We start from the raw sequence: 56146 nt of genomic DNA on the forward strand, positions 1-56146 counted from the left end.
CCAGCCGCCGCTCGGCGACCGCGGCGTCGTCGTGGCCGGGCTCGCCCGGCTTCACCCCGCCGGGGCCGTCCCCCTGCTCGCCGTTGGTGCACGTCACCAGGACCGTACGGATCCCTTCGGCGGTGTACTTCGCCAGGATCCCGCCGGTGCCGATCACCTCGTCGTCGGGGTGCGCGTGCACGGCCATCAGGGTGAGCTCTCGGTCCATTCCGTCCCCCGGAGTGTCGTTTACCGTCACCTGGACGACCCTATATCTCCCCTTGATTCTCGTGCGGGCGCGCGTCGTTTGAGCCGGGCCCGGCCCGGTTAAGCGACCGCTATGGGGATTTATCGCGACATGGCGGCGGGAGCGGTCGCGGGAGCGGCCGGGACGACCGTGCTCAACACGATCAGCTATCTGGACATGGCGGTGCGCGGCCGGCCGGCGAGCTCGCTGCCGGAGCAGGCGGCCGGCGCGGTCAGCGAGCGGCTCCACGTCCGTCTCGGGGAGGAGGACGCCCGCAGCAACCGGGAGCAGGGGCTCGGGCCGATGCTCGGCATCCTCACCGGCGTCGGTGTGGGCCTGGCCTACGGCCTGTTCCGCCACGCCCTACGGCGGAGGGTCAGCCTCCCGGCCGCGGCGACCGGGGTGGGCGTGGCCGCGGCGGTCGCCGGCAACGCGCCGATGACCGCGCTCGGGCTGACCGACCCGCGTGAGTGGGGCGTCGGCGGCTGGATGTCCGACCTGGTCCCACACCTCGGGTACGGCCTCGCCACGGTCGCCGCGTTCGAGCTGACCAGATCCCGCCGCCGCTAGGAAGCGGTGCGGGGGGCCGGGTTCATGCGGCCCACCACGAGCCACCAGAAGAGCAGTTGCAGCAGGGCGAGCGCCACGGCGAAGGGCGGCAGCGTCCAGACCCCGACGCCCTGCGCGATCGCCCCGGCCAGCCACGGGAACACCGCCCCGCCGACCACCGACACCCCGTTCAGCAGCCCGATCGCCGTGGGCACCAGCCGGGTCACGGTGAGCCGCGGCGCGACGGCCATCGTCGTGGGGAAGATCGGCCCGAGCCAGAAGCCGAGCAGCACGAAGCTCACGCTGGCCACCACGCCGCCCGGCGCGATCCACGCCAGAACCGAGCTGACGGTGATGCCGGCCAGGCAGACGAAGGTCATCCCGGTCGCGGTCATGCCGAGCCTGGTGGCCGCCGGGCTGATCAGGAAGCGCCCGAGGGCGAGCCCGAGCCAGTAGCCGGAGACGGTGTATCCCGCCAGCAGGCTCCCCTGCCCGTGCTCGTCCACCAGGAAGGTGAACCCCCAGTTGCCCACGCTGATCTCCAGGCCGACGTACACGGCCAGGAACACCGCGCCCAGCAGGACGGCGGGCTGCCGCGACGCGGTGGCCAGCAGGCCCGGACGCTCCGCCTGCTCCTCGGCCGACGCGGGCGGCGGCGCCTCGCGGGCGGGCAGGGTCAGGTGGAAGCCGACCAGCAGCGGCAGGCACACCAGGGCCAGGACCAGCCACACGGCCGTCCAGGGCAGAAAGGTCAGGATCCAGGTGGCCAGCAGCGGCCCGAGCAGTGCGCCGACGCCGAAGAACGCGTGCAGGCGGTTGAGCAGCGTCGTCGCCCCGGGCAGGTCGGTGAGGTAGGCGTTCAGCACCGATTCGAGGATGCCGGTGCCATATCCGGCCAGGATCTGGACCGCCACGAAGGCCAGGAACGGCGGGCGCATGGACGAGTAGAGGCCGGCCAGCACGAACGTGCCGCCGCCGACGATGAGCGAGGCCCGGATCCCGAAGCGGTGGATCAGCAGGCCGGCGGTCGATCCGGCCAGCATGAACCCGGCGGAGAAGGTGAAGAACTGCGTGCCGATCGTGGCCTTGTCGAGGCCGTAGTCGTCGATCTGCGCGGGCAGCAGCACCCCGCCCACGCCGGCGCTCAGGCCGACGAGGATGAAGGTGGCATAGGAGAGGGCGACCGGCGCCCACAGTCCACGCCGCAGTGCGGACACCTGACCTCCCGCGGTACGAGCAGCCTCCGGCCACCCGGCATGCGGGATCGGCCGTATCCGTGATCAACGGTGATCCCGTTTTCCGGCGTCATGGTACTTGGTGTGCCTGTTGCTCCCATAGGGGTTTATCGGGGTTATATCGTCGCAATGTGACGGATCATGTGGTGGTTCAGGCCAACGGCGTCGGGATCGCGTACCGGACGTACGGCCCGGACGCCGCCGCGCCGCTGATCCTGCTGCACGGCCTGGGCGAGGGCATGGCCGGCTGGGACGGCGTGGCGGGGGCGCTGGCCGCCGACCGGCACGCGTACGCCCTGGACCTGCGCGGCCACGGTGCCAGCGACTGGCCGGGGGACTACGGCCTGGAACTCATGCGCGACGACGTCCTCGCCTTCCTCGACGCGCTGTCGCTCGACGCGGTGGACGTGATCGGGCATTCGATGGGCGGCGTCGTGGCCTACCTGCTCGCCGCCGAGCGGCCGGGCCGGGTGCGGACGCTGGTCCTGGAGGACGTGCCGCTCCCGGTGCCGCGCGACCCGCCCCCGCTCGTACGGCCGGAGGGACCGCTGTCGTTCGACTGGGCCATGGTGGAGGCGGTCAGGCCGCAGATCGACCACCCCGACCCGGCCTGGCTGGAACGGCTGGGCCGGATCACCGCGCGCACGCTCGTGATCGGCGGCGGGCCGGACAGCCACATCCCCCAGGACCGGGTCGCCGAGATGGCCCGCCGCATCCCCGGCGCCGCGCACGTCACGATCCCGGCCGGGCACCTGGTGCACGAGAACGCCCCCGACGCCTTCGTCCGCGAGGTCGCGGCCTTCCTCGGCTAGAGCACGGCTAGTGCTGTGACCGGAAACGATCAGGCCCAGGCCAGAATGCGCCGGTTCTTGTGCGCCGACAGGTTGTCCAAGATGACGTGGATGGGTCCGCCGTCGGGGCGGGCGGCCCGGATGGAGCGCAGCGCGGCCCAGGTGTGGTCGATGCCCTTGCGGCGCCGGACCATGCCCCACAGCAGGTCGTCGCCGACGGAGTAGCAGCCGTGGAAGTAGGTGATCCCGTGGGCAGGGCGGATGCCCGACGGGCCGAACTCATCGAAGGCGAAGGTCCGCTCCGGGCGCTGGGTGAGGGCGCACTCGATGCGGTCCAGCTTGGCGTCGACGTCGGGGTCAGGGGAGTCCTTCCAGGTCTTGGTGCGCTGGAAGGTGACCCCATGCCGGGCCGGCAGAGCACGTAATGCCTCCCGGCCGATAATCGGGTTACGTCCACGGGAGTGGTGTAAGAGTTTCCGCTGGTAGAGGCGTGGCGTCGGGTCGACGCCCTGCAGGCGGCATTCGAACACTAGGTCTAGACCGACGGCGGTTGCGCCGGCAGGGGCGATCAACGAGGCCGGCGCCGCCCCGGAGACCGGCGTCACGAGTACGCCGCGACGTACTGGGTCTTCAGTCAGTCGAGAAGTCCTTCGGTCCTTGTGTGGCCCGGTGGCGAACCGAGCAGGACGTCGAGCATGCTCAGGGGAGCTTTAGGTGGTCGAAGTAGGGCGCTGGCGGGCGGTTCCGCGATGGTGCAGGACGGCTAGCATCCGTCACCTTTCCTATACGATCCGAGTGATCGTCAGCATGCAGCAGCGTTGCGACCGATGTCAACAGGTTCGCGAAGACGCCCGCCTACGCCATGCGCCGACACATCCTGCTGTCCGGCGAGCGGTTCCGGCGATTGTTCGACGAAGTCAAGGGCGCGGACGGAATGGCGTAAAGGCTTGACGGGCGGGCCGGGCCGAGGAATGCTGACGCAACCGGATCGGATCGGATTGGATCCACCTCACCCGCTCCAGATGCGAGGAGAAGCAGGTGCCCAGAGCGCTGCTCCTTACCGGCGACGCCGCCGAGGAGCTCGACACCATGTATCCCTACTATCGCGTGCAGGAGGGCGGCTGGGACGTCGACGTCTCGTCACGGACGATGCGTGACGTTCAGCTGGTCATCCACGAGTTCGACCCGAACTCCGACGCCTACGTGGAGAAGAACGGCCGGAAGCTGCCGGTCGACGTGCCCTGGGCCGAGGTCGACGTCGAGCGCTACGACGCCCTCATCATCCCCGGGGGACGTGCCCCCGAGTGGATCCGGGTCGACGCCGACGTCAGGCGCATCACCGAGCACTTCTTCGCGCGCAACCTCCCGATCGCGCTGGTGTGCCACGGCGCGCAGGTGCCGGCGGTGTACGGGCTGCTGAAGGGCCGGAAGACGGCGTGCTTCCCTCCCATCACCGGTGACATGGAGAACGCGGGCGCGACGGTCATCGACGCTCCCGACGTCGTGGACGGAAACCTCGTCTCCTGCCGCGGCTGGCCCGACATGCCGCAGTTCGGCAGGGTGATGATGGAGGTCTTCTCGAAGTCCATCGACTCCGCCTCGGCATGAGCACACCTGGCCTGTCCCGGTGACGGCACTTCGGACCGTCACGGTCGACGGATCCCCCGTCCACGTCCTGGAGAGCGGCACGGGGCCCGCGGTGCTGATGCTGCACGGCTCCGGACCCGGTACGACCGGATCCGGAGCCTGGGCGACGACGGCGCAGGCGCCGGCGACCGGCGCATGATGCAGGCGGTGGCGCAGGTCGGCCAATGGCTCGGGCTCGGCGGCTCGACCGTGGCCAACCTGTTCAACCCGCGAGTGATCGTCATCGGGGGCTACTTCGCCTCACTGGCCGAGTGGCTGCTGCCCCACGCGCAGGATCAGCTGCAGCGGCTCGTGGTGGCCGCCCCCGCCGCCCAGTGCCGATTCGTCGCCTCCACGCTCGGCTTCGGCGCCGCTTCCCGCGGCGCCGCGAGCATGGTGGTCAACCGGATCATCGACGACCCGACAACGATCATGGATTCACTACCCCGGCCGACAGCCTACTGACGGTCCCCACAGACCTGGAGGCGGCACCTCTCCAGCAACCCTCCGTATCCGCAACCAACGCCAACAAGCGGCAACAAGCGCGGCGGCGCGCGCCTTGCCTGACGTCCCCCCGGTCAGGAAAGGGTTCCCATGTCACCACGTCATCGAACGTGGGCCAGGCTGCTCGACGCAGCCCTGCCAGAAAACGGACGACGCCCGAGACGTCGCACCGCGACCACGACGGCCTTAGCCCTCGTCGCCCCTTTCATCACGCTCCTCGCGACGCCGGTGAGCGCCGAGGCCCCCACGGCGGCTGAGCCCGCTTTCGTCGCTGCACCGGCGCTGCTGCAGCCGTCCGCGTCTGCCGCCAAGGCCGCACCACCAGACGCCGGCTTCAAGGTACTCGTGGTGCGCAGCACCCAGGACGCGGTGTCGTCGGCCGGCCTGGCCGCGATCCGGGATGCGGCCAGAACCGGTGATTTCACGGTCGTGGCGCCCGGGCCCGCTGACGTGGGCGACCAGTTCACGAAGAAGAAGCTGGAGCAGTACCGCGCGGTCGTGTTCTTGGACACGGGTCACGCGAGCCCGCTCACGGACGCGCAACGCGCGAACTTCGAGAGCTACTTCCGCGACGGCGGCGGCTTCGTCGGCGTCGGCTCGGCGGTCGAGACCGACGAGTCCTGGTCGTTCCTGACTGACCTCCTGGGGACGCGTGCGTCCGGCAGGACCGACGTGCAATCGGGTGACGTGAAGGTCGCCGACCGCGTCCACGACGCGACCAAGGATCTGCCGCAGATCTGGTCGCGGACCGACAACTGGTACAACTTCACGAAGAACGTCCGCGGTGTGTCACACGTCCTCGACACCGTCGTCGAGGACCCGTTCGGGCCGCAGCCGCAGGGCGCCGACCTCGACGGGATCGCCGGGGGCACGATGGGCGCCGATCACCCGGTCTCGTGGTGCAAGGACTTCCAGGGCGGCCGCTCGTTCTACACCGGCCTGGGCAACACGGCCGCGAGCTTCGACGCCGGCCTCACCAAGCACCTCAAGGGCGCGATCGGCTGGGCCGCGGGCCAGGCCGACCCGGTCTACAGCGATTGCGGCGCGACCGTGCTGGCCAACTACCAGCAGACGAAGATCGGCTCGCCGCCGAACCTGCAGGAGCCGATCGGCTTCGACCAGCTGCCGGACGGCCGCGTTCTGCAGACGGACCGCCTCGGCTCGCTGCGCATGCACGACTCGACCACGGGCGTCACCACGGTCGTCGCCAACTTCGCCGATCCGAGCCTGCCGATGACGCAGCAGATCTACTCCGCGGGCGAGGACGGGCTCTATGGCCCGGCGGTCGACGCCAACTTCGCGACCAACAAATGGGTCTACCTCTACTACTCGCCGAAGGAGGTCACCGACGTCAAGCTGAGCGACGGATCGGTCGTCACCCAGATCACGCCGAACACCACCCCGCCGAACGTGGCGGCGTCCAAGACCGCGTGGGATCCGTACGTGGGCTATTTCCAGCTCAGCCGCTTCAAGTTCGTCGACGCCACCGACAGCACGCCGGCGCACCTCGACATGGGCTCCGAGCAGCAGATCATGCGCGTGCCGGTCAACCGCCAGGAGTGCTGCCACGTCGGGGGCGACATCGACTTCGACAAGCACGGCAACCTCTGGATGGTCACCGGCGATGACACGCCCGCTGGCGGCATCAACGGCGGCGGCTACGGGCCGTACAACTCGCAGAAGACCGACGAGCAGCAGACCGTGCGCGTCACCGACGCGACGGGCGGTACGTTCACGCTGACCTTCGAGGGCCAGACGACGGAGCCGATCGCGTGGAACGCGGATCGCAATGCGATCGACGCGGCGCTCGAGGCGCTCTCGAACATCGAGGCGGATGAGATCCAGACCAGCGGCGGCCCGGTCAACACGTCGAACGTCAACGTGTTCTTCCGCCGCGGCAAGCAGCAGTCCGATCAGCCGCAGATCACCGCCGACGGCGCCGGCCTGACCGGCACCGCCACGCCGGCGATCGCCACCAACACGGCGCAGGCGGGCGGCTGGTATCAGCGGCTCACCGGTGACTCGCGCCGCAGCGCGCTGAACACCAACGACCTGCGCGGCAAGATCCTGCGGATCAAGGTCAAGGGTGGCGACATCTCCGCCGCCGACGCCAACAAGGCCGACTTCGGCTCCGGCACGGGCGCCTACTCGATCCCGTCGGGCAACCTGTTCCCGCTGGTCGCGGGCGCGCCGCAGGAAAAGACGCGGCCGGAGGTCTACGCGATGGGCTTCCGCAACCCGTTCCGGATCCAGGTCGACGAGAACGACGTGGCCTACATCGGCGACTACTCGCCCGACGCCCAGACACCGCAGCGCTCGCACGGCCCGGCGGGCACCGGCCGCTACGAGATCGTGCGCAAGCCGTCCAACTACGGCTGGCCGACGTGCTACAAGCGCGACCTCGCGCACTACCAGTGGAACTTCCACGAGTTCGCGCCCGGCACCACCACCCCGGGCACGCCGCTGAACAACCCGCCTCAGAAGTTCGACTGCGACGGGCCGACGCAGCGCAACGACTCGCTGTGGAACATTGAGGGCGGTCCGACGGTCGAGCCGGGCCTGAGGGACGTCCCGCCGGTCACCGACCCGGACATCTGGTACTCCTACCGCGACAACAACCCGAACGCGCCGCTCGGCACCCCGTGCGAGGCCTACTACGCGCCGACCCCGGGCCCGATCGCGCCCGGCTCGACGACCGAATGCCCGCGGCTGTTCCCCGAGCTCTACACCGGCGGCGTCGGTCCGCACGGGGTCACGAAGTACCACTACGACCCGGAGAACCCGAACCCTAACAAGTTCCCGCCGTACTACGACGACTCGGTAATCATCAGCGAGTGGACGCAGGACACGCTGCGCGAGGTCAAGCTCGACAAGCAGAACAACCACATCCAGAAGATCAACAACTTCCTGGATTGCGGCAGCCGTGCGAACGCCGGGGCAGGCAGGTTCCGGTTCGAGTGCGACAACCCGATGGACTTGCAGTTCGGTTCTGACGGCGCGTTCTACCTGCTGACCTACGGCAACGGGTTCAACGTCATCAGCCCTGACGCGGGCATGTACAAGTGGGAGTACGTCAAGGGCAAGCGCGCGCCGAAGGCCGTGCTCACCACGGATCGCACCGACGGCTCAACGCCGCTGACCGTGAACTTCTCCAGCGCCGGCTCGCTGGATGAGGATCCCGGCGACTCGATCCGCTACGAGTGGAACTTCGGCGACGGCTCGGCGATCGAGACCGACCCGAACCCGACTCACACCTACACGCAGTCCGGCCGCTACACGGCCGTGCTGACCGTGCTCGACTCGTCCGGCAAGAAGACCTCGACCAGCACCCTGATCACCGTGGGCAACACGAGCCCGACGGTGGTCGTCAATACGCCGGTGGAGGGCGGGACGTTCGCGTTCGGCGACGACATCCCGTTCTCGGTCACGGTCACCGACCCCGAGGACGGGACGGTGAATTGCTCCGAGGTGCAGGTGACGTTCGTGCTCGGCCACGACTCGCACGGCCACGCCGAGGAGTCCGTCAACGGCTGCTCGGGCGTGCTCCACACGGAGGCCGACGACGTCTCACACGGCGGCACCGTCTCCGGCGTGGTCCAGGCGCGCTACACCGACCACGGCGGTCCGGGCGGCGTCCCACCGTTGACCACGACCGGCCAGCACCAGATCCGCCAGAAGCACCAGGAGGTGGAGTTCGTCGTCAACCAGTCCGGCACCAACACGGCGACCAACACCGACGGCGGCACCGGCGTGCACCGCGGCAGCCTGGGCTCGGGCGACTGGCTCCAGCTCAACGGCCCATTCAACCTGACCAACATCGATTCGATCACGTTCCGCGTGGCGGACGCGGCGAGCGGCCGCACGCCTGGGTCGCCGCTGGCGGCAATCGAGGTCCGTCAGGACTCGATCACCGGGCCGATCCTGACGACGGCCAACCTCGTGTCCACCGGCGGGACGGGAACCTGGACAAGCCAGACGTTCCCGGTCTCGATGTCCGGGACGCATGAGCTGTTCCTGGTGTTCCGCTCGGTCACGGGTGGCGCCACGGGCGGCAACCTGTTCAACCTCAACTGGGCCGAGTTCGTCGGCACCGGCATCGGCACCTAGCGAACCCGCCCGTGCCGACGAACCCGAGTTCGTCGGCACGGGCATCGGCACCTAGTGAACCCGCCCGTATAGCGGCAAGAAAGAGAAGACACTCATGCGGAGAAGATTTCGCACATCGGCAGTGGCCGCCTTCCTGACGGCGGCCGCACTCATCCCCGCGGCACCGTCGTGGGCAGAGGAAACGACACCGCCGACGATCAACGTGGCGACGCTGTCGCCCTCTGCGCCGACCGGCCAGAACAACTGGTACCGCGGCCCGGTGACGCTGAACATGTCGGCGACCGACGACGTCGGCATCGCCAAGTTCCAGTACTCGCTCAACGGCGGCGCCGCCTACATCGACGTGCCCGTCGAGGGGGCGCCGGCGTCGGCCACGGCGTCGGCGGTGATCACGCAGGAGGGCAACACCAACGTCCGGTACCGCGCGGTCGACACGGCCGGAAACGTCGCGGCGTTCCGCTCGATCTCGGTCCGGATCGACACGCGCGCGCCGGCTGCATCGTACCCGGCGATCACCGACGGTCACGTCGGTCATGTCGCCACACTTATCCCGACGCGCACGGACCCCGCCCCCGGCTCGGGCGGAGTGGCTGTGCTGAACATGTACCTCGACGGCAAGCTGGTCCCGCCGCTGCCGGTGCAGACCTCCGACCTGTCGCTCGGCGTGCACACGCTCGCGGTGCATCTCTCTGACGCTGCTTCCAACAGCGCGAAGTACACGCAGACGTTCATCGTGACGACATCGTTCGCGGACGTCGGTACGCTGATCACCCGGTTCGTGACCGCCGGCAGCGTCCCGGCGGAGGTCGGCGCGGCGCTCCAAGCCAAGCTCGACCAGGCGAAGGCGCTCGCCGACGCCGGTTCGGCCAAGCGCGCGAGCCAGGTCCTGAACGAGTTCGTCTCGATCGCCGGCGACCGGCTCGCGCCCGGCTCGGCCCGCAGCACACTCGTGGGCGATGCGCGTTACCTGATCGACCAGCTCAACGGCCGGCTCGCGCCGGAGCCCGCGACGGGCCTCGAGTCTGAGCCCGCGGAGGGCCCGAAGTTCATCCCGGACCCGGTGCTCGCCCCGCTCCCGCACAACCCGGACGCCGACTACAACGTCCTGGTCTTCTCCAGGACGACGGGCTTCCGGCACGACCACATCCCGCACACCGTGGCCGCGATCCAGAAGCTCGGCATCGCGAACAACTTCAACGTCGACGTCTACGACCCGCAACTCCCGACCGTCACGCTGCCCACGAGCCCGTTCCTGAGCCTCGACACGCTCAAGCAGTACGACACGATCGTCTTCGAGTCCAACGTCGGGCACCCGGGCCCGCTCAATCCGACCACCGAGCAGCCGAACTTCGAGGCCTACATGCACCAGGGCGGCGGCTATGTCGGCATCCACGGCGCCGCCGACTCGTTCGAGATCGGCACCTGGCCGTGGTACGGCGACCTCGTCGGTGGGTTCTTCACCAACCATCCGAACGGCCAGAACGGGTTCGGCCAGTGCGGCAGCTGCATCCACACCGAGGTGGTGACCGAGGACAACACGCACCCGGCGACCGCCCATCTCCCTGACCGGTGGATGACGGTCGACGAGCTCTACAACTTCGACCGCAACATGCGGGCCGACGTGCACACGCTGCTGAGCCTCAACGAAAACAGCTACCAGCGCAGCCTCAACAGCGGCAACGCGGCCACCAACCCGCTGCGGCTGATGAACGGAGACCACCCGATCGCGTGGTGCCAGAACTGGGGCGGTGGCAAGGCGTTCTCGAACATCCTCGGCCACTTCCGGACGCAGTACTACGACGACTCGTTCATGCGGATCATCCTCGGCGGGATCGAGACGACCGCCGACCGCAAGGGCGCCAACTGCTCGTCCTACCGTGAGACCAGCTTGCTGATCGAGGCCGACCGAGCGGCCGGGCTGCTGACCGCGGCCGCCGCGGACGCCGCCGATGCCGCCCTGGACATCGCGCGGGACAGCTACCTGGCAACCAACTACACCACCGCCATCCCGGCGCTGAACTCGATCGTCGACCTGGCGAACGACGAGGCCTCCGGCGACGCTGCGGCGCGTTCCGAGCTCGCGCGGCAGGCGCGCGAGCTGCGGGAGTGGATGCAGAACCTCAACCGCCGCTGACCCGTTAACGCGGCGGGGGCGGTGGATCGCCGCTCCCGCCGCGCTGACACTGGGTCGTGAAATGAGGACGGCCATCGCGTGATCCTTCGTGATTGCAAGTCAAGATCGAAGGAGAACCAAAGCGATGGCCGTGAACGACAGTGTGGACCCTGGCGCCTGGCTGGCGAAGCAGATCGAGGTCGGTGACCCGGATCTGTTGCGATCACGGTGAAGACCATGGCCGAGGCGTTGATCGGCCGAGGCCGACAGCTTGTGCGGCGCCTCCTACGGCGAGCGCAGCAGCGAGCGGACCTGTACGGCACATCCAATCGGCGCGACGGACTACACGCGGTGATCGTTTCCGGTCACAGCACCAGAGCACGGCTAGGCCGTGGACGGCAGGGCGAAGACGGCGAACAGGGCGGGGTCGCCGAACACGACGTTCCGCGCGATGCCGTTCTCGGCGATCGTGAGCACCTGGAGCGAGTGCGCCCGGAAGACGCCGTCGCCGCCGTCCAGGTAGGCCGCGAGCGCCGGCTGCCCGTTGGCGCGCGTGGGGACCATCCGCCAGGGGCCCCGGGTGGCGCAGACCCAGCGGATGAAGCGGCCGAACGCCTCCCGCCCGGAGAACCACGACAGGTAAGGCGGCATCTCCAGGACGGCGTCCTCACGCAGCAGCCGCTCCAGGGCCTCGACGTCGGCCTTCTCGAACGCCGCGACGTACCGGTCGAGCAGGTCGCGGCAGGCCGGGTCGTCCGGCTCGGCCAGGTCGTCCTCGGCGGGAGCCACCCGGGCGAGCTGGGCACGGGCGCGCTGCAGGGCGCTGTTGACCGCGGCGACCGAGGTCTCCAGCAGGTCGGCGACCTCGCTCGCCCGCCAGGTCAGCACCTCGCGCAGGATGAGCACCGCCCGCTGCCGCGGCGGCAGGTGCTGCAGGGCCGCGACGAACGCCAGCCGGATCCCGCCCCGCGACGCGACGACCGCGGCGGGGTCCACCAGCGCGTCGGGGACGGGCTCCAGCCAGGTCACCTCCGGCAGCCGCCGTCGCGGTCCCGCGTCCGGGTCGTCGCCGGGGCCGGTGAGGTCGGACGGCAGGGCCCTGCGCCCGCGCTGTTCGAGTGCCGTGAGGCAGGCGTTCGTCGCGATGCGGTGGAGCCAGGTGCGCGGGGAGGCCCGCCGCTCGTCGTAGTCGCCGGACGCCCGCCACGCGCGCAGCATGACCTCCTGCAGCAGGTCCTCCGCGTCGTGCACCGAGCCGAGCATCCGGTAGCAGTGCGTCATCAGCTCACGCCGGTAGGGCCCGGTGATCCGCTCGAACTCCTCGTCACTCCACATGTGCTCTCCCGCGTCGCGTCGCCGTCACCCGTATCTACCGCCGCGCTCGGCGGAACTCATCGATGAGTTCTCCGCCCAGCGCCGGTATGTACCGGCGGACCCACTGCGGAAGGACAAAGAGTGACGATCAGCCATACCGTCCGCCCCGCCGCCCCGGCCCGTGCCGTACGGCCCTGGCCGATGCTGGCGGTGCTGCTCGCCGGCCAGTTCATGGGGCTGCTGGACCTCTACATCGTCAACGTGGCGATTCCCAGGATCGGCGCCGACCTGGGGGCGTCCGGGGCCGCCCTGCAACTGGTCGTCGGCGGCTACATCATCGCGTACGCGACCCTGCTGATCACCGGCGCCCGGCTCGGCGAGCTGTACGGCAGACGCCGCATGTACGTGATCGGGGTCTCCGGCTTCACCGCGGGCTCACTGCTGTGCGGGCTCGCGCCCGACGTCGGGACGCTGATCGCCTTCAGGTTCGTCCAGGGGGCCGCGGCGGCGGTCATGGTCCCGCAGATCATGAGCGTGATCCAGACCCGGTTCACCGGCGGGGCGAGGGCCACCGCACTGAGCGCGTACACCGCGGTGCTCTCGGCCGGTTCGGTCGTCGGGCTGGCGCTGGGCGGGGTGCTGGTCGGCGCCGACGTGGCCGGCACCGGCTGGCGGCCGGTGTTCCTCGTGAACGTCCCCGTGGGCGTCCTGCTGACGCTCGCGGTGCCCCGGCTGGTGCCGTCGGACCCGCCGTCGGACCCGCCGTTGGACCGGCCGCGCGGCTCGCGCCGGCTCGACCTGCGGGGCCTCGCGCTCGCGCTGCCCGCCACGCTGCTGGTCGTGCTCCCGCTCGTGCTGGGCCGGGAGGCCGGCTGGCCCGCCTGGACGTACGCGTCGATCGCCGCGGGGGTCGCGCTCGCCGCCGTGTTCGTCGTGACGCAGCGCCGTACGGCGGCACGGGGCGGCGACCCGCTGCTGAACCTGGACGTGCTGCGCGCGACCGGCATGCCGTCGGGCCTGACGACGCTGATGGCGCTGATGGTGGCCTACGGCGGGTTCCTGTTCACCTTCGCCGTGCACCTGCAGGGCGTCCTCGGGGAGAGCCCGCTGCGTGCCGGGCTCACGTTCCTGCCCATGGCGGGGGCGTTCGGGCTGGGCAGCTTCTACTGGCGCAAGCTTCCCGGGCGGATCCACCACCTGCTGCCACCGGCCGGGCTGGCGCTCAGCGTCCTCGGCACGGCGGGCCTGGCCGTCTCGGCGACCGGCGCCCCGGTGATGTGGGCCGCGCTGGTGGTGTACGGCGCGGGGCTGGGCGTCTCGACCAGCCTGCTCACGCACGCCCTGGTCCACGTGCCGCCCGCCCGTGCCGCCGACGCGAGCGGCCTGCTCACGACGACCATGCAGTTCGGCCAGCTCAGCGGTGTGGCGGTCTTCGGCGCGGTGTTCCTCGCCCTGGCCGACCCGCCGCGGCCGGAGGCGATGGGCACGACCGCCTGGTGGCTGGCGCTGGCCGCGGCGGCCGGCGCGGCGAGCGCGGTCGCCCTGGCCCGCGCCGCGCGGCCCCGGCCGGCGTGACCCCTGACGCGCCATGCCATGTGGACCCCGGGCTCACCGGGGTCCCATGGCGTGTCGTCCACGACTCCAGGGACGCCGCAGGCGCTTCACACGTTGCATCCGGCGGTGTTGCGTCTCCTGCGGACGGCCTTTGCCATGGCGGCGTTACCGTGGGTGTACGCCCTGGGGAGTGATCCGCCATGCCTGACGGCCGACAGCTCGCGGACCGCGTGCTGGACGCGGTGAACGCTCATGACCTGGACCGGCTGTCGACGTGCTACGACCGGCACGCCGTCCTGGCCACACCCCTGGGTGTGTGCGAGGGGCGCGAGCAGATCGTCCGATACTGGGAGAGCATGTTCAAGGGCTTCACCGACATGGCCATGACGGTCTGGAACAGGGTGGAGTGCGCCGATCCCGGCTTCAGCGAGTGGACGATGACGGGCACGCACACCGGGTCCTTCGCGCTGCCGGACGGCGGTGTCGCGGGCGCGAGCGGCCGGCGGATCACCGTACGCGGCTGCGGGGCGTGTCACGCGAAGGACGGCCTCGTGGTCGCCCACCGGGACTATTTCGACCTGCTGGAGCTGTATTCCCAGCTCGGGTTCTCACTCGTCGCCGGCTAGCTAACTGCACCCCGCTTTCGGGTTATTTGTGGTGGTTTACGTAGCCTGAAAGCCTGGGAGAGGGGAGGCGTCATGCCCGATCCAGCGGACGCGACCGTGTTCTTCGTGGGAAACGCCACCATGATCATCCGTTCTCACGGGTTCACTGTGCTGACGGATCCGAACTTCCTGCACAAGGGGCAGCGGGCCCATCTCGGCTGGGGGCTGAGCACCCGCCGCCGCACCGAGCCGGCGATGGAGATCTCGGAGCTGCCGCCCCTGGATCTGGTCGTGCTGTCGCACCTGCACGGCGACCACTGGGACAGGATCGCCAGGAAGGGCCTCGACAAGGACGTGCCGATCGTCACCACCCGCCACGCGGCGGCCCGGCTGCGGCGGCAGGGGTTCGGCCACGCCGTCGGCCTGGAACCCTGGGAGTACCACCACGAGCGCCACGGGGACGGCACGCTGACGGTGACCGCCACGCCCGCCCGGCACGCGCCGGGCCCGGCGAACGCGCTGATGCCGCCGGTGATGGGGAGCGTGCTCGACTTCGCCCACGCCGGCGAGGTGGACCTGCGCCTGCACATCAGCGGCGACACGATCATGGACGAGTGCCTGTCGGAGATCCCGCGCCGCTTCCCCGACATCGACGTCGGCATCGTGCACCTCGGCGGCACGCGGATCCTCGGCGTCACGGTGACCATGGACGGCGCCCAGGGGGTGGAGTGGCTCGGGCTGATGCAGCCGGAGTCGGCCCTGCCCGTCCACTACGACGACTACGAGGCGTTCGCCTCCCCACTCAAGGACTTCCAGCAGCACGTCCGGCGCTCGGGGCTGTCGCACCTGGTCCACTACCTAATGCGCGGCGAGACCTACCGCCTTCCCGTACGGCAGGCCGGCGTACGCCCGCACCGCCCGGTCATCGGGCCCGGCTGACAGGTCGAAGTCAAGACCTATTGACAGCCCGTGCGGTAAGGGTGTTGCATCTTAATTCAAGCTCTAAAGCTTGCCTGAAGCGCTGGACACGCCGGCGCGCGCCCCCGCGGACCGCGACGGCGCGGGCCGGAGATCCTGCTGGCATCCCCCCACCAACCGGAGATCTCCATGCGCAAACCCCGGCTCCTCATCATGGCCGCGGCCATGGTCGTCACCCTCGGCGGCGGCCTGGTCGCCGGAACGGGCGCCGACCGGGCCGAAGCCGCCATCGGCCCCGTCACCTGGTCGGACGAGTTCAACGCCGCGGCGGGAACGCCCGTCGACGGCTCCAAGTGGAAGTTCGACGTCGGCGGCGGCGGCTGGGGCAACAACGAGCTGGAGTACTACACCGACTCGACCCGCAACGTCTACCACGACGGGCAGGGACACCTCGCCATCACCGCACGGCGGGAGAACCCGTCCAACTACCAGTGCCACTACGGCACCTGCCAGTACACCTCCGGCCGCATCCTGACCGCCGACAAGTTCAGCCAGGCGTACGGCCGCTTCGAGGCGAGCATCAAGATTCCCAAGGGCCAGGGCATCTGGCCGGCGTTCTGGATGCTCGGCGGCGGCAACTGGCCGAACACCGGCGAGATCGACATCATGGAGAACGTCGGCAAGACGCCCAACACCGTCTACGGCACCGTGCACGGCCCCGGCTACTCCGGCGGTAGCGGCGTCGGCGGCAACCGGACGATCGGCGCGCCGCTCGGCGACGCCTTCCACACCTACCGCGTCGACTGGTCGCCCAACCTCATCGTCTGGTATCTGGACGGCTCGGAGTACTTCCGCGTCACGCCGGCCGACATCCGCGGCAACCAGTGGGTCTTCGACCACCCGTTCTTCCTGATCCTGAACGTGGCGGTCGGCGGCTACTGGCCGGGCGACCCCGACTCCACCACGTCGTTCCCGCAGACGATGCTGATCGACTGGGTCCGCGTCTCCGCCTGGACCAGCGACGGGGGAGGCGGGACCGGCAGCGCGCTGAAGTCCAACCTGAACGGCCGCTGCATCGACATCCCGGGCGCGAACCCCGTCGACGGCGCCCGGCTGCAGATGTACGACTGCAACGGCACCGCCGCTCAGCAGTGGACGATCAACGGCGACGGCACGGTCCGCGCGATGGGCAAGTGCATGGACGCGGCGGCGGCCGGCACCGCCAACGGCACGCCGATCCAGCTCTACACGTGCAACGGCACGGGTGCCCAGCGCTTCACGCTCACTCCGGCCGGCGACCTCGTCAACACCGCCGCCAACCGATGTGTGGACATCGTGGACGTGAACCCCGCCAACGGCGCGCCCCTCCAGCTGTGGGACTGCACCGGCGGAGCCAACCAGAAGTGGACCCGCGGCTGACCGCGTGCCGCATCGCCCTCGCTCATGGGCTCGCCGCCAGGAGCAGGAAGGCGGCGAACAGCGTGAGATGGACGCCCGCCTGCAGGAGGGTGGCCCGTCCGGGCACCACGGTCAGCGTCGCCACGACGATCGTCAGGCCGAGCAGCACGATGTGCGTCGGGCCGAGCCCGAGCAGCAGCGGCCCCTTCAGCCACAGCGAGGCCACGGCGATCGTCGGAATGGTGAGCCCGATGCTGGCCATGGCCGAGCCGAAGGCGAGGTTCAGGCTGACCTGCACCCGGGCCCGCCGGGCCGCGCGTACGGCGGCGAGGGTCTCCGGCAGCAGCACCAGCAGCGCGATCACGACGCCCACCGCGGACTGCGGGAGGCTCGCCGCGCGTACGGCCGTCTCGATGGCGGGGGACTCGATCTTCGCCAGGCCGACCACCGCGATCAGCGCGCTCAGCAGCAGCGCGAGGCTGGCCGCGGCGGCGCGTGTGGTCGGCGGCTCGGCGTGCTCGGCGGTGTCCGCGCCCTGGCCGCCGGGCTCCACCGGCAGGAAGTAGTCGCGGTGCCGCAACGTCTGGGTGAGCACGAACAGGCCGTACAACGCGATCGAGGCGAGCGCGGCGAACGCGAGCTGGGCCGGGGTGAAGGCGGGCCCCGGCCTGCTCGTGGTGAACGTCGGCAGGACGAGACTCAGCGTCGACAGCGTGGCGACGGTGGCCAGCGCGCCTCCGGTCCCCTCCGCGTTGAACACCGCCACCCGCCTCCGCAGCGCCGCGACCAGCAGCGACAGGCCGACGATCCCGTTGCAGGTGATCATCACGGCGGCGAACACCGTGTCGCGGGCGAGTGACGACGCGGCCGGCCCTCCGGACGCGGTGAGGCTGATGATCAGCGCCACCTCGATCACCGTGACCGCCACGGCGAGCACGAGTGACCCGAACGGCTCGCCCACGCGATGGGCGATGACCTCGGCGTGGTGCACGGCCGCGAGTACGGAAGCCGCGAGGAAGACCGCCGCGACCACCACGACGACGGGAGGAAGGGCCCGCCCCCATGCCAGCGCGAGCACTGCCACGGCGAGGATCGGAACGGGCACGGACCAGGTGGTGGCCAGTCGGCGGAAGAGCAGGATCACATGCTTCATCCTGCCCAAATAGGACGAACGGTATAAAAGTCTCGGTTCAGAGCTGCTGGAGCAGCCAGCGAGGACCGGCGACCAGGGCGCCGAGGGCCGTCACCCGCTCGCGCAGCCCTCGGTCGGCGGTGACGACGAGGGTGGTCTCCCAGGGCCGCGCGTCGCGCACCGCCTCCACGATCGCGTCGTCTCCGCTGCCTCCGGCCACCATGACCGTCAGGTCCCCGGTCACCGGCCCCGGGTCGGCGGCGCCGGCCGCCGCACCTTCGAGAACCGCGACCATGCGCGGGAACCATCGGGTCAGGGCGGGCACCCCTTCCGGCATCTCGCCGAGGCCCTGCCCGCAGAGCGGGATCAGCTCGTTGAGCAGGCGGTTCGCGGCACCCGCACGGTCCTTCCACCAGCCGTGCTCCGCCCGCGCGCCGATGATGTTGGCCATGTCGAGGACGACGACCACCGGGCTCAGCGCGGGCCGGATCCTCGGCCACGAGTCGGCGAAGCCGGGATGCAGTTCCTTCGACACCACCTCGTCGGCCTCCACCCAGCGCATGTCCGCGCTCTCGCCGTTGGCGGGCCCGGCGTCGAGCAGCCCTTCGGCCTCCGCGATCACCGTCTGGAACGACCAGCCGCCGTGGTCGTCGACGTAGAGCCCGCGCACCCGGACGAGATCGGCGTCCAGCGCCGCCTCCTCCCGGGCCTCGCGCAGCGCGCCGGTGATGGCGTCCTCGTGGCTGTCACGCGCGCCGCCCGGCAGCCCCCACGTCCCGCCGTGATGACTCCACCAGGCACGCTTCTGCATCAGCACGTACGGCATGCCGTCGAGCGTGTGGTGCACGGTGAGCAGACCGGCGGCGCCGTACAGTCCCCAGTGCTGGTGCCCCAGCGCGCACAGGGCCCAGCCGTCGCCGTCCTTCGCCGTCATGCATCCATCTTGCCGCAGCCCGCCGGCGCGCTCTGATGGTCACCAGTGTTCGAGGGGGACCTCCACCCCGGCGACCAGGTCGAAGAGGGTCGCTCCGTCCTCGATGCGGACGACCTGGATCTGTGTCGCGAAGCGTACGTCCCGAAGGCGAGTGGCGGCTTCGTGGGCGGCCTGCGGAAAGTGGTAGCGATCGGCCGCGGCGCCGTCCGGGACGGGCCGGGTCGAGCGGACCTCGAACCGGTCCGGCGGCCATGCGGGGGGAAGGGGAGCGGAGTGCTGCCAACCGGACATGTCTCTCCCGTCATGCCGTCTTCACAGCAGTTGACCTGTGAGACCTGGTTGATCGCCAGTGCGTGATGGGGTCGTAGGCCGATCGTTATTAACCGGTAAGCGATCCTTTCCAACCCGGAGTCCGGAGCCCGTTAGCGTTTGAGCCCTCACTCGTGATTCCCCCTTTGTCGCGGAGAATCAGGAGATGTCATATCTGGAGAGACGCCCGCTTCCTGCGGCCGGAGGAGCGGGCGTTGTCCTCCCCTTTCTCTCCACCTTCTCGCGCCGTCGCCGGTGCGGGTGGTGGCTGTCGCCGATCGCCGTCTTCCGCGGCTCGGCTCTCTCCCCCTGCCGGTACATCGGTATCGGCAGGGGGTCGCCGCCGTCATGGGTATGAGGGGCGGCGCCGGTGTCAGGCCGGGAGGGGTCTTCGGCAGCGGTGGCCCGACGAACGCCGGGTCCGACTGCGGCTGCCGCCCTGTTTTCGAGTGCTCGCCTGAACGTTTCACTCGATCCCGCATCTCGTCCGTCGTCTTCTGTGGTCCCTGTGCAAGTGAGAGCCGTCGTACGCGGAAAGCCGCCGTGGCGTGTCGTTGACCGGTGATCGATGGGCTCGTAACTTGATGCGCGATGTTCCTGTAGATGAACGTTGTTCAGGTGCATGAAAACCCTTGTGGGGCCAGGAATCAATCCTCGGTCAGGGGCCCTGCACGACCTGCAAGGAGCTCGGGTTTGAAAAGCAGAACCAGAACAGGCGCCGGACTGATCGGCGTCCTCGCCGCAGCCGCCGCCCTGGCCGGCGTGACCACCACCGGAACGGCGCAGGCCGCGACCGGGTGCGCCGTGACCTACACCACCAACGACTGGCCGGGTGGCTTCACCGCCGCCATCACGATCCAGAACCTGGGCAGCGCGATCAACGGCTGGACCCTCGGGTTCACCTTCCCCGACAGCGGCCAGAAGGTGGACACCGGATGGTCGGCCACCTTCAGCCAAAGCGGGCAGAACGTCACGGCCACGAACGTGGACTACAACGCCGCCATCCCCAGCGGCGCGTCGGTGTCCATCGGCTTCAACGGCACCTGGTCGGGCTCCAACCCCAAGGCCACCGCGTTCACCCTCAACGGCGTCACCTGCACCGGCTCCACCACCACCGCCTCCCCCAGCCCGCTCACCACCCCCACGCGCTCATCCTCCGCCTCGCCTTCACCCTCACCCTCGGCCTCGGTCACCCCCACGCGCTCGCCCTCACCCTCACCCTCGCCTTCGACCACGCCGTCGAGTGGCGCGTTGTACGTCTCGCCGAGCGGCAGAGACGGCGCGTCGGGGACGCAGTCGGACCCGACGACCCTCACTTCGGCGATCAGCCGCGTCGCCCCCGGCGGGACGATCTACCTGCGCGGCGGGCGGTACAACTTCGCGCAGACGGTCACCATCGCGCCGGGCAACAACGGCACCTCAAGCGCCCGCAAGACGCTGTCCGCCTACCCCGGTGAGACTCCGGTGCTGAACTTCTCGGCCCAGAGCGAGTCCTCGTCGAACCGCGGGCTCACCGTGAACGGCTCGTACTGGCATGTGTACGGCGTCGTCGTCGAGCGTGCCGGCGACAACGGAATCTACGTCGGCGGCAGCAACAACATCATCGAACGCACGGTAACCCGGTTCAACCGCGATACCGGGCTGCAGCTCGGGCGGATCGCCTCCGACACCCCCCGCGACCAGTGGCCGTCCAACAACCTCATCCTCAGCGCGGAGTCGCACGACAACGCCGACTCCGACGGTGAGGACGCCGACGGCTTCGCCGCCAAGCTCACCACCGGCACAGGCAATGTCTTCCGCTACGACGTGTCCCACAACAACATCGACGACGGCTGGGACCTCTACACCAAGACGGACACGGGAGCCATCGGGCCGGTCACCATCGAGGACTCCCTGTCCTACAACAACGGCACCCTCACCGACGGCAGCCAGGCCGGCGCCGGCGACCGCAACGGCTACAAGCTCGGCGGCGACAGTATCGCCGTCAACCACGTCGTCCGGCGTAGCATCGCCTACCACAACGGCCACCACGGGTTCACCTACAACAGCAACCCCGGCACGATGTCGATATCGAACAACGTCGGCATCGACAACGCCGAGCGCAACTTCTCCTTCGACGCCGGCACCTCGGTGTTCCGCAACAACACCTCCTGCCGCAGCGGCAGCGGGAGCAACGACAAGATCGTCGGTAACGCCGACAGCTCCAACCAGTTCTGGTCGGGCTCCAACGGGTCCCGGTGCTCCTCCTACACCGGCGCCTTGGGCTGGTCCTACGCCTCGGACGGCCACCTGGTCGTGACCTTCGGCGGCAAGCCGGTCACGCCGTAACCGGTCGTCTCGTCACCCGGCATTCCTCCCCGGCGGACTGACCTCTCCCAGGGTCACCGCCGGGGCGACCCGCCCACCGTGCCGCACACGGTGGGCGGGGGCCCTGGCTGAACGTCGGCGGCCCGGCCGGGCCGGCGCTCGAAGCGCGATCTTCGAGTTCATCGAAAGCTGGTACAACCTCCGCCGTCTCCACAGCAGCCTCGGCTACCGGCAAGCGATGACAACAAACGAAAGTGTTTTTGCAGGTCGCTTATGATGTAGTGCGAATCCGTGCACGTAGCGAGCATGTGGAATTCGAACCCGGCCCACGGGCCAACTCGTCCACCTTCAGCCCATCTGAGGTCGGTGACGATAACAGGCTGTATCGGGCGATCGAGCGCCGCCCATGCCGGATGCCTCAGGGTAGAGGTAGGTCTACCCGACGCCCCAAGCCGAACTCCCCGGCCTCATCGTCAGTGACCATGGCGAAGGCACCGTGGGGCACCCCACCCAGGGTCACGGCACGAGAAGCGACCCTCAGGAGCGTGTTTTCATCCGCACCGGTGATGAAGAAGACATACACGTCCCCGAACTCCTCGCCATCGTCGAAGACCTTCGCCTGCCCTTGCTCCTCTATCTCGAATAGAAACTCGTCGATCTCGTCGATCCAGGGGAACGCATAAGCGGTCTCCGGGAGTGTCTCACTCTCATGCAGCGGGACGTGGATCTCCACAACAGGGCTGGCCATGGACTTACCTCCAACAGGCCGTATACGCGATCATGCGGTCATCGTCATTTCAGGAATCTCTGCATGGACCGCTGATTTGCGACTACCTACCGGATGCTTCGACGAGCGGGCAGGGGGAGATTCCGGACTATCTGGGGTGTGACGGCTCGTTCGTGCTGATCCTTCTTGTGGGCATCGTGATGCTCGACTTGATCTCCGTGATCGTAATGGCGTACCTGAGCGTACGTGTGCTGCGCTACCGCGTGGAGCTCTGCGGCACGGTGCTCGTTATGCAGGGGGCGCTGAAGGCTAAGCGGTTCGAGCTGTCGTCAGCCGAGGTGGACATGGATGCCACAACCATCCGGCGAATCCCATACGTGCGGATCTACGATCCCGCCTCCGGCCGCGGCCGACTCTTCCTCCGGGATGTAGGCACCCCGCTGATGCCACCAGGCGATCTTCTGGTTCTCGCCGACGCGATCGAGTCCGGTAGGCGGCCTGAAGCCTTCGCCGAGCAGGCGACTCGGACGGCGACGACCCTTCGTCGTCTGGCCACCGACCCCGTCGCCCGCGTGAGCGCTTGAGCCACCCTGCCGACCTGACCTGCCTCCAAAGGGGGCGGCCCAACTCCGCGCGGCGGGGACGGAACTTCTACTGGCGAGGGCACAACGGAGGCACACGAAGGTGCGAGACGCCCGGAAACGTCGAGAGACGATAAGCGGCCGAATCGCAGGTCAAAGGCCTGTCCGTGATATCGGCTCCGGTCTCAGCGGCCGTTGACGGAGAAGTGCTGGTAGTCCTTGGCGCCCGACCAGGAGCCGCCCCAGCCCCAGCCGATCTGCTCGAAGGCCCGCACCACGCGGTCTCCGCTGTTGATCACGCCGGGCTTCTTGAGCGGCCGGTCCACGAACGCGTCCGCGTTGCGGTGGGCGTTGGAGCCGTTCGCGTAGACGTACGGGTTCTCCCGCGGGTTGAGGTCCACCGCCAGGCCGTACGCGTGGTTGGACCAGCTGCCCGAGCCGGTGGCGTTGCGGCAGTTGAAGGCCGAGGTGTTGTCGGCGTCGATGGAGTCGGAGTCGCTGCCCTTGTAGACGTCGACGGGCTCCATCCGGCGGATGGGGTAGCGCATGTCGTAGAGCTTCCCGAAGACGGAGGCCACGTCCTCGGCCACCTTCTTGTTGACCACGAGTGTGCCGGTGTGCGCCTGGTCGTCGAAGCCCCAGTAGGTCATGGTGATCTTACGCAGCCCGCTCAGCGGAACCGGGCAGCCCGGACGCCAGGAGTGCCGGACGTCGTCACGGGACACCTTGTCGATCTTCGCGGAGAAGGGAGGCGGCCCGCTCGGGCTCGGCGTGGGCCCGTTCCCGGGCGCGGGCGAGACCGGCGCGGACGAGGGCGTGACGGACGACGGGGTGGCGGACGCGGAGGAGGCCGGCCCGGTGGGGGGAGCGGCAGGCGTGGACGAGCCCGGTGCCGGTGACGCCGCTGCGGGCACGGACACCCGGGTCCGGGCGGTGGCGGACGCGCCGGCGTCGCCGACCCCGGCGCAGCCGGTCACCCCGACGAGCGCCGCCATCACTACCGTTGACCTGCGGTTCCACAAGGTGGTCATAGGCGCAGATTACCCGCGGCCGAGGCGTGCGCAGGCGGTCGCGCACGCTCCTGTGGACAGCGGGACTCCTGTGGACAAAGCCCCGGATGGTTGGCTGGAACCGCCGTAGGAAAGGGGCGCAAGCCGTACAAATTGACGATCGGAATCGTCGCGGTCCGCCGCTAGGGTGGCGTCGTGCTTGAGCAACTGCGTTTCGGCGGGGTGACCGTGCCGACCCACGCGTTCTTCGTGGGTCTCGGCGTGGTCCTCGCGAGCGTGGTGTTCGTCCTTGAGGCACGGCGCCGGGGGGCATTGCGGGAGGAGTCGCTCGTCGCCGTCACCGGCGCGCTGGTGGGCGGGGCGATAGGCATGCGGCTGTCCGGCTGGGCCGAGCATCTCGACCCCGCGCTCAACCCCGGCCTTCTCGAGGCGTGGATGTTCGGCGCCCGGAGCATCCTCGGTGGCCTGACCGGCGCGTACGTCGGGGTGCTGGTGGCGAAACGGCTGATCGGCTACCGGGAGCGGACCGGCGACCTGTTCGCGCCCGCCGTCGCGCTCGGCATGGCCGTCGGCCGCATCGGCTGCTTCCTCACCGAGGCCCCCGGCCGTCCCACGAGCCTTCCCTGGGGCGTCCACGCGCCCGCCACCGTTCCGGAGTGCCCCGGCTGCGTGTCCGGGCAGGCCATGCACCCGTCGTACCTGTACGAGACCGTCTTCCAGCTCGCCGCCTTCGGCGCGTTGCTGTGGGCGCGGAGCCGGGTCGACAGGCCGGGCGAGCTGTTCACCCTGTATCTGGGCGCGTACGCCGTCTTCCGGTTCCTCGTCGAGTTCACCAGGGCGAACGAGACGGTCTGGCTCGACCTGACCCGCCCGCAGTGGTTCCTCGTCCCGGGGCTCACGCTCCTCGCCGTCCGCCTCGGGCTCGGATATCGCAAGGGTTTCTACGATCGGCTGCTCCCCCGGCGGGGCGAGCGGCGACCGCTGTTACCGGCCGCCCGGCTGTCGCCTGCCGGCGAGGAGGAGAGATGAGCACACCCCCCGAGCCGCCCGAGCGGCCGAACGACCCGCAGCCGGGCGATCCTCCCGGCCATCCGCCCGTGCCGCCGCCTCCCGGCCCGCCGTACGGCCCGGCCGGCCCGCCGCCGTCTCAAGGTCCGGTCGGCCCGCCCTCTCAGGGCCCGGGTGGGCCACCCCTTCAGAGCCCGGGAGGGCCGTATGGGCCCGGTCCCGGCGGGCCGTACGGCCCGGGCGGCCCGCGCGCGTGGCCGCCGCCCCCGCCACCGAACACGACCGGCGTGGTCATCGCGATGACGATCGTGGGGATCGTGGCCTACGTGGTCGTCAACTTCGTGCTCTTCCTCGCGACCCTCGCGGCGGCGGACGGAGTCGCGAGCGATCACAAGAACGTCGCGCTCATCGGGGGATCCGTGATCCTGGCCGTGATCGCGTTCGGCGGCGGAACGCTGCTGCTCCTTCTCCGCAAGCCCTGGTCGCGGGGGCTGGGGATGGGTCTGATGATCGGCTGGGCGCTCATGACGATTTTCACCGCCGGCTTCTGCACCGGCGTCAACCCCTCGCTCTACACGGACGGTGCCCTGTGACCACGGGAATGCCCCTGCGTGGAGATCGCATCCTCCGCTACGTCAACGCGTTCTGCCCCCGCTGTCACGACGAGCGGCCGGACCGTCCGCTGGCGGAGGTGCCGCGCCTGTCCGGCTGGCTCGCGGCCCGCGACGGCCGGGTCTACCTGGAGCGCGGCTGCCGCACCCACGGCATGGTCAGGACCCTCTACGACGAGGACCCGGAGATCCTCGCCTACCTGGAGGAGTGGACCGCCCCCACCAAGGCGCATCTGCCCGACGTCGCGGGGAACTTCGATCCGGTCCCGGAGGCGTACCTGCGGGGGCTGCCGGAGATGCAGACCCAGCACACGTGCATCCTCCTTGAGGACGTGGCGGAGGCGTGCAACCTGCGCTGCCCGACCTGCTTCACCGACTCCTCGCCCGATCTGCGGGGAATTGTGCCGGTCCGGGAGGTGCTCGCCAACGTGGACCAGCGCCTGGCCCGCGAGAACGGCCGTCTCGACGTGCTCATGCTCAGCGGCGGCGAGCCGACCCTCCACCCCGATCTGCCCGAGTTGCTCGCCGAGCTGACGGCCCGGCCCGTCACCCGCATCCTGATCAACACGAACGGTCTCCTGGTGGCCCGGGACGACGCCCTGCTCGACCTGCTCACCGAGCACCGCGAGCGCGTCGAGGTCTACCTGCAGTACGACGGCCTGTCGGCCGAGGCGTCCCGGCACCACCGGGGTGGCGACCTGCGGCGGCTCAAGGCGGAGGCGCTGCGGCGGCTCTCGGAGCGGGAGATCTTCACGACGCTGGTCATGACGGCCGCCCTCGGAGTGAACGACGCCGAGATCGGCGACGTGGTGCGCCTGGCCCTCGACACGCCGTACGTCGGAGGGGTCTCGATCCAGCCGCAGTTCGGCTCGGGGCGCTCGGATGCGATCGACCCGATGGACCGGCTCACCCACACCGGGGTGCTCAAGCGCCTCGGCCCCCAGACGGACGGCCTGGTCACCTGGCGCGACCTGACCGCCCTGCCGTGCTCGCATCCGCACTGCTGCTCGGTCGGCTACATGATCAAGGACGACTCCGGCCAGTGGCGCTCGCTGACCGCGTTGATCGGGCACGACCGCCTCAAGGAGAACCTCGGGCTCGTCTCCAACCGCATCGCCGACTCCGAGATCCCCCACCAGCTCCGCATGGCCGTGCAGGAGTCGCTGCTCGGCCTGCTGTCGGAGCAGTCGTCGCTGTCCCACCCCGAGATCGGCAAGGTCTGGCGGGACATCTGCGAGAACTGCGACCTCGGGCTGACGACCCTGCTGACGCTCGCGTCCTCGGCCCTGCCCGGGCGCAGGCGGCGGCTGCGGCGGCTGCTGGGCGAGAGGGTCGTACGCATCACGATCAAGCCCTTCATGGACATGTCCACGATGCTGGAGGAGCGCCTGGTGCAGTGCTGCGTCCACGTCGGCACCCGCTCCGACCAGGACCAGTGCGCGCCGTTCTGCGCGGTGCAGGCATGGCCCGCGCTCGCGCGTCAGCGGCTGTCCGCCGTCGCCGCGGCCGACGCCGGTGTACGGCTCCCGCTGCTGGAGATCACGTGAGCCTCCCGCACGGGGAGCCCGGCGACGGGGAGACAGGCCCGACCGGCGTCGCGTACGAGCAGGCCCTCGCGGCCCAGGCGTCCGACGGCGGGCAGGCCAAGCCGTACGATCCGCTGAAGCTGTGCGTCTACGCGACGGTGGCGCTGCTCGCCTGGCTGTTCGGGGCGTGGGCCGTGCTCGGGTTCGCGGTCCTCGGGTTCGCCGGATACTGGCGGGCCCGCCGCGCGGGGCTCACCAGGAGCAAGTGCTATCTCAGGGACACCCGGCTCGTCCTCGCCTACCTGGGGCTGATCACTCTGGTCGCCGCCGCGGCCCTCGTGCTCCCGCACACGCTGCGTTAGGCGTCCCGACCACGGGCGCTACATCAGGATGCGGAGCAAGAGCTTCGTCAGGCGTCGGGACCGGGCCCGCACCGAATGTGGCCGAACTCGTCCGCCGGATAGCGCGCCTGTTTGCTCTCACAGAGGCGTCGATGGAAATCGTCCATCACCGCCGCCGTTCCCGCATGCCTGTCGAGGATCACGGCGGCGGAGGCGGCGACGCCGGAACGCCTGTCGCCGTCGGCCCAGCCCCGGACGAAGCGCCGCCGGTCCTCGCCACCGCGAACCCGCTCGGCGAGGTGCTGGTTCACCAGGTGGGCCATGACGTAGTCGTGGTCGTAGTCCCGATGCGTGCGGTGGAAGTCCGACTCCGAGGCGGAGAGCTCGAAACGGGAGCTGAGCGCGAGACCGAAGTCGGAGAAGTACAGGTGGTCTCCGTCCGTGAGGACGTTGCGGAAGTGCGCGTCGAAGTGGATCAGGTGCCGGCTTCTCATGAAGGCGGCACCCTCGGCCAGTTCCCTCTCCACGCGGGGGAACGCCGAGACCTCCTTGCCGGCGAGCCAGGAGCCCAAGGTGTGCGGGATGTGCTCCAGGAAGACGGCGATGCTCATGGTGGAGCGTTCAAGCGCCTCCAAACGCCTTCGGACGGCTGGTACGCCGTCCCAGTGCGCCACGGCGCCCTCCAGGCCGCCGAACTCCGAGAACAGTCCGGTGGGAGGGGCAGGGGCGGGCAGCACCCGCCAGTGGTACGCCAACGGGAAGCCGGCGAACTCGCCGGCCAGGACCCAGTTGGTCGCCATCTGATGGACGGCCAGTTCACGCCAGGCCCCGAACCCCGCCGACCCCACGCCGTACTGGTAGAAGCCCGGCAGCCCGAACACGTTCCGGGTGGACATGCGGTTGCCGGGGTGAAGTTCGAGGTCGGTCAGAGGGATCCGCTTGACGAAGATCCGTGCGCCCTCGACGTCCAGGACGGCCGACGCTCCGCCGATGCCGGTGCCCAGCGGGGTGGCCTCCAGCAAGAGCGCGGCGAGCCGGTGGTCGCTCATCAGGGCGAGCGCGGTGGACACCTTGGCATAGGCGGCGACACGTGCCAGGCGCCGCCGCTCCGGATAAGCCATCGGTGCCCCTCTCCACATCGGCCCCCTGACACTGATCGTCGCACTGTCGGCGGGGTCGAGGGCCGGGGTCGCCGCTATCCCGTGAGCCCGAGTTCGCCCGCGCGCACCCCGGCCTGGAAACGTGAGCCGGCCTCCAGCGCGTCCATGAGCTCCGCGACACGCCTGCGGTAGGTACGCAACGACAGGCCGAGATGCCGCGCCGCGGTCTCATCGGTGTAACCCGCACCGAGCGCGCGCAGGACGGCCCGGCTGTCGTCGTCGAGGTTCGGCGCGTCGCCGCGCAGGTAGGCGGTCAGCTCGGTGGCGGCGTCCCAGGCGGCCGCGAACAGGGAGTACACGCCGTTCACCAGGGTGGGTGAGGTGGTCACGGTGTACTCGCGGGGGCCGGGCGCGTCGCGTCCCGCGAGGATCATCACGCGACGGTCGATGACGATCGTCTCGTGCGGCAGCGGTGTGGAGCTGATGCGCACCTCGACGCCGGCGGTCATGACCTCGCGCAGGTGCGCCCGTGCGGCCTCGTCGGCGAGGGCGACCGGGGTGAACAGCTTCTTGACGGCCAAGCCGGAGGCGCCTGGGCCGGGCATCCGCCGGGCTATGGACCGCCGTGCCTCGGGCTGCGACCACGTGTCGAGGTCGCGGGCCGCGCACACGAACTCGTGCCGGGCACCGGTGAACAGATGACCGGCGCGGGCCACGAGCTCCGCATCGCCGCGGACCATGATGACCTTATCGGCTGTCACCCACTCATTATGACCCCGCCGGACGTGGCAGCTTGCTGCCACCGCGTTGGCCGCCGTCCTCGGCCGCACGAGGCTGACGGGTATGACGACGAACACGAACGCCGCGCTCGGCGGCACATTCCTCCTCGGCGGCGACCTTCCCGTTCACCGGCTGGGCTTCGGGGCCATGCGGCTGCCGACCGGCACCTTCCTGGGCGCCGTCCGCGATCCGGAGACGGGTGTCGCCGTGCTGCGCCGCGCCGTCGAGCTCGGCGTGGACCACATCGACACGGCCTGGTTCTACCGGAGAGGGGGCGTGGCGGCCAACGACCTGATCCGCCGGGCGCTCGCACCGTACGGGGACGACCTGGTGATCGCGACCAAGGTCGGGCCCCTGCTCGACGAGACCGGCGTGCCGAGCGGCGAGGCCGGCCCGGCCGAGCTGCGCGGGCTGGTGGAGGACAACCTGCGCACCCTCGGCGTGGAGCGGCTCGACCTCGTCTACCTGCGGGTCGGCGGCATGCACCCCCCGGGCGGCGCATCGATCTCCGACAGGTTCGCGGTCCTCGCCGAGCTTCGCGAGGAGGGGCTGATCCGGCATCTGGGCGTCAGCAACGTCGACGCCGCCCAGTTGGACGAGGCGCTGGCGATCGCCCCGGTGGCCGCCGTGCAGAACAGTTTCCACGTGCAGGACCGGGGCGACACCGAGCTCCTGGCCAGGTGCGAGAAGGACGGCATCGCGTTCGTGCCCTTCTTCCCGCTCGGCGGCGGGTGGCGGCCCATCGACCAGACGCGCCTGACGGAGGTGATGCGGCGCCACGGGGCCACCGCCGCACAGATCGCGCTCGCGTGGCTGCTGGCGACCTCGCCCGCGGTGCTCGCGATCCCCGGTACGGGGTCCCTCGACCACCTGGAGGAGAACATGGAGGCGGGACGGATCCGGCTGACGCCGGAGGACTTCGCCGCCCTCGAGTCTTAGCCCCGCGGGGTCGGTACGCGGTCTGGGGGAGCCGGTGAACGACGGCGTTTGACGGTGCTTTCGCGGAAAGCTCGCGCAGGTGTTCGATGACGCGCTACAGTCATGGCCATCGGATCGAACACGGGTTCGGTCGAGTCCTGGCAGGTAAGGGGTGTGTGATGGCTGTGCCCACGGTGTCCACCGCCCCCGTCTCGGCCCTCGCCGTTCCCATGGCCTTCGATCCGGTCGTGCCCTCCCCGGCTCCGCCCGCTGTCGTCCCGGTCGTCCCGGTTCAGGCTCCGCCCACCGCCGGGCGGTGCGTGCCGCGGCCGCGCCGGGCGACACGCCGTAGCGCTCTCTACGGAAATCTACGACGGCCGCTATATCCCGTCATAAAGTCCGAGAGCGTGGACCCCGTGCGCAATCCCTACGCCCCCGGCGCCGGCCAGCGCCCCCCGGAACTCGCCGGACGCGACCGCGAACTGCAGCAGTTCGAGATCGTGCTGGAGCGGGTGGCCCGGGGCCGCCCGGAGCGGAGCATGGTCCTCACCGGCCTGCGTGGCGTGGGCAAGACCGTCCTGCTCAACACGTTCAAGTCCATGGCCATGCAGCGGCTGTGGGGCACCGGCAAGATCGAGGCCAGGCCCGACCAGTCGATCCGCCGCCCGGTGGCCGCCGCGCTGCACATGGCCATCAGGGAGCTCGCCCCCCGGCACCGCGCCCCCGAGCGCATCGAGGAGTTCCTCGGCGTGCTCAAGGCGTTCGCGATGCGCGATCCCGCCGCGGCGAAGGGCACCTCGCACTGGTCGCCCGGCATCGACGTGCCCGCCGCGCGCGGCCGGGCCGACTCCGGCGACCTGGAGATCGACCTCACCGAGCTGTTCGTCGACGCCGCGGGCGTGGCGACGGACCTCGGCGTCGGCATCGCGCTGTTCATCGACGAGATGCAGGACGTGCAGGCGCCGGACGTCTCGGCCCTGTGCGCGGCCTGCCACGAGCTGTCGCAGAACGGCGGCCCGCTGATCGTCGTCGGCGCCGGCCTGCCCCACCTGCCGAGCGTGCTGTCGGCGAGCAAGAGCTACTCCGAGCGGCTGTTCCGGTACGCGCGCATCGACCGGCTCGACCGGGACGCCGCCGATCTGGCGCTCATCGCCCCGGCCGCTCGTGAGGACGTCGAGTTCACAGCCGACGCGCTCGACGCGTTGTACGAGGCGGCCGACGGCTACCCCTACTTCGTCCAGGCGTACGGCAAGGTCGCCTGGGATCTCGCCCCGCGCAGCCCGATCACGGCCGAGGACATCAAGGTGTCCGCCCCGGAGGCCGAGGAGGAGCTCGCGGTGGGCTTCTTCGGCAGCCGATACGAGCGGGCCACCCCCGCCGAGCGGGACTACATGCACGCCATGGCCCAGCTCGGCGACGACCCGGTGCCGACCGCCGAGGTGGCCGAGGCGCTGGGCCGCAAGCCGTCGAGCCTGTCCCCGGCCCGCGACAGCCTGATCAAGAAGGGCCTGATCTACAGCGCCGAGCGCGGCGTGATCGGGTTCACCGTTCCGCATTTCGGGAGGTTCCTCCGCGCGCAGCCGCTGTGAGCGGCGCGCCCATCGACCTCTCTACGGCTTTCTAGAGGGGAAGCTAGAGAGCCGTAGAGAGTTGAAGTGAAAGTCCTCGATGCGGGAATCTACGCTTGTATAGCGTCAGGCCGATACAGGCGTAGATTCCCGCAGAGAGGCATCGCCGCGATCGTCGAGCGCGGCCATCTGGCCGTCGGCGCCGACCACGACGGCGCGTACGGCGGGACGCCGGCCGCCGAGATGCACGGCGAACACGACCTCCGCGTCGCCCTGGGCGGGGAAGACGAAGAAGCGCCAGCACAGTTCACGCCACATGTCGGACGGCTCGTCCGCCAGCAGTGACCCGGCGTGAGCCCGCCACTCCGCGCTGGTCCGCAGGCGCGACAGTGCCCGTCCGGGCGGCATGGGCCGCTGCTCGCACGGCGCCCGGTGACGCAGGCGGGAGACGACCCCGTCGATCTCGGGTGAGCAGGCGAGCAGCAGGGCGACCCCTCCGCCGATCCAGGGCGCCGTCTCCGCGGTGACATGAGGCAGTCCCATGACGCCCGCGGCCGCGACGAGGGCCGCCATCGCGGTCAGCGCCGCGGCCCGGCCGATCGACCGCAGCCCGACCGGGGTGTCGCTCACATCTCCGAAGCAGCCGCACCCCGCGTCCGGCCGCCGCCTGCGCAGGTCCCACAGGACGTACGTCGCCATGGCGAAGAACGCGACCGGCAGCCACCGGGCGACCGGGTGATCCACGACCAGCAGATCGGCCGCCAGCGCGAACTCGGCCAGGGCGCAGGCGATCATGGCGGGTCTGGCGAAGCGCTCGGGCATGAGCACCGCCGGGCCGAGCCGGGCCAGCGCGCCCGGCGACGCCTCGCGCCCGACCGTGGCCAGCTTGGCGACGCCGCCCAGCGCCAGCGTCACCACGAGGATCGGCAGCGCGGCAGCCGCGATGATCGAAAGCACCGGTCACCCCAATCCGACGCGGGCATTGAAGCAGCCCTTGGTCAAGTCTCCACCGAGCGCGACGTACGAGCACGCGGCCAGTTCCACGATCCTGCCGCGCGGGGACGTGCCGCATTCCAGGCATCGGTCGCAGAACCGCCCCGCGAGGCACCCGCACGCGACGATCGGCAGCGCGTCCGCCCGGCCGTCGCACACGTTGCGTACGCGCAGCAGCGAGCCCAGCGCGAGATATGGCAGGCCGGCGCAGGACACGCCGGCGTCGTCGCAACCGGTGTCCTCGCGTTCGAGCATGGGATAGGCGACGCCCTCCGTGATGCCCTCCTCCGCGAGGTCCGCCAGGTCAGTGAAGTCCGCCCACACCGCCGTGCCCGAGATGCCCGCCTCGCTTCCTCCGTACGTCACCGTGGGCGGGGGCACGGCCGTGGCCCGGTAGGGCGGCTGCGAGGTCGCGGGCAGATGCGCGAACGACGTGCCCTGGTCGAGCAGCCCGATCGCGTCGAACAGGTAGCCCGGCTCCAGCTTGGGATGCCGCACCCGGATCCGCCCGGAGGAGCGGTAGGGCACGACGATGGAGCGTTCCCGGCGATGGGGACCGCAGTCGAGCTCGACGGTGAGGTCACGCCGCCCGCTGACCTCCCGGATGACGCCGGTGATCCGGGTGATGTCGGCCCAGATGCGCTCGGCGACCGTGCCGCCGCGCAGCGCCCGGACGACGACCCGGGCTCCGGCCGGCAGATCGGCGGGCGCCACCGTGCCCCCGCGCCACGCGGTCGCCCACGGCGCGATCACCAGGCGCCGCTGCCCGCCGTCGGCGGTCTCGATGATGATCAGGTGCGGGCTCACGTCGAGGAGGTCGCCGCTGACCACGTCGAACGGCTCCGTCTCCTCCCGCGACCGCGGTGCGGGCCCGGGGTCGCGGCCGAGAACCGCCGCCGCCAGCTTCCGCCTGCGCTCTCCGGCCTGGTACGGCATCGCCCCTTCCACGCTCTCCAGCCTCACATGCCGGACAGGGATGGAGAGGCGGTTTTCCGGGCGATGGTGGCGTCCGGGATCAATATTCCTCCTCCCGGTGCAAGGCGTTGCCACCTGTTTCGGGCAAACCACTGCCCGACAGGACGTACGGCACGCGTGACGGGCCGCCACCCGGCTTGCCCGCTCTTTGCCCAGGCGGGTGCGAAACCTGGATTTCGGTTCAGCCGGATCCAGGGGCGCGGCTGCGATTCTGGCACGAGATGCCTCTCTGGCCGGGTTGGTGATCCCTGATCGTGAACCATGAGGAGTTCCGCACGTACGTCCAGTCTCGCGGGGCGGCCCTGCTCCGCGTGGCCAACCAGTTGACCGGCAACCCCAGCGACGCCGAGGACCTCCTGCAGACCGCCCTCGCGCGTACGTACCTCGCGTGGGACCGCATCCGCGACCGGTCGTCGCTCGACGGCTACGTGCGGAGGGCGATGGTGAACATCAACATCTCCTGGTGGCGGCGGCGCAAGCTGGAGGAATACCCCTCCGAGGAGCTTCCCGACGTACCGGTGCAGCAGGACGCGCGGCACCGGTACGACGAGCTGGAGCAGGCGCTCGACCGTCTCCCCGCCCGGCAGCGTACGGCGATCGTGCTGCGCTACTACGAGGACATGACCGAGCCCGAGATCGCCAGGACCCTCGGGATCAGCGTGGGCACGGTCAAGAGTTCGGTCTCGCGCGGCATGGCCAAGCTGCGCGGCGACATGGTCGTGCCCGACGCCCGCAAGAGGGTCAACTGACTGTCATCTTTCGCAGACCACGCCGTCGTTGTCGCGGTCCTCGTACCACACGTACTCGGGGTCGGTCCCGCGGTAGTACGGGCCGTATCCGTTGGCGTTCGCGTCCTCACAGGTGTCGTACTTGGGGTCGAGCGACCCGTTCGAAGCACTGGGGCTGGGGCTGGGGCTCGGCGAGGGGCTGGGCGTGGGGGTCGGGGAGGGCCGCACCGTGGCGACAGAGCCGGGGGTGGCCCCCTGCGGAATGGGCTCGAGGGAGTACGTCGTGCCGGGCGGGGCCGGGGACGCGTCCGCCGGCTCGATCGGCGCCGGGGTGGCGGCGCCGGTCCCGGACGGGACCTTGACGCTCTCACGCTTGTCGTACGTGTCGGCCGCCCAGCAGCCCGACCACAATCCCAGCTTGTCGGTCTGCGCGCGCACCTGCTCCCAGTACTGCCAATCGGTGTAGCTGCGCTCGGGGAAGGAGTTCACGGTCTGTGCCAGGCCGCTCCTGACCATGTCGCCGTTGACGTAGACGCCCGTGGACGACCACAGGTAGATCAGGATGCGCCCCTGCTCGGGCACCTGCTCGGCGGCCCGGACGTAGGCCGGCTTGCCTGGCGGGAGCAGGGTCATCAACCGGGCGAACGCCTCCTCGGACCAGCAGACGCCCTTGGCGGGGGCGTCCGCCTCCAGCAGGCCGATCCGAACGGTCCTGCCGCTCTCGGTGACGACATCGGCGGTGTCGCCGTCCACGACCTTCTTGACGGTCACCTGGACGGCGTCCTTCGGCACGGATTTCGGTCGCGGCGTCTTGGCCGTCGTGGTCTTCGTCGTCTTGGGGGTCGCCTTAGGGGTGATCGTCTTGGTGACGGTGACCACCGGCTGCGGGCTCGGGCTCGTCGCGGCGGGCGTCTGCGTCTGTGTGGGCGTCGGGCTCGGGCTCGGGCTCGGACTCGGGCTCGGGCTCGGGCTCGGAGAGGCCGCGGCCGCGGCGAACGCGGAGGTGGAAGCGGGGACGGGAACCGCGAGGGCCGCGGCGGCGAGGACGGCGAGTGCGTGTGAGGGGAAACGCACGGGCGCTCCATGGGCTCGGGTACGGGGGACTGCGTCGGCTGTCGTGGAGCCGTTTCCTGAATTACGGAGTCCACCAGAAATCGATCGTTTACGCCAGTCCGTCCGGTCAGTTCCCTCTAATCCCGATTCCGGCGGGCTCAGCCCGTCTTGGCCCGAGGTGCCCTGCTCGCCTCCCGTACGCCTGCGGTCGCGCAGGGCCGTACGACGTCGCGGATCACGCGCAGCGCCTGCAGGAAATCGGCGAGCTGGTTTTCGGTCAGCAGCCCGGTGAACCAGGTCTCGATGTCCTCGACGTGCTGGGGGAGCACCGCCCGCAACCGTTCCGCCCCCGCCTCGCTCAGCACCGCGTAAGAGGCGCGGCGGTCGCTGGCGCAGGCATGTCGCTCGACGAGCCCGTCGCGTTCCAGACGGTCGACCACGCGGGTGATCCCGCTCGTGGACAGCGAGGTCTGGGCGGCGAGGTCGCTCATGCGCAGCCGTCGTTCGGGCGAACGGGCAAGGCGGATCAGGGTCTCGAAGTCGACCTCGGAGAGTCCGGCGGCGGCCAGCGTCGGGCTGGTCTTGCTCGACAGCCCGGTGTAGACCTCCGCGAACAGGCCCATCGCCGTGAGCCGGGGGTCGTCGAATGGGTCCATGACCCAAGTCTACGGCACGATAGTTGACGTGAGGAATATTTTTCGGGTAGACATTTGCTTAGTGAGACATCCGCACAGCAACAATCTGGGGAGCAGCCATGAGCATCCGTGAGTGGGAGGGCCTGAAGGTCCCGACGGCCGGCGAGTTTGCGCTGGACAAGGCCCACACGCGCGTCGGTTTCGTCGTCAAGCACATGATGGTCAGCAAGGTCCGCGGCCACTTCGCCGACTACGAGGGCAAGATCGTCATCGCCGAGAACCCGCTCGAGTCCAGCGTGGACGTCGTCATCAAGGCGGGCACGATCGAGACCGGTGCGGCCGACCGCGACGGCCACCTGCGGAGCGACGACTTCCTGGGCGCCGACAAGTTCCCCGAGATCACCTTCCGCAGCAAGCGGGTGACCGACCTGTCGGGCAACGAGTTCACGCTCGTCGGCGACCTCACGGTCCGTGACGTGACCAAGGAGGTCAAGCTCAAGGTCGAGTTCAATGGCGCAGCCAACAACCCGTGGGGTCAGGAGATCTTCGGGTTCGGCGCGGAGACCGAGATCGACCGCGAGGAGTACGGTCTGACCTGGAACCAGGCCCTGGAGACCGGCGGCGTCCTCGTCGGCAAGAAGGTCAAGATCGAGATCGAGGGCGAGGCCGTCCGCCAGGCGTAGCCTGTGCCGACGCTGAGGCGGGTTATCCACACTGTGTGCACAGTCTTTGTCCACATCCTGTGGACAAGGACTGTGCATCGATCCAACCGCCCCGCAGCATGGATCCTCGGTGTGATCCAGTGCGGCACTCGGCAATCCGCTTTGCCGCCTTGGACGATCGCCGGTACGCTGTGCTGAGCAACGCGCTACCAGGAGGCTTCGCCTAGTCAGGTCTATGGCGCCGCACTGCTAATGCGGTTTGGGTCTTAAGCCCATCCGGGGTTCAAATCCCCGAGCCTCCGCAGATCAAAGCCCCTCTCGCTGGCTTCAGCGAGAGGGGCTTTTTGATCTCCACAGGGCCTCTAGTTGCAGTTCTAGTTGCAGTTGCCTTCGGTCCCTTGTTCTCAGTCCTCGCCCCACAGGGCGGCGCCCATGCGCTCGCTGGCGTCCTTCACCTGGGGACTGGCGATGTGGGTGTAACGCTCAGTGGTCGTCACCCGCGCGTGGCCGAGGATCTCTTGCACGACCCGGATGTGGACGCCCTGCTCGACGAGGAGTGTCCCGGCGGTGTGGCGGGCGTCGTGAAGGCGGGCCTCCCTGACCCCGGCCTGGCGCAGGAGCGCCTTCCACATCTTGTAGTCCTCGCTGCGCTCCATTGGCCGGCCTTGCCTGGTCGGGAAGAGCAGGTCGTGATCCTCCCAGAGCTGACCGGCCTCCGCCCGTTCGGCGTCCTGGCGCTTCTTGTGCTCACGGAGGATCGGAAGCAGCTCGGGCGGGCACTGGAGAGTCAGCCGACTGCGCCCCTTGCGTTGCCGAAAGACGATGCCGCCGCCCGTACGCTTCGGGCACCTGTCGGCGTGGCCGGTGCAGTCCTTCGCGCATGTCCGCGTCGGGCAGACGTGGCCGCGCTTCGTGCAGTCCTGTGGACAGTCAGGCTCGTGCTTGTGGACCCTGCACCGCGGCTTGCATGGCCAGCGGTGCCACTCCTTGCCGCACTCGTGGGGGTCGTCGCAGCCGTGCTTCCACGGTGACCGCTGTGCCTGGTACCAGGCTTTGATCACGCCGGTTTCGAGGTCGACGAAGGACCACCGAAGGCCGAGCGCTTCGCCTTGGCGGATGCCGAGGGCAAGGGCCACCGACCAGCGGGCCGCGTTCCTGCGCGACTTGGCCGCCTCCAGGATCTTGCGTGCTTCGTTCCGCGTCAGCGGCTCCAGGTCAGGATCGGCCGCGACGGGCGCGTCCACCAGCGTGGCAACGTTCCGGGTGACCTTGTTCCGGCGTACGGCGATCTTCAGGGCGCGGGACAGGATGCGATGCACCTTGAGGACGGTGCTGGACGAGCGGCCCTGTTCGAGCATCGTCGCGTACGCCTTGTCCAGGTGCTCAGGGGCGAGCCGGTCGAGGCGGTGACGGCCGAGGAGCGGAATGATCCAGTGGCGAGTCTTGGACCGGTAGTCGTCGAGGGTTCGAGGCGCCATCTTGCCGGACGCGACGAGCCGGTCACAGATCGCGTCGAGGTATTCGGTCATCCACTCGGCGACGGTAGGGACCTTGCCCGGCTTGGCTACCTGCCCGGTCTCGCGCTTGCCCTCCAGTTCGCGGACCTTGCGCGTGACCTCCGCCTCCGACTTCCCCATCCGGTGACGTCGATCAGGGGAGCCATCCGGCTTAATGCCCACGGTCACCCAGCCGTGCCAGTAGCCGTCCTGGCCGAGGTAGATGGACGATCGCCCGTTCGGCTTGCGGTCGGCCATCACGCCGCCTCGCTCAGACGCCGGGCGAACTCCTGAAGGGCGTCAGCCGGGACGAGGCGGTATCCGTCGTACTTAATCGAGCGAAGCTCACCGCTCTTGATCAGCCGGAAGACCGCCGTACGGCTCATGCCGAGGACGACCGCCGCGTCTTTGGGTCGGTAGAAGAGTCTGTCCATCACGCTGCCCTCCCTTCAGTTGCCGAAAGAACTTGTCCGTCTGCCTCGGCCTGGAGCCGGTCGAGGTGGTTGCGCCAGCGCTGGCGTTCGTGGACCGAGCGGAGCAGGCGTACGCCGATGGGGGCCAGGTCGGGATCTCCGGGCTTGACCGGTCGCCAGATGTAGCGGTGGGGGTCGACCGGCTCGTCTTCGACGCCGAGGGCTTCCAGGACCCAGGTGCGGCGGTCCTGCTTGTGCTCGGTCAGGGTCTTGTTCGACCACTTGCGCGAGACCAGGACGCGGCGGCCCGCGTAGCCGAGGTGATCGGGCTTGTGCGCCTTGCCCTTGCACCGGCCAGGAGCCATGCCGGGCTTGGCGCCCTTGGGCTGGATGCCGTAGCGCAGCCAGTTCGGGCAGGTCGGCGAGCACGGCTCGAACCGCAACGCCTCCAGCAGCCGTTCGGCGTGGGCCTTACGGCGTGGGTCGTCGGTGCCGAGGGCGTCGCCGAGGGACTTGGTGAGGTACTTGGAGAGGTACTGGATGAGCTGGTCGGCGTCCGGGGTCCCGGCAAGGACGCTCTGAATGTCGAGCTGGTCACCGAAGCGCAGCACGTGCAGGGGTTCGGCGTCCTCGTCGGCATCGAGTCGGTCGAGGGCCTGGTCCCAGGTCGGCAGGACTTCCCCGGTATCGGGATCGAGGTAGCCGGCCCCGTCCTCCCAGACCGGCAGGTGGTCCCCCTCGAACCGGACTTCGTCGGTCGAGGGCCACCACACCTGGTGATAGGTAGCGGCGATGATCTGCCGCAGCTCAGCACGGGGCAGGGTGCCGCGGATCGCCATATGGAGATGAGGTGCGAGCCGCTTTTGAGGCTCGACGGTCGCGAAGTACTGCACGTCGTAGCCCGCCACGCGGCGGAGGTTCTGCACGAAGCGGTCCACGAGCTTGGAGAAGTGCAGGGCGTCGCGGGCCGCCCGCGCGTAGTCGTACCGGTCCGGGTCCAGGGGCGCGCCCTCCAGCACTCGCCCGTAGGAGGGCAGGGTGAGGGTGACGAACATTGAGGGCCGGTAGGTTTTGCCGTCCGAGCCGGTGAAGGTCCGCCCCAACGTGGTCTTGGTCATCTGCCGCTTGGGCAGATCCGGCGCGTCCTGCCGCCGCTTGGTCGAGCGTGAGCGCTTGCCGGAGGTGCGGCCGAGGACGTTGCCGCGCATGCCCGCCCGGCTGATCTCCTCGTCCAGGTCCTCAATGGCCGCATCGAGGTCGGCGGTGTCGCCGCCGGCCTTTTCCACCTCGTCCCGCCACACCTGCGCATCGGCCCGCAGCTCCACCAGGTGACGCTGATACTCGTCGGCGTTATCGGGGAGGTTCACGGGTTCGTGGTCGAGGTGCCAGCCCTCCCGGCACTGCGCCCGACGGAGCTGCCGGTTGCGCTTGGCGCACGGCGGGCACTTGCTCTCCAGCGTCGCCCCGCACGGCACGTCGATGACCTCAACCTGGCCGGTGAGGATGTCCTGCCGCCGGAGCGGAACCGGCCGGATGCACACCCCGTACTGCTTGGCGATCTCCTCGACCACGTCCCGCGCGAGCGGTTGGGCCATACGGACGGCGCGGGGAGTGGACCGGTCGTTGAGCCGAGCAGGGGAGATTTGCTGGTCTCCCCCGGCCTGATTGGTGTCGATCAACTGTCCTCCTCTGCGGTCTCGGGGATGGTGAGGGCGGTCTGGCCGCATTCGTGGCACTCGACCAGGCCGCGCAGGGGGTCGAGCCACAGGACGTTGAGCGCGCCGCAGATGGAGCAGCGCAGCCCGTCGAGGAAGTGCGCCAGACCGTTCATGCGGCCTCGCTTCGACCGCCGTACTCGGCGACCATCTGGCGTATGTCGGCATCGGAGACGTAGGCCGCTCGGACCCGCACCGGGTCGGGGGAGGTCTCCAGCCGGACGTATCCGACGCCCGCACCCTGCTCGGGGACGGGTGAGATGTGATCGGCCAGCGCTCCCCGGTCGCGTGCACCGTCGCCGAGGACCATGTCCACCTGTTCGGACTCGTCGAGCCGAAGTGCGATCTTGTCGGGGAACAGGTTGCGGATGTTCATGACCTCCTTGCGCGGGTCCTGGAGCGCGGCCATCACGCCGACGCCGACCGCCCTGCCTTGCGTGGTGAGCGTGGCCAGGGCCGCCGTGATGCGCTGGCGCAGGCCCTTGTCCGATTGATAGGCGGTCAGGAACGCCACCTCGTCGACGAGCACCAGGACGAACGGGTCGTCGACGGTCGGCGTGTGGGAGCGCTGGAGGCCGGCGAACCGGTCGGCCCGCTCCTGCATGACGGAGACCGCCTCGTCGAGCAGGTCGGCGCACTCCTTAGGGTCGGCGGCATACCTCGCGCCGAACAGGGCGCGGCCGAAGGACAGTTCCATCCGCTTGGGGTCGAGCGCCCAGACCTGGACCAGGCCCGCCCGCATCGCGGGGAGCAGGCCGCGGATGGTCGACCACAGCCATGAGCCCTTTCCGGCCCCGGTCGCGCCCGCGATCAGGACGTGCGTGCCGTGGACCTTGAGCCGGTACGGCGTGCCGTCCTCACACCGGCCGACCTCCACCGGCCCGACCTCCGCTGACTCGGGAACCGGGACGGCGGGCAGGGGTTCGGCGAGCGGGTCGCGCCGGGGGAAGGTGAGCACGAGCCGCCCAGCCTTGGCGACGGCGACGCGGCAGGAGGGGGAGCCGAAGCCATGGGCGAGATGGTCGGTGCGGTCGGCCCAGTCCTTGACGGCCTGCCCGGACAGCATGCGCACGGTGACGCGGTCGGCCCAGCCGTCGCACTCGACCCGGAGCAGGCGGGGCAGGTAGTCGCGGCCCTGAAGGTGACGACCGAGCCCGGACACGATCATTACCGGTTGCCAGTGACGGCGGTAGATCCAGAACCGGCGCCAGAAGGCCAGCAGCCGCCAGCCCACGAATCGCGCGAACGATGCCCGATCGGCCAGCACCCAGCCGAACAGCAACGAGAGCGGAATAGTGGCGGTGGCCACCGCCGTGGGCCAGCCGTACCGGACCCAGATCACACCGGGCACGGCGAGCACCGCCACGGCGATGGGGTGGATGAGGAGGGTACGGACGAGACCGGCGACCAGGCGGCCGAGGAAGACCAGGACGGTGAGGATCGCCGGGGTCTGGACGACGGCCGGTTTGAACACGACCGCTGTGTCTGGAGTGGTGGACACGAGGTTGCGGACCTCGCCACCGGGAAGGCGCTTGAGCATAAGCTGAACTCCTCTCTTGTGATGCGCAGTCAGGGAGAGACCGAGGGGCCGCCGGAAGTTGCCGCTTCCAGCGGCCCCGCTTGCATCTCAGGCCGCCGAGTCGCAGGCCTGGGCCTGTTCGGCGTGGATGCGTTCGCAGTCGGCCAGGTACCGGGCGGCGGCGTTGAAGATCTGCCGCGCGATGTCCAGGTCCTCGGCGGTGATCGGGCCGGCCCCGGTGGTCGAGACCGTCACGTCCGCCTCGTCGGACTCCAGGACCAGGTACGGCCGCCCGGACTCCAGCACCCGAGCCCGCGCCCGGTTGATTGAGGCGCAGAACGAGATTCCGATGCGGGGATGCTGGCCGGGGTCGATCGACATCGACACGTGGGTGCAGGGGCCCTGTGCCATCAGGCCACCCCCCGGCCGTTGGCCAGGCCGTGAAACCGCCGCTCGACCGACCGGGCGAACGAGGCCGCCTCACGGGCGAGTTGCCGGGCGAACTCGACATCGGCCGGGCTGACCTGGTCGCTGTCCGAGGTGCTCACGAGGACCGAGGTCGAGCCGAAGTCCAGCGCCAGCACCGGCGTCCGGGCCGGGTATGGCATGGTCTTGGCCGAGGCGCCGCACCCGGTGTTGAGGCTGATCACGGCCGAGGGCCGCACCGTCCGCCGCCCCATCACGCCGCGTCCTTCGCAGCGTTGCCGGACTTGCCGGCCCCTGTGCGGGGAGCCCGCATCACCCGAGCCGAGATCGAATAAGCCAGCCGCCCCGTCGCCTGATGCACGTACGGCTTGACCTCCAACCCGTCGAACTCGGCCGGGGCCAGCGGCACACCGGGCAGCGACGGCGGGACGACCGGCTGCACCTCCGACAGGATCTTCACGGTCACCGTCTTCTGCGCGGCCTTGAGCGTGGGGTCGGCGTCCATCACCGGGACCTGCCAGATCGGAAGGCCGGTCGCCTTGTCCTTCGCCTGTACATCGCGCTTGGCGTCGAAGTCCTTCGCCGCGGTCACCTCGCCCACCACGTAGCAGCCGTGCGGGAACAGCAGCTCGAAGCTGATCGGGATGGGTCCTTGCAGTGCCATCGTTCACCACCTCCTTGTCCATCCCCCTATACAGCGGCGGCAGTCCGCGACGGGAACTGTCTAGGGGGCTATGCGATAGACGGTAGCGGACGTCCTCGCATCTGTCCAGGGGGGTAGACGCAGTGGATCGATCGTCTCTCATCTGGCGACTGGCTGCGAAGGGACAAGGTGAAGCGATACGTTTACTCGCGTCGGCGGCGGCCGGGTAGAGGCCCTTCTGCCTCTACCCGGGATCTAGGGGTTAGAAGAATCGCCAGCTGATCACGAACCCTCGGCGGCGCTTGGCATGCTTTCGCCGAGGGTTCCAGAAGCTGAACTCAAACTTTCCCGCCATGCGGGTATCCTTCCTCTGCTCGTTGTCCGCGCGCTTGTCGTGCGGCACGTGCATGAAGGTAACGTACTGCCGTCCGCCTCGGTGTCAATTCTCGGAAATTGCGTACACGAATACGCATTCCCCCAGGTCAGCGGCTACTACGCGTTGGCGCGGCCGACATCTCTCCGGCTGGCTTTTAGCTTAGATGGCTTAATCTCTAGTGCTTAAGCATAATCGCCTAGTGAGGTTGTCATATTTACTGCAGTACTTATCGCATAAGCATAGATGCTAAGTGGGATAGTAATAATTCTTGTGAGAGACTTCTAAGCTAGGTGGATAAATAATCTAGCTGGAGGTCTCTACCTCCGCTAGGAAGAGACTGAGCGGGTTGCAGCATGACAGCTAGATGGAAGCGAAGACCGCAGATGCGTCGTCGTGGCTTTTGCTGCGTGGCCAGCGTTCGCCGTGGGGGTCGGATCGCTCGGCCTCGCGGACTCTGCGGATTAGTGCAGCCGGACCGTCCTGCGTAAGGACGTCGAGGAGTTGCCGCCAGGTGATGAGGCGGTAGCGGCTGACGGCGTCGGCGGCTCCATCGGTTAGCAGGGCCGCGGCGCGTACCTGGTCGGTGGGGATGGTGCCGGTGAGTGCTTGGTCGGCGGCGAGGGGATCGGTGGAGGCGACCCAGAAGCCCCCGTCGCGGTTGCGGTACTGGCCGAGGATCTCGACGTACTCGCGGCGGGCTTCGGCGTGTTCGGGTGTGCCGCCGCGCAGGCTGTCGAGCCGGGCGCGATGGGGTGCGGCGACCTGTTCTAGCCGGTCGTCGCAGATCACCATCGGCTCGGGTGCGCCGGTGTCGAGGACAAGGGTGCTGTCGCCGAGGACGAGCCAGTCCAAATGGTCGGCGACTTGGCGGAGCATGACCACGGTGGCGGAGGGGGATCCGCCGTGGGTCAGGTCACAGGTGAAGTCGTGCAGTGAGGTGACGTGCTTGATGCCCTGGGCGAGGAGTTCGGGCAGGGGGCCGGCGCTTTGGGTCATCTCGGCGAGCAGGGCGGAACCGAGAGTGTGGGAGTACCACCGCACGCTGTGCGAGCAGGTCGAGGTGACACCTGGGGGGATGCTGGCGCCGTCGAGGAGGACGACGGCGTCGGCGGTGGCGCCGATGAAGTCTTCGTTGGGCCGGTCGGGATAGGCGGCTTCGCTGGCGAAGGCGACGCGCATCAGGTGTCCTCGTGCCGGTAGAGCGGGCTGGCCAGTTCCGCCCGCACTGGTTCCCCGCTTTGCGGGTCGTATTCGACGCCGACCACGCAGGAGAAGCGGCGGTCGCCGACCTGCCCCCACAACGCGGCGATCTCGCTGGCGAGCAGGTGGATGACGCCGAGGGAGCCGTTGGGGTGGATACCGGCAATGGCCAAGAACGAGCCGTTGCCGTCCGGGCGGGGCAGCCGGCCGAGGAAGGCAGAGTCGGTCGGCTCTGCGGGGTCGAGCTGCGAGCCGGACCGGTACTCGCGGCCGGTGCGAGTGTCCACCAGCTTCCACCCCTTGTCGTCGCGGCCCCAGCGGATGACCGGGTCCGCCTCGTACGCCTGGCGCATGGCCTCGGACATGCGGGGGCCGCAGATGACGAGCAGCCCTGGGCGGTTGAGGTCGATCTGCCCATCGACGGTGACGTTGTCGGTGGCCACAGTCAGGCCGAAGGTCCGGGCGAGGTCTTCCAGCCGCTTGCCGGCGCGCATGTCGTCCAGGGCAACCATGGAACGGCCAGTCGCGGCATCGTGCCGCAGCGGGGTCACCACGGTGACCGAGCCAACGCCGAGGAACGCGCCTTCGGGGGCGGGGCCGGTATGACGGATCTGGTGAATACGCCCGCGAGACAGACCGGCCTTCTCCGCGATCTGCGCATACGACATGCCCTGGGCGTGAAGCTCTTGGATGACGCGGCGGCGAAGCCGGGCCAGTTCGGTGACTTCTTGCTGGGCGGCGTTGAGTCGTTCGGTGGCGACCCGGAGCAGCAGGTAGGGATCGTCGATCGCGGCGATTTTGTCCAGGTCACTCGGTGGCACGGTTCCTCCTTGATGGTGCGCACCCGAGTCTAGGCCCCTAGACGAAATGCCGTCTATCCCTCTTGACAGTACGATTTTGATGGGTTTGCCGGTTGCTGGGTCCACGGCCCGGATAGCTGAGCGCCGGTTGGGGACACCTCGTGGGCTCACCGTGCCATTCCCGTCAGCAGGGCCGCCCAGACCTCACGTGCCTGGGCGATGGGCCAGCGGTGGGTCTCGCAGATCTCGGGTGCGTCCTCGTGCTGGAGGGTGCGCCTGATGAAGCCCTGCCCGCTCGCCTGGCACAGCTCGTACACCATGGCTAGGCAGTCGCAGGTCCAGGCGATCACTCGTACTCGCGTTCCGTCCGAGGGCTCGAACCAGGCCAGTTTCTTGCAGCCGGGCTGCCGGCGATCGGGGACGTGCGGACTCACGCAGCTCATCACCGAGACGTCGCCTGTGCGGCGGCTGCGATGGGGTCGACCTTGAGCAGTGCCCAGACGGTGCGGCCGGCCTGATTGCCGTACACGCCCCAGTTGTCGGCCAGGGAGGCGACCAGCAGCAGGCCGCGGCCGCCCTCGTCGTCGGTGGGCCGGACGAGCCGGGGAAGGCCGGGGCCGCCTTCGTCGGTGACGCCGATCCAGACCTGATCGGGTTCGGCCTGGATGCTGACGATGAACTTGCCGCCGAAGCGGGCCGAGGCGGTGTGCCGGACGGCGTTGGTCGCCAGCTCGCTCACGATGAGCTCGGCCGACTCGACCACGGGCCAGGCGCTGAGGGTGGCGGTGATGAAGCGGCGGGCTTCGGTGACCGAGGCGGGACGGCCGAGGAAGTACCGGGACAGGCGCCATGGGGGCATGGGACACGCTCCGTCGTATAGGGGGCTAGACATGGCTTTCGACTGGAGCGTATGACCAACGCTAGAAGGTTCTCAAGGAATACGACGCATAAATGCGTCAGTTGTCGAGCTGCTTCGCCAGCTCCCGGAAGTCCGCCGCGACCTCACCCAGCAGCGCCCGCAACTCGTCGCCGTACACGGCCGCACTCGCGAACGCCTCGAACGCCTCTTCGTGAGCGCCGATCTCGGCCGCCTCCGTCAGCGTGAGATCACCAGTCAGGCTGTCCACCACACTCACCGACCCGTCGAAGATGGTGAACCCGTGCAGCGGGAAGGCCGGAGCCTCCACCTTCCACGGCACGATGCCGAGCCGGACATGCGGCAACGTCGACACTTGGGCCAACCGGTCGAGCTGAGCCAGCATTAACGACGGCGACCCCGGCCAGGTACGCACCGCGCCCTCGGTCAGCACGAACGCGAACCGCCGGCCCTCCTCAAACAGCACCGCCTGTGCGTCGACCCGTACGGCCGCGGCCTTGGCCGCATCGTCCTCATCGGCATCGCGGCCTACCGCCACGGCCAGCCGCGCATACTCCGCCGTCTGCAACACGGCCGGAATCATCGCCGAAGAGAAGGCCGCCACCCACTTCGACGAACGCATACGCGCAGCGTTCGCCGCCTCCCGGCCAGCCAAGCCACCCTTCAGCCGGGACACCTCGTCACGCAGCCGCACAAGCAGCGTGTCCAACTCAGAGCGAGCGTCGTCATCGAGTTGGAGAGCCGCGGACACTCGCTCAACCGTCTCCGGCGTAGGCAACAACCTGCCCGTCTCCATCCGCGAGATCGTCGGCTGAGCCACCCCGGCCCGCTGCGCCAGCTCCTTACCTGTCAGCCTCGCATCCTTACGCAGCCGCCGCAGCAGCTCGCCCAGTTCCCGCAATCGATCCTGCCGCTCCTCCACCTCAGCGTTGTATCACGTGGCCGCGACTCCGAGAGGCATCCGCCGAATTCGCCAGTACGAGCCCGCATGCCAGAGCTAGAGCTATAGAGCTAAGGAATCGGGGTGGGCCATGGGAGGGATCGAATTACCCCGACGGTGATATGCCGACATCGAATTCGTTCATCCAACCATGCCGCGACTTCGGGAGACTGAAGTACTCTCAAGAGCTCGAAACAGGTATCAGTGCCACCCTTTATCGGCTTCGCCGTTATCACGTGGTTGTCAACCGCAACGGGTTCATCTCCCACCACAACAACGCCTCCGCTACGCAATCCACCGCCTACGCCTTGTCCTGGACGGGAGGTTCGCCGCATAGCCACGAAAGGTGGTTCTAATAAGCGGCCGGCGTACCGTCGACGGCGTACTGGTATCCCCATTTCGCCAGCGGCTGGCATTCCTTTCGCTGTAAGGTAGGGAGCTTCTGACCCCTCATGAGGGTCACGGTTGTCTACGACAGGGCCAACACGTACGTCGAATATATGGCCAACTTGATTACTCGAGGCTAGCTCTGGCCACCAGTGAGAGCGTATAGGTGCACTGTGACCAGGGTGACGGCGGCGGCCACGGATCGTAAATACATCGACGTCTGTGTGGGGGTCGAACTGACCGTAGGAGCGAAGTTCCTCAATATCGAGGATTGAGTCAACTGCGTTTCGCCAAGCTCTATAGCGGCTGCCGCTACGTAGGACATCGGGGAGTACTGCTGTCACCTGCCGAGAGGCTGACAATGCGGTTGCGGCGGTAAGATAGAAAACGCCGGCCTGAGAAGTCAATCCTGTCGCCCACTTGCACGTCCGTTCCACCTCCATCATGCCGAATGGAGGGTTTAGCAACAGGTGGCCCCGGAATTCGGAGGTATTGGCAAGGCGAGCAAGGCCGTCGCCGGGCGAAATCTTCGATAACTTGCTCAAGCCTACATCTAGACTGACTGTCCTAAAATCGCCTAACTGCCTATGCCGCGCCGCAGCCGCGATAAATAACCGAAGTTGTGCCACCTCTACAAAGCTGGCTTGTAGATCAGTCCCGCATAGCCGCTTGCCCCAACGAACAAGGGTCTCCCTTATCGTACGCCCAAGAGGAAGTGCCTCACTGGCGGCAAGCAAGAGGTCGCCAGCCCCACATGCTGGATCCCAGTAGGTTGTTCCGACAGGGTCTCGTCCTAGGTCCGCGACATGTGCGAACTGGTCACGCAGCCTGCCGCTAGTGAAGAAGGCACCGTCCTGTCTGCGCGCAAGAAGCGGAACAAGCGCACGCACTTGTTCGGCCGCCTGTCCATTGAGGGCAGCGTGGACGTCTTGCTGGATCGGACGCCATGCACCTCGTGCGACATCCGCGGCGAGCAGCTGTAGCTGGGCTGCGTATCGCTTGTACTGAGGTGAGCCCATCGACGCTCCTCCAGCTGGACACCGTCACTCCTTGATGATCTATCAGAGCCATTCTGCAGGAGAGGTGCGCTTGCGCGCGACCATCCTCGGGATACCAGGGGAGTGCTTGCGGGCAGCCGCCGCATGCAACTGCGGGAACCGCCGAAGTAGAAAACGGCCAAAGCTGCCAAGTAGGTACATCTCGTGACAAATCAGGCTAGAGATCGATCGCAAACAGGGGTATAGCAGGAGCAGGAACATGGGAATAAGGTGAGTCTGGCACTCACTAAGCGGCTCCACCTCCCGCCTAACGGAGAGCAACTAAGATGGCGCACTTCCGGTTTGCATCCGAGATACTGAGACGTCTCGGCGAGGAGTTGAATCCTGGAGTCGACCAGAGCATCCTTGAGTTGGTCAAGAACTCATATGACGCCGACGCATCCTGGTGTGAAGTCAGGTTTGAGGGAGTGGACCGCCCCGGAGGTCGGGTCCTGGTTCGGGACGACGGTGTAGGCATGCATCCGGCTGACATAGCCTCCGCCTGGTTAGTGTTGGGTCGATCCTCGAAAACAACTACCAAGTTGACGGGTAAGAACCGCACGTCGGCCGGTAATAAAGGTCTGGGACGGTTGGCTGCGCTGCGTATGGGTCAGCGTGTCATTCTTAGGACCAGACCGCAAAATTCGCCACAAGTATTCAGTGTGACGATCGATTGGAACACCTACGCTGATGCGCAAACGGTCGAGGAAGTTGATCTCCCAATCGCGAAGGCGCCGGCTGGTGATTTTGACTATGGGACCGAAGTAGTAGTCGACGGACTATATAAGGCGATCAGTCGCGGCGAAGCGCGAAAGCTCGCGAGGGCGATGCTTCTATTGGCAGATCCTTTCAGTGATAGCCCGGACTCGTTTCGGCCTCGGATAAGCTCAGAAGAGTTTGCAGACCTGGCAGAGATAGTATCCCGTTCATATTTCGATGAAGCGGATTTCCATCTTTCTGCCATCCTGGATGACAAGGGAATGGCTTCTGCCGAGATCTCAGATTGGCAGGGTAACGTCCTATGGACCGCCAATCACGAGACTTTGGGCGCACCCACGAAGCACCACAACAGGCCATATAATGCACCTCCCGCGCATTTCGACTTCTGGGCTTTTCGACTCAGCTCAGAATCGTTTAGCGTGCGATCGTCGTCCCTATCAGAGGTGCGACAGTGGCTCCGGGCCGTGGGTAACGTGCACCTATACATTAACGGTCTGCGGATTGCGCCATATGGCAATGAAGGCAACGATTGGCTGGGACTGAACGCGGCCCGGGTTGCTAGCCCAGAAGAACGGCCGTCAACGAATAACAGCATTGGTCGCGTTACTGTAGTGGACCCGAGCGAAAAGCTGCGACAGAAGACCGATAGAAGCGGAATCATTGAAAATGATGAATTTGAAGAGCTAAAAGCTTTTGCGGCAAATGCTCTCTCCTGGCTCGCCCGAGAACGCATGCGGCAAGCGGAGAATCGCCGGCGTGCACAGCGAGAGGCGGCACCGCAGAAGACCAAGAACGCGAAGGAGATCATCAAGAAAACTCTCAATAACATGAGTTCAAGTGAGGCGAAGCCGCTTATTAAGCAGTTCGAGCAGTACGAACGTAGCGCGGCTGAAGAGATTAGCTCTCTTCAGCGAGAGGTGGATTTGTATAGAACCCTCGCCAGCGCTGGCATCACCGCTGCCACGTTCGCACACGAAAGTCACGGCGGGCCGTTCAAGGTGCTCGATCAAGCTGTTCCCGCCATTGAACGGCGTGCAAGGAAGCTTTTGCCTGACCTCTACGATAAAGAGTTTGCGGAGCCTATCGAAGACATCCGCAAGTCAATGAGCGGATTGAGAGTTCTCGCGATCGCGATTCTCCGAATGCTGCGTAAGAGCAAGCGTCGTCGAGGATATATCGACGTGCATCAACTTATCCGAGAGGTGCTCTCCACTTATGAGCCTTTCCTGAATCAACGACATGCTCATGTTGTCTTCGAGGAATCGTCTGCACGAGCCGTACTCCTGGGCACCCCCGCCGGAATGGAATCGATCATCTCCAATCTTCTTACCAACAGCTTGGCGGCATTTGAACGCGCGGAAAGCTTCGATCGAACAATCAAGATAACGACGAGGGTGGACGTAGGTTCGCGACCGAGCGTCACTATAAACGTAGCCGACACCGGGCCAGGCATCACAGATCTGCCACTCGATGACATATGGCTACCCGGCCAGACCTCAAATCCGGAAGGCACCGGCCTGGGACTGGTTATTGTGAAGGATTGTGTCTCTGACTTGGGTGGCCAGGTCGCCGCGCACGAAAGAAGTGAGTTGGGTGGCGCAGAGTTCGTCATTCGACTGCCTATCCTTGCCTCAAGCGACAGAATTCGAGCGGCTGCATCTGGAGGGCAGCGGCGATGACTGTACGCTTCCGAGAGCGCGTCCTTGAGCGGGTGGCTCTAGTCGACGACCAACCTACTGTTCGATCTGCTTGGAAATACCCGGTGCAGGATGCTGATCTACGGCCAATCCCTATTAATGATCGGCTTCCTCCTCTCGCTGACTTCATACAACAGGCACCAGATCGATTTGATGCAGTCCTTGCAGATCACCGGTTGAGGACAACAACCTATTCAAGTTACAACGGCGCAGAACTTGTCGCCGCCCTTACGAAATCAGGAATACCGGCAGTCCTGTGCACGGCCTGGGAAGAGCAGCACGGCGATGAGATTAGGCCGTTTCGCCCTTTCATCCCCGCACTGATTCCAAGCCGGCATTTGAATCCTGATTCTCTTGTTCTCGCTCTTGAGAGGTGTATCCGTGAGATAGAGGGAGATCCGCCCTTTGATAGGCGGCCTTGGCGTACACAAGTTGTGATCGAAAGTTACGACGAAGACCACGTACAGATAGACCTGCCCGGTTGGCCTGTGGGAGAAATAATTAGGCTCCCTATGTCCCTCGTGCCAGTTTCAGTTAGTCAGTTGAAGTTGCCTTTCAGATGCCACGCGAGAGTGAATATAGGCGCTGAACGGGCAGGTGAACTATTCTTTTCGGATTGGGAGGTATAGCAAGCACGTGACTGACGGTCTCCCTCCACTCTTACCGTCGCGCTACCTTGCAATTCTGGATGTCGGGCACGGAGCCTGCGCCGTGGTAAGGGATGGTAGTGCAGTTACCCTTGTAGATGCTGGACCAAGCGCTGCTATTCTTGAGTTCTGCCGTCGTCATGGGGTTAAGTCCATTGATCGCGTGATTCTCACGCATGCTGATGCGGATCATATAAAGGGCTTGGTGCTGCTTCTATCGTCCGGTGAGATAAAAGTCGGCGAAGTTCTACTAAACTCTGATGCCCAGAAGGGTAGCAAGGACTGGAGCGCACTGGTTTGGGAGTTAGATCACTTAGAGCGTGATGGCCACGTACAGATGATCGTAGGAGTACGTGAGGGGGAATCTTTCCCTGTCGGCACTTCTATACATCTCCGTGTGCTCGCTCCGAGGCGAGGGCTTGTTGCTATAGGCCCTGGAGGGCGAGACAATGAAGGACGCCTGTTGCACGCCAACACGCTGAGTGCCGTACTTAGGGTCGACGTCGAATCCCGATTAGGAACTGCGCTGTTGACGGGAGACCTGGACGAAGTGGGGCTCCAGCACCTCATCGATACGAGAGCTGCTGACCTCAAGGCCGATGTGCTCGTATTTCCCCATCATGGTGGAAATGCCAAACCGAGTGCTACTCCGGCACTGAACTCCGAATATACTAACACTCTTTTAGATCATGTTCATCCTCGCTCTGTGATTTTCTCAATCGGGCGAGGCCGTCACAATACGCCTCGTCCGGAGATTCTCGCAGCTATTCGCTCGCATGGGAGCGCTCCAAGGGTAGCCTGCACTCAAATGTCGGTACACTGCGCAGTAAATGTCACTATCCAAGGTAATCATCTACTGCCGGTATTCTCCGTAGGGCGAGAGCGGAAAATCTGCTGTGCCGGTACTGTTATTCTCGACTTGGATAAGGGTGGCGACCCAAGCCCTTTGGGTACCCCGTATGATGCTTTTCGTCGTGAGGCTGCGCCTACAGCGTTATGTCGACTCCCTATCCCAATGCCTCCTGCTGACGATGGTGCATCAGGTGTCAATTAGAAATTCGTGTGATGTTTGCTTTGCCGAATTGCTCTAGTAGACATCAAGGACGGCGCTGCGCGCCGCCTCGCGGCCCTACGCCCGCTCGCCGGCCGGGCGTGCGGCCTGGGGGCCGGTCCCGGCCGGCGGCAGCTCCGGCCGCTCGTGACAAGCGCCGAATTGGCCTTCACACTGACGGCGTGGTCGCCCGAGAACAGTACGAACGCCTGGCCCGCCATCTCCAACAAGACGGACGCGAGCACGTCACAATGAGCTTCGCCCAGGTCGCCCGCGTCATCGGCGAAGAGCTACCTGCCAGCGCCTACAGGCACTCAGCCTGGTGGGCCAGCGACCCCAAGCACACGCAGGCCGTATGGCTCGATGTCGGCTACCGAGCAAGGCCCGACCTCGCAGTAAGACAGGTGACATTCATCCGCGGCTGACCAAGGCCGCCTCCGGTGGGGGCCTCCGGCTCCAGGATGCCGTCCGAGCTGCAGAGCGCGGGCCGCAAGTGGGCTGAGGTAGGAGCCGCGCATCCCTTCTGCCATCGACCCAGGCAGAGCCCAGCAGACCGGCTCCTCCGGCTCAAGCCCGTCTGTGACCCTTGGCGTCCAGTGGCCGAGGAACGGCGACCGGCTAAGGTACACGCGAAGACGGGCTTGCCCCTCCGTCGCCGGCCCGCTGCCGCTTCGCGGTGGGTCGACGGCATACGGGATGCGCAGAGGGCGAGCAGTGCGCGTCCGCGCAGGTCACGAGCCCGCTCTAGTTGCAGTTTTAGTTGCAGTTCCCCGCCGTCCCAGGCCGTTCCAGGAGGACCGCCGAGCGGTATTGGTCCAGGTGGAACGGATCTGGACGGCCAACAGCCGAGCTGCTAATGCGGTTTGGGTCTTAAGCCCATCCGGGGTTCAAATCCCCGAGCCTCCGCAGTTCAAAGCCCCTCTCGCCGACTTCGGCGAGAGGGGCTTTTTGATCTCCACAGGCCCTCTAGTTGCAGTTGCCTGCGGCCTTCGCCCCACAGGGCGGCCCCCATCAACGGTGCCACTCCTTGGCGCACTCGCGGGGACAGGATGCGATGCACCTTGAGGACCGTGCTCGACGATCGGCCCTGTTCCAGCATCGTCGTGTACGCCTTGTCGAGGTGCTCAGGGGCGATCCGGTCGCGGCGGTTACGGCCGAAAGCGGGATGCTCAAGGGCGGCGCTCCGCGCCGCCTCGCATTCGAGTCTGCCCAGGACGCACCAAGGCCCCTCATCCGCGGGACCGCAGCTAAGCAAGCCCTTCAAGCTGCTCGACGACCTGCGCTATGGGAGCACGCGCGTCGATCTCCATGGTCGCGGTAGCCCTCAGCAACGGCTCGACGACGCGAAGGTTCTCCAGGATCGCGTCTCGGTCCTCTGGCCGCTTGCCGTACGGATTGTTGGTCCGCGCGGTGACTCGGGCCAACAGCACCTCTGCGGGTGCGCTCAGCAACACGACGTGGTCGAACTGTGGATAGAACTTTCCCTGGTTGCTCTTACAGCCGGCCACGAACAAGGCACCCTGCTTGTGGCCGGCGAGCAGATCAGCGATCGCCTCCTCGCGCCATACCCAGTCCGACGAGCCGTCGGGCAGGTTGATCCAGCGGCTCCAATGGCCGTAGTCCGTGTCCACAACCCGGTGCCCTCGCGAGCCCAAGATCTGTAGAGCGGTCGATTTGCCGGTGCCCGACATTCCCGTAATCAAGATCTTGGGCATGACATGACCCTAAGCGAGATCGACTGCCGTTCTTGTGGCCTGAAGTTTCGGAGCTCCCTTGGCTCTGAAGTTCCCTCAAGACATGTCTCCGACAGGGGCGCTCCGGCTCGGAATCGCGCCGAGTTGGGGAGTGCGGGCTTACGTGGCTGAGGTAGGAGCCCGGGCAGTTGCTTTCACTCCTCGCCTCAGCGGGCGGCCCGCATGCGCCAGACGCTCAGGGGCGAGCTGGGGCAGGGCTCTCCCAATCTACGGTGATGCCTACCACTCCACTTAATGAGCGGAAACAGCTTCCGGCGCCCCAGCGGCCGCGCAATAGCATCCGAGCATGGACACGCCGTCTGATCTCGACCGCGCGTTGGAGGCTCTCTACGCGGCCTTCTCTCGGTATCCGCTTCCAATCAAGACGGACGTGTGTGACCACTGCGTGTCCGATGAGCGGGTTCGCGCGGCGCGTGCCGCACCCCTCCGCATGCTCACCGCATCCGCTCTGGAGCCCTACGCCTGGAATGCCCTGTACACATGGGGAGACGTCGAAGAGTTCAAGCACTATCTGCCCCGGTTACTGGAGCTGCTCATCCTCGAAGAGCTCGACGGCCTTCACGCCCGCTCCTTGATGCTGCGCGTCGGCGTCAGATGGCAAAGCTGGAGAAAGATCGAGCGGGAAGCCGTCATCGGCACAGTCGGCGCATGGTGGCGGCACACCCTGAACCACTATCCGCGTGACGTCGACGGCATGGATTTGATCGAGATCATCGCCGATGTCCTGAAGTTGGATCTGGCTCCCTGCCTGTCCGAGTGGGAGTCGAACACCACCGAGGCGGCGGCCCGTCACATGGCGTGGCTCATGCACGACTTCACCGTCAGCGTCGCCCACGACGCCGAGTGGTACGTGCTCCTGGACAACTGGATCAGGGGAACGGCACCAGTGGCGATCCTGGAGCGCGCATTCTTCTCCGCCGGCTCGCCGGAAGTGGCCCAGGAACTCTCCGACGCACTCGAGACCCACCGCATCTGGAGCCGGCACTGAACCGCGATCCACAGCGTCTCTGGCGGGGGCTCCGGCTTCGGGACGGCGCCGAGCTGGAGAACGCGGGCCGTGAGTGGCTGAGGGAGGAGCCCGATCAGATCAAGAGCCCGCTCTAGTGGTCACATCCTCGGGGCTGGCTGCGGGCGGGAATCCCGTGCTGGCCCCCCACATCTCCGCGAACCGGCCGTCGTCGATGCGGAAGATCTCGAACAGCATGGGCTGCGCGTCGCCGTCCGGAGCCGTGATCCCCTCGACGGTCGAGCGGACGGCGGCCTTGTCGCCGTCGACCAGGATGTCCTGGGCGACGACACGTATGCCGGGAAACCGGGCGACGAGCGCACGCCAGGCGTCTTTGCCCGCTTCGAACCCCGGTGTGCCGAGCGGATGGCTGAAGAAGGCGGGGGTGTGCAGGTCGGCGGCCTGGTCGAATTGCCGGCTGTTGAAGCACTCCTGCAACCGCCGCACCAGGGCGGTCGCGTCCTCGCGTGTGGTCATCGGCGTGGTCTCCTCGTAGCCGGCGGATCGGGTCATGGCGAGCGGCGCGAGTGCTAACCGGTGCGCCGCCCCGGTTGTGGCCATACTATTCGGTGCGGCGCCCCGGTTATGCTGATATCGACATGTC

The 56146-nt window shown here is 67.9% G+C and carries 55 protein-coding genes, 1 tRNA gene and 2 pseudogenes (2 of these 58 cut by a window edge); 28 read left to right on the plus strand and 30 right to left on the minus strand.

The features are described from left to right. Positions 1-238: the 5' end (the start) of a PIG-L family deacetylase gene (locus HHX35_RS05815; RefSeq protein WP_310738910.1), read on the minus strand. 605 nt of this gene lie to the left of the window's left edge; only the first 238 of its 843 coding nucleotides appear in the window; the start codon lies at positions 236-238; the stop codon falls past the left edge of the window. 81 nt (positions 239-319) lie between these two features. On the opposite strand from HHX35_RS05815, the gene HHX35_RS05820 reads away from it, so the two are divergent. Continuing rightward, complete coding sequence (locus tag HHX35_RS05820; protein WP_182897891.1) at positions 320-796, plus strand: hypothetical protein; 477 nt, start codon at positions 320-322, stop codon at positions 794-796. On the opposite strand, the gene HHX35_RS05825 is transcribed toward HHX35_RS05820, so the two are convergent. Further along, complete coding sequence (locus HHX35_RS05825; RefSeq protein ID WP_220505083.1) at positions 793-1992, minus strand: sugar MFS transporter; 1200 nt, start codon at positions 1990-1992, stop codon at positions 793-795. The two genes, HHX35_RS05820 and HHX35_RS05825, sit on opposite strands and share 4 nt — an antisense overlap. Before the next feature lie 149 nt (positions 1993-2141). Here HHX35_RS05825 and HHX35_RS05830 point away from each other — a divergent pair, with 149 nt between their 5' ends. Further along, the gene (locus HHX35_RS05830; RefSeq protein ID WP_220505084.1) at positions 2142-2822 is read left to right on the plus strand and encodes an alpha/beta fold hydrolase; all 681 of its coding nucleotides are present in this window, start codon (positions 2142-2144) and stop codon (positions 2820-2822) included. A gap of 32 nt (positions 2823-2854) precedes the next feature. On the opposite strand, the pseudogene HHX35_RS05835 reads toward HHX35_RS05830, so the two are convergent. Continuing rightward, positions 2855-3301, minus strand: a pseudogene (locus tag HHX35_RS05835) (IS630 family transposase); the annotation flags it as partial. Positions 3302-3839: 538 nt separating this feature from the next. Here HHX35_RS05835 and HHX35_RS05840 point away from each other — a divergent pair. The 6 genes and pseudogenes from HHX35_RS05840 to HHX35_RS45065 form a co-directional block, all read left to right on the plus strand. Beyond that, entirely contained in the window at positions 3840-4409 is a 570-nt protein-coding gene (locus tag HHX35_RS05840; RefSeq protein WP_182897892.1) for a DJ-1/PfpI family protein, read from the plus strand. Positions 4410-4428: 19 nt separating this feature from the next. Next, a complete protein-coding gene (locus tag HHX35_RS05845; RefSeq protein WP_220505085.1) occupies positions 4429-4587 on the plus strand; it encodes a hypothetical protein in 159 nt (52 codons plus the stop codon). Beyond that, on the plus strand, positions 4584-4892 hold the full coding sequence (locus HHX35_RS05850; RefSeq protein ID WP_041952813.1) for an ROK family protein: 309 nt from the start codon (positions 4584-4586) through the stop codon (positions 4890-4892). Before HHX35_RS05845 ends, HHX35_RS05850 begins: the two co-directional genes overlap by 4 nt. A gap of 387 nt (positions 4893-5279) precedes the next feature. Next, the gene (locus tag HHX35_RS05855; protein ID WP_182897893.1) at positions 5280-9038 is read left to right on the plus strand and encodes a ThuA domain-containing protein; all 3759 of its coding nucleotides are present in this window, start codon (positions 5280-5282) and stop codon (positions 9036-9038) included. A gap of 94 nt (positions 9039-9132) precedes the next feature. After that, positions 9133-11172 carry a ThuA domain-containing protein gene (locus HHX35_RS05860; RefSeq protein WP_182897894.1) on the plus strand — a complete coding sequence of 680 codons (2040 nt, stop codon included), beginning with the start codon at positions 9133-9135 and terminating at the stop codon, positions 11170-11172. 124 nt (positions 11173-11296) lie between these two features. Then, positions 11297-11464: pseudogene (locus HHX35_RS45065) on the plus strand (IS256 family transposase); the annotation flags it as partial. Between the two features lie 71 nt (positions 11465-11535). On the opposite strand, the gene HHX35_RS05865 reads toward HHX35_RS45065, so the two are convergent. Further along, positions 11536-12486, minus strand: a complete 951-nt coding sequence (locus tag HHX35_RS05865; RefSeq protein ID WP_182897895.1) for a sigma-70 family RNA polymerase sigma factor — start codon at positions 12484-12486, stop codon at positions 11536-11538. A gap of 120 nt (positions 12487-12606) precedes the next feature. Between HHX35_RS05865 and HHX35_RS05870 the strand changes: the two genes are divergently transcribed. The 4 genes from HHX35_RS05870 to HHX35_RS05885 all read left to right on the plus strand — a co-directional run bounded on the left by HHX35_RS05870 (position 12607) and on the right by HHX35_RS05885 (position 16961). Continuing rightward, complete coding sequence (locus HHX35_RS05870; RefSeq protein WP_182897896.1) at positions 12607-14040, plus strand: MFS transporter; 1434 nt, start codon at positions 12607-12609, stop codon at positions 14038-14040. A 179-nt stretch (positions 14041-14219) separates the two neighbouring features. Further along, positions 14220-14645 (plus strand): ester cyclase, encoded by a 426-nt coding sequence (locus tag HHX35_RS05875; protein ID WP_041952809.1) that lies wholly within the window; start codon positions 14220-14222, stop codon positions 14643-14645. Between the two features lie 72 nt (positions 14646-14717). After that, the gene (locus HHX35_RS05880) at positions 14718-15563 is read left to right on the plus strand and encodes an MBL fold metallo-hydrolase (RefSeq protein ID WP_041952808.1); all 846 of its coding nucleotides are present in this window, start codon (positions 14718-14720) and stop codon (positions 15561-15563) included. 168 nt (positions 15564-15731) lie between these two features. Continuing rightward, complete coding sequence (locus HHX35_RS05885) at positions 15732-16961, plus strand: glycoside hydrolase family 16 protein (RefSeq protein WP_041952807.1); 1230 nt, start codon at positions 15732-15734, stop codon at positions 16959-16961. Between the two features lie 22 nt (positions 16962-16983). On the opposite strand, the gene HHX35_RS05890 is transcribed toward HHX35_RS05885, so the two are convergent. Genes HHX35_RS05890 through HHX35_RS05900 form a run of 3 tightly spaced genes read right to left on the minus strand, consistent with a single transcriptional unit; the run spans position 16984 to position 19297 of the window. After that, entirely contained in the window at positions 16984-18093 is a 1110-nt protein-coding gene (locus HHX35_RS05890) for a calcium:proton antiporter (RefSeq protein ID WP_182897897.1), read from the minus strand. A 37-nt stretch (positions 18094-18130) separates the two neighbouring features. Then, entirely contained in the window at positions 18131-19006 is an 876-nt protein-coding gene (locus tag HHX35_RS05895; RefSeq protein ID WP_041952805.1) for an NUDIX domain-containing protein, read from the minus strand. A gap of 39 nt (positions 19007-19045) precedes the next feature. Beyond that, a complete protein-coding gene (locus tag HHX35_RS05900; RefSeq protein ID WP_182897898.1) occupies positions 19046-19297 on the minus strand; it encodes a hypothetical protein in 252 nt (83 codons plus the stop codon). Between the two features lie 711 nt (positions 19298-20008). Between HHX35_RS05900 and HHX35_RS05905 the strand changes: the two genes are divergently transcribed. After that, positions 20009-21643: a cellulose-binding domain-containing protein gene (locus HHX35_RS05905; RefSeq protein ID WP_259404817.1), complete on the plus strand. Its 1635-nt coding sequence runs from the start codon at positions 20009-20011 to the stop codon at positions 21641-21643. Positions 21644-22040: 397 nt separating this feature from the next. On the opposite strand, the gene HHX35_RS05910 is transcribed toward HHX35_RS05905, so the two are convergent. Further along, positions 22041-22370 carry a hypothetical protein gene (locus HHX35_RS05910; protein ID WP_041952802.1) on the minus strand — a complete coding sequence of 110 codons (330 nt, stop codon included), beginning with the start codon at positions 22368-22370 and terminating at the stop codon, positions 22041-22043. 32 nt (positions 22371-22402) lie between these two features. On the opposite strand from HHX35_RS05910, the gene HHX35_RS05915 reads away from it, so the two are divergent. Continuing rightward, complete coding sequence (locus HHX35_RS05915; protein WP_182897900.1) at positions 22403-22933, plus strand: hypothetical protein; 531 nt, start codon at positions 22403-22405, stop codon at positions 22931-22933. A gap of 182 nt (positions 22934-23115) precedes the next feature. On the opposite strand, the gene HHX35_RS05920 is transcribed toward HHX35_RS05915, so the two are convergent. Beyond that, the gene (locus HHX35_RS05920) at positions 23116-23961 is read right to left on the minus strand and encodes a M15 family metallopeptidase (RefSeq protein ID WP_259404818.1); all 846 of its coding nucleotides are present in this window, start codon (positions 23959-23961) and stop codon (positions 23116-23118) included. A 174-nt stretch (positions 23962-24135) separates the two neighbouring features. Here HHX35_RS05920 and HHX35_RS05925 point away from each other — a divergent pair, with 174 nt between their 5' ends. From HHX35_RS05925 to HHX35_RS05940, 4 genes are read left to right on the plus strand one after another with little or no spacing between them, the layout of a single operon-like run. After that, the gene (locus HHX35_RS05925; RefSeq protein WP_041952800.1) at positions 24136-24969 is read left to right on the plus strand and encodes a prolipoprotein diacylglyceryl transferase; all 834 of its coding nucleotides are present in this window, start codon (positions 24136-24138) and stop codon (positions 24967-24969) included. Further along, positions 24966-25541 (plus strand): hypothetical protein, encoded by a 576-nt coding sequence (locus tag HHX35_RS05930; RefSeq protein WP_156101924.1) that lies wholly within the window; start codon positions 24966-24968, stop codon positions 25539-25541. The genes HHX35_RS05925 and HHX35_RS05930 overlap by 4 nt, the downstream gene beginning before the upstream one ends. Further along, positions 25538-27106, plus strand: coding sequence for a radical SAM protein (locus HHX35_RS05935; protein WP_310738911.1), 1569 nt, complete (start codon positions 25538-25540; stop codon positions 27104-27106). The genes HHX35_RS05930 and HHX35_RS05935 overlap by 4 nt, the downstream gene beginning before the upstream one ends. Next, positions 27103-27447: a hypothetical protein gene (locus tag HHX35_RS05940; protein WP_231532196.1), complete on the plus strand. Its 345-nt coding sequence runs from the start codon at positions 27103-27105 to the stop codon at positions 27445-27447. The genes HHX35_RS05935 and HHX35_RS05940 overlap by 4 nt, the downstream gene beginning before the upstream one ends. A 47-nt stretch (positions 27448-27494) precedes the next feature. Here HHX35_RS05940 and HHX35_RS05945 read toward each other — a convergent pair whose 3' ends face one another. Together HHX35_RS05945 and HHX35_RS05950 are read right to left on the minus strand one after the other, a co-directional pair. Beyond that, positions 27495-28547: a protein kinase family protein gene (locus HHX35_RS05945; protein ID WP_182897901.1), complete on the minus strand. Its 1053-nt coding sequence runs from the start codon at positions 28545-28547 to the stop codon at positions 27495-27497. Between the two features lie 74 nt (positions 28548-28621). Then, positions 28622-29287 (minus strand): response regulator transcription factor, encoded by a 666-nt coding sequence (locus HHX35_RS05950; RefSeq protein ID WP_156101922.1) that lies wholly within the window; start codon positions 29285-29287, stop codon positions 28622-28624. 82 nt (positions 29288-29369) lie between these two features. On the opposite strand from HHX35_RS05950, the gene HHX35_RS05955 reads away from it, so the two are divergent. Both HHX35_RS05955 and HHX35_RS05960 read left to right on the plus strand, forming a co-directional pair. Further along, positions 29370-30245: an oxidoreductase gene (locus HHX35_RS05955; protein WP_182897902.1), complete on the plus strand. Its 876-nt coding sequence runs from the start codon at positions 29370-29372 to the stop codon at positions 30243-30245. 386 nt (positions 30246-30631) lie between these two features. Beyond that, positions 30632-31813 (plus strand): ATP-binding protein, encoded by a 1182-nt coding sequence (locus tag HHX35_RS05960; RefSeq protein WP_041952796.1) that lies wholly within the window; start codon positions 30632-30634, stop codon positions 31811-31813. A gap of 105 nt (positions 31814-31918) precedes the next feature. On the opposite strand, the gene HHX35_RS05965 is transcribed toward HHX35_RS05960, so the two are convergent. After that, entirely contained in the window at positions 31919-32749 is an 831-nt protein-coding gene (locus tag HHX35_RS05965) for a MauE/DoxX family redox-associated membrane protein (protein WP_182897903.1), read from the minus strand. 3 nt (positions 32750-32752) lie between these two features. Further along, positions 32753-33733 (minus strand): hypothetical protein, encoded by a 981-nt coding sequence (locus tag HHX35_RS05970; RefSeq protein WP_310738912.1) that lies wholly within the window; start codon positions 33731-33733, stop codon positions 32753-32755. A 275-nt stretch (positions 33734-34008) separates the two neighbouring features. Here HHX35_RS05970 and HHX35_RS05975 point away from each other — a divergent pair, with 275 nt between their 5' ends. Then, complete coding sequence (locus HHX35_RS05975; protein WP_182898397.1) at positions 34009-34509, plus strand: SigE family RNA polymerase sigma factor; 501 nt, start codon at positions 34009-34011, stop codon at positions 34507-34509. A 3-nt stretch (positions 34510-34512) separates the two neighbouring features. On the opposite strand, the gene HHX35_RS05980 is transcribed toward HHX35_RS05975, so the two are convergent. Together HHX35_RS05980 and HHX35_RS05985 are read right to left on the minus strand one after the other, a co-directional pair. Next, positions 34513-35562, minus strand: coding sequence for a thermonuclease family protein (locus HHX35_RS05980; RefSeq protein ID WP_182897904.1), 1050 nt, complete (start codon positions 35560-35562; stop codon positions 34513-34515). Positions 35563-35699: 137 nt separating this feature from the next. Next, complete coding sequence (locus HHX35_RS05985; protein WP_041952792.1) at positions 35700-36197, minus strand: MarR family winged helix-turn-helix transcriptional regulator; 498 nt, start codon at positions 36195-36197, stop codon at positions 35700-35702. A 98-nt stretch (positions 36198-36295) separates the two neighbouring features. On the opposite strand from HHX35_RS05985, the gene HHX35_RS05990 reads away from it, so the two are divergent. After that, positions 36296-36859, plus strand: a complete 564-nt coding sequence (locus HHX35_RS05990; protein ID WP_041952791.1) for a YceI family protein — start codon at positions 36296-36298, stop codon at positions 36857-36859. 191 nt (positions 36860-37050) lie between these two features. Next, positions 37051-37140: transfer RNA gene (locus HHX35_RS05995), tRNA-Ser, on the plus strand. Between the two features lie 102 nt (positions 37141-37242). Here the strand turns inward: HHX35_RS05995 and HHX35_RS06000 are convergent. From HHX35_RS06000 to HHX35_RS06060, 13 genes are all read right to left on the minus strand, one after another. After that, positions 37243-38592, minus strand: coding sequence for a site-specific integrase (locus HHX35_RS06000; RefSeq protein ID WP_220505086.1), 1350 nt, complete (start codon positions 38590-38592; stop codon positions 37243-37245). Then, entirely contained in the window at positions 38592-38768 is a 177-nt protein-coding gene (locus tag HHX35_RS06005) for a helix-turn-helix domain-containing protein (protein WP_182898399.1), read from the minus strand. The genes HHX35_RS06000 and HHX35_RS06005 overlap by 1 nt, the downstream gene beginning before the upstream one ends. Further along, positions 38768-40342, minus strand: a complete 1575-nt coding sequence (locus HHX35_RS06010; RefSeq protein WP_182898400.1) for a replication initiator — start codon at positions 40340-40342, stop codon at positions 38768-38770. Before HHX35_RS06010 ends, HHX35_RS06005 begins: the two co-directional genes overlap by 1 nt. An 80-nt stretch (positions 40343-40422) precedes the next feature. Then, positions 40423-40578: a hypothetical protein gene (locus tag HHX35_RS06015; protein ID WP_182897905.1), complete on the minus strand. Its 156-nt coding sequence runs from the start codon at positions 40576-40578 to the stop codon at positions 40423-40425. Next, positions 40575-42002, minus strand: coding sequence for an FtsK/SpoIIIE domain-containing protein (locus tag HHX35_RS06020; protein ID WP_182897906.1), 1428 nt, complete (start codon positions 42000-42002; stop codon positions 40575-40577). The genes HHX35_RS06015 and HHX35_RS06020 overlap by 4 nt, the downstream gene beginning before the upstream one ends. An 87-nt stretch (positions 42003-42089) precedes the next feature. Then, the gene (locus tag HHX35_RS06025; RefSeq protein WP_182897907.1) at positions 42090-42392 is read right to left on the minus strand and encodes a hypothetical protein; all 303 of its coding nucleotides are present in this window, start codon (positions 42390-42392) and stop codon (positions 42090-42092) included. Next, on the minus strand, positions 42392-42661 hold the full coding sequence (locus HHX35_RS06030; RefSeq protein ID WP_182897908.1) for a hypothetical protein: 270 nt from the start codon (positions 42659-42661) through the stop codon (positions 42392-42394). The genes HHX35_RS06025 and HHX35_RS06030 overlap by 1 nt, the downstream gene beginning before the upstream one ends. Next, a complete protein-coding gene (locus HHX35_RS06035; RefSeq protein WP_182897909.1) occupies positions 42661-43071 on the minus strand; it encodes a plasmid replication, integration and excision activator in 411 nt (136 codons plus the stop codon). Before HHX35_RS06035 ends, HHX35_RS06030 begins: the two co-directional genes overlap by 1 nt. Before the next feature lie 715 nt (positions 43072-43786). Further along, the gene (locus tag HHX35_RS06040; RefSeq protein ID WP_182897910.1) at positions 43787-44605 is read right to left on the minus strand and encodes an integrase; all 819 of its coding nucleotides are present in this window, start codon (positions 44603-44605) and stop codon (positions 43787-43789) included. Next, positions 44605-45447, minus strand: a complete 843-nt coding sequence (locus tag HHX35_RS06045) for a sigma factor-like helix-turn-helix DNA-binding protein (protein WP_310738913.1) — start codon at positions 45445-45447, stop codon at positions 44605-44607. Before HHX35_RS06045 ends, HHX35_RS06040 begins: the two co-directional genes overlap by 1 nt. 146 nt (positions 45448-45593) lie before the next feature. Further along, entirely contained in the window at positions 45594-45860 is a 267-nt protein-coding gene (locus HHX35_RS06050; protein WP_182897911.1) for a hypothetical protein, read from the minus strand. 8 nt (positions 45861-45868) lie between these two features. Continuing rightward, positions 45869-46285, minus strand: a complete 417-nt coding sequence (locus tag HHX35_RS06055) for an ATP-binding protein (RefSeq protein WP_182897912.1) — start codon at positions 46283-46285, stop codon at positions 45869-45871. A 97-nt stretch (positions 46286-46382) separates the two neighbouring features. Then, positions 46383-47225 (minus strand): Scr1 family TA system antitoxin-like transcriptional regulator, encoded by an 843-nt coding sequence (locus HHX35_RS06060; protein ID WP_182897913.1) that lies wholly within the window; start codon positions 47223-47225, stop codon positions 46383-46385. Between the two features lie 1211 nt (positions 47226-48436). On the opposite strand from HHX35_RS06060, the gene HHX35_RS06065 reads away from it, so the two are divergent. The 3 genes from HHX35_RS06065 (at position 48437) to HHX35_RS45070 (ending at position 52785) form a co-directional block, all read left to right on the plus strand. Continuing rightward, on the plus strand, positions 48437-48613 hold the full coding sequence (locus tag HHX35_RS06065) for a hypothetical protein (RefSeq protein WP_182897914.1): 177 nt from the start codon (positions 48437-48439) through the stop codon (positions 48611-48613). A gap of 341 nt (positions 48614-48954) precedes the next feature. Then, positions 48955-51066: a sensor histidine kinase gene (locus HHX35_RS06070; protein WP_182897915.1), complete on the plus strand. Its 2112-nt coding sequence runs from the start codon at positions 48955-48957 to the stop codon at positions 51064-51066. 654 nt (positions 51067-51720) lie between these two features. Beyond that, positions 51721-52785, plus strand: a complete 1065-nt coding sequence (locus HHX35_RS45070) for a ComEC/Rec2 family competence protein (RefSeq protein WP_396779755.1) — start codon at positions 51721-51723, stop codon at positions 52783-52785. 1244 nt (positions 52786-54029) lie between these two features. On the opposite strand, the gene HHX35_RS06080 is transcribed toward HHX35_RS45070, so the two are convergent. Next, complete coding sequence (locus tag HHX35_RS06080; protein ID WP_182897917.1) at positions 54030-54497, minus strand: AAA family ATPase; 468 nt, start codon at positions 54495-54497, stop codon at positions 54030-54032. 325 nt (positions 54498-54822) lie between these two features. Here HHX35_RS06080 and HHX35_RS06085 point away from each other — a divergent pair, with 325 nt between their 5' ends. Then, the gene (locus HHX35_RS06085) at positions 54823-55524 is read left to right on the plus strand and encodes a hypothetical protein (RefSeq protein WP_182897918.1); all 702 of its coding nucleotides are present in this window, start codon (positions 54823-54825) and stop codon (positions 55522-55524) included. A 99-nt stretch (positions 55525-55623) separates the two neighbouring features. Here the strand turns inward: HHX35_RS06085 and HHX35_RS06090 are convergent, their stop codons facing one another. Further along, positions 55624-56019, minus strand: a complete 396-nt coding sequence (locus tag HHX35_RS06090) for an ester cyclase (protein ID WP_182897919.1) — start codon at positions 56017-56019, stop codon at positions 55624-55626. Positions 56020-56141: 122 nt separating this feature from the next. On the opposite strand from HHX35_RS06090, the gene HHX35_RS06095 reads away from it, so the two are divergent. Further along, a protein-coding gene (locus HHX35_RS06095) for a TetR/AcrR family transcriptional regulator (protein WP_182897920.1) crosses the window boundary here: on the plus strand, positions 56142-56146 show its beginning. The gene runs 619 nt beyond the window's last position; only the first 5 of its 624 coding nucleotides appear in the window; the start codon lies at positions 56142-56144; its stop codon lies beyond the right edge, outside the window.

This window comes from Microbispora sp. H10830, from assembly GCF_014161375.1.
GTDB lineage: Bacteria > Actinomycetota > Actinomycetes > Streptosporangiales > Streptosporangiaceae > Microbispora > Microbispora catharanthi.

What these genes read in the sequence shown, in the direction of transcription:
- HHX35_RS05820 (WP_182897891.1), top strand. Translation starts at nt 320, where the DNA reads ATGGGGATTTATCGCGACATGGCGGCGGGAGCGGTCGCGGGAGCGGCC.
- HHX35_RS05850 (WP_041952813.1), top strand. Translation starts at nt 4,584, where the DNA reads ATGATGCAGGCGGTGGCGCAGGTCGGCCAATGGCTCGGGCTCGGCGGC.
- HHX35_RS05860 (WP_182897894.1), top strand. Translation starts at nt 9,133, where the DNA reads ATGCGGAGAAGATTTCGCACATCGGCAGTGGCCGCCTTCCTGACGGCG.
- HHX35_RS05865 (WP_182897895.1), bottom strand. Translation starts at nt 12,486, where the DNA reads ATGTGGAGTGACGAGGAGTTCGAGCGGATCACCGGGCCCTACCGGCGT.
- HHX35_RS05875 (WP_041952809.1), top strand. Translation starts at nt 14,220, where the DNA reads ATGCCTGACGGCCGACAGCTCGCGGACCGCGTGCTGGACGCGGTGAAC.
- HHX35_RS05880 (WP_041952808.1), top strand. Translation starts at nt 14,718, where the DNA reads ATGCCCGATCCAGCGGACGCGACCGTGTTCTTCGTGGGAAACGCCACC.
- HHX35_RS05885 (WP_041952807.1), top strand. Translation starts at nt 15,732, where the DNA reads ATGCGCAAACCCCGGCTCCTCATCATGGCCGCGGCCATGGTCGTCACC.
- HHX35_RS05890 (WP_182897897.1), bottom strand. Translation starts at nt 18,093, where the DNA reads ATGAAGCATGTGATCCTGCTCTTCCGCCGACTGGCCACCACCTGGTCC.
- HHX35_RS05895 (WP_041952805.1), bottom strand. Translation starts at nt 19,006, where the DNA reads ATGACGGCGAAGGACGGCGACGGCTGGGCCCTGTGCGCGCTGGGGCAC.
- HHX35_RS05900 (WP_182897898.1), bottom strand. Translation starts at nt 19,297, where the DNA reads ATGTCCGGTTGGCAGCACTCCGCTCCCCTTCCCCCCGCATGGCCGCCG.
- HHX35_RS05910 (WP_041952802.1), bottom strand. Translation starts at nt 22,370, where the DNA reads ATGGCCAGCCCTGTTGTGGAGATCCACGTCCCGCTGCATGAGAGTGAG.
- HHX35_RS05915 (WP_182897900.1), top strand. Translation starts at nt 22,403, where the DNA reads ATGCGGTCATCGTCATTTCAGGAATCTCTGCATGGACCGCTGATTTGC.
- HHX35_RS05920 (WP_259404818.1), bottom strand. Translation starts at nt 23,961, where the DNA reads ATGACCACCTTGTGGAACCGCAGGTCAACGGTAGTGATGGCGGCGCTC.
- HHX35_RS05930 (WP_156101924.1), top strand. Translation starts at nt 24,966, where the DNA reads ATGAGCACACCCCCCGAGCCGCCCGAGCGGCCGAACGACCCGCAGCCG.
- HHX35_RS05945 (WP_182897901.1), bottom strand. Translation starts at nt 28,547, where the DNA reads ATGGCTTATCCGGAGCGGCGGCGCCTGGCACGTGTCGCCGCCTATGCC.
- HHX35_RS05955 (WP_182897902.1), top strand. Translation starts at nt 29,370, where the DNA reads ATGACGACGAACACGAACGCCGCGCTCGGCGGCACATTCCTCCTCGGC.
- HHX35_RS05985 (WP_041952792.1), bottom strand. Translation starts at nt 36,197, where the DNA reads ATGGACCCATTCGACGACCCCCGGCTCACGGCGATGGGCCTGTTCGCG.
- HHX35_RS05990 (WP_041952791.1), top strand. Translation starts at nt 36,296, where the DNA reads ATGAGCATCCGTGAGTGGGAGGGCCTGAAGGTCCCGACGGCCGGCGAG.
- HHX35_RS06000 (WP_220505086.1), bottom strand. Translation starts at nt 38,592, where the DNA reads ATGGCCGACCGCAAGCCGAACGGGCGATCGTCCATCTACCTCGGCCAG.
- HHX35_RS06005 (WP_182898399.1), bottom strand. Translation starts at nt 38,768, where the DNA reads ATGGACAGACTCTTCTACCGACCCAAAGACGCGGCGGTCGTCCTCGGC.
- HHX35_RS06010 (WP_182898400.1), bottom strand. Translation starts at nt 40,342, where the DNA reads ATGGCCCAACCGCTCGCGCGGGACGTGGTCGAGGAGATCGCCAAGCAG.
- HHX35_RS06015 (WP_182897905.1), bottom strand. Translation starts at nt 40,578, where the DNA reads ATGAACGGTCTGGCGCACTTCCTCGACGGGCTGCGCTGCTCCATCTGC.
- HHX35_RS06020 (WP_182897906.1), bottom strand. Translation starts at nt 42,002, where the DNA reads ATGCTCAAGCGCCTTCCCGGTGGCGAGGTCCGCAACCTCGTGTCCACC.
- HHX35_RS06025 (WP_182897907.1), bottom strand. Translation starts at nt 42,392, where the DNA reads ATGGCACAGGGCCCCTGCACCCACGTGTCGATGTCGATCGACCCCGGC.
- HHX35_RS06030 (WP_182897908.1), bottom strand. Translation starts at nt 42,661, where the DNA reads ATGGGGCGGCGGACGGTGCGGCCCTCGGCCGTGATCAGCCTCAACACC.
- HHX35_RS06035 (WP_182897909.1), bottom strand. Translation starts at nt 43,071, where the DNA reads ATGGCACTGCAAGGACCCATCCCGATCAGCTTCGAGCTGCTGTTCCCG.
- HHX35_RS06040 (WP_182897910.1), bottom strand. Translation starts at nt 44,605, where the DNA reads ATGCGCGTCGCCTTCGCCAGCGAAGCCGCCTATCCCGACCGGCCCAAC.
- HHX35_RS06055 (WP_182897912.1), bottom strand. Translation starts at nt 46,285, where the DNA reads ATGCCCCCATGGCGCCTGTCCCGGTACTTCCTCGGCCGTCCCGCCTCG.
- HHX35_RS06065 (WP_182897914.1), top strand. Translation starts at nt 48,437, where the DNA reads ATGTGCGAACTGGTCACGCAGCCTGCCGCTAGTGAAGAAGGCACCGTC.
- HHX35_RS06070 (WP_182897915.1), top strand. Translation starts at nt 48,955, where the DNA reads ATGGCGCACTTCCGGTTTGCATCCGAGATACTGAGACGTCTCGGCGAG.
- HHX35_RS06080 (WP_182897917.1), bottom strand. Translation starts at nt 54,497, where the DNA reads ATGCCCAAGATCTTGATTACGGGAATGTCGGGCACCGGCAAATCGACC.
- HHX35_RS06085 (WP_182897918.1), top strand. Translation starts at nt 54,823, where the DNA reads ATGGACACGCCGTCTGATCTCGACCGCGCGTTGGAGGCTCTCTACGCG.
- HHX35_RS06090 (WP_182897919.1), bottom strand. Translation starts at nt 56,019, where the DNA reads ATGACCACACGCGAGGACGCGACCGCCCTGGTGCGGCGGTTGCAGGAG.